We start from the raw sequence: 57,671 nt of genomic DNA, 5'->3' as shown, positions 1-57,671 counted from the left end.
AAACGAACGGATTCCACGCCGTGTTCGTCGATCAGCTCCGCGTAGCGTTCGGTGGCGGCAAAGGTCCGGTCCAACGCCTCCTGGGCCAGCCAACCGGTGGCATCCACCCCCTGCCCCAGGCGGACGATCGTGTTCAGCCGGACCACGTCGGTCACCGTGGGACCGTTGCCGCCCGGCCCACCGCCGTTGCCGAGGTCAGCGATGAGCAGTCGGATCGAGTTGGTTCCGCAGTCGATGGCGCCTACGCGCATTGAGGTCTCCTCCGGGAAAGGGTCGGGCCGGCAGTCGGTCAGGCGTCGCGCCAGGCGGGGTCGCAGCGGCAGGTCTGCGTGTCCCAGGTGGAGCTGATGCGTTCCAGGGTTTCGTCCCCGAGCAGGTTGACCCCCTGGCCGGCCGCGAGCGCGTGGCCGACCAGGACGTGAAGGCACTTGACCCGGGTCGGCATGCCCCCGGCGGAGATGCCTTCGATCTCTGGCACCTCACCCGTGCCCGAGGCAACGCGGATGCGTTCGCGCTCGGCCAGGAAGTCCTCGTGGGCGGCCCGGTAGGAGGCGGCCAGTTCCGGGTCCTCGGCAAGTCGCTCGGTCATGGCGTACATGGCACCCTCGGCCTCCAGCCGGGAGACCGCCGCCGTGATGACGGGGTGGGCAAGGTAGAACACGGTGGGAAACGGGGTGCCATTCGCCAGTCGCGGCGCGGTGGCAGCCACCAGCGGATTGCCGCACACACACCGGGCGGGAATCTCCACGACGTCGCGAACCGCCCGGCCCAGCTGCCGGGACAGCACCTTCAGGTCCGTCTCCGAGGGTTCCAGGGTCTGGTCGGTCGAGTTCAGCCCGCGGGGGGCGGTGGGGTGTTCCGTCACGTGGTTACCTCAGTTCGCATCGGGCTGGTCGGCGTTGCCGGTGTCGGTGGGGGTTGCGCTGCCGGTGGGCTTCCCCGCCGAGTCCTCGGGGGTGGCCTCTCCCTCGGCCAGCTGGGGGAAGTTCTCCGCCTGACTGGGCGCCGTCCGCTCCTCCGGCCATCCGGAGTCCAGCACCGATCCCCACAGGGCGTCGGCCCAGGCAGGCCGGTCGGCCTCCTCCTGGACCGCGGAGGACTTGGGCGCCTCAGTCCCCAAACCGTCCGCGCCGACCACCAGGTAGGAGCGTTGACCCGGCTCCACCATGAGCAGGCGCTCCCGTGCCTGCTGGCGGACGTAAGCCGGGTCCTCCCACAGCTTCACCTCGGTGCTGAGGTCGTCCCGGGCCGCCTGTTTCTCGGCGATGCTCTGTTCCAGGGCCCGGACCTCCGCCCGTTGGTCCAGGTAGATCTTGGTGGTCGGGGCGGCCAGGAAGACCACCAGGAGCACGGTCACGACGGCGAGCAACATGCGTCGTCGTGCGCTGAATCCACCTGCCAGACGAGCGGCGGACAAGGGTTCCGGGCTGCCGTCATCCGTGCGCGCGTCGAGGAAGTCGCGGGTGGGCACGGGAGTTCTCCTGGGGTCGAGGCCGGGGTTCGGGCGAAAGTCTAGTGGCCGGAACCGGGTGCGGGCGGCGAAAACACCGTGACCGCCCGGGGTTCCCGGGCGGTCACGGTGTCAGGTACCGCGGAGCGGCTCGGTGATCAGGCGGAGAAACGCGGGAAGGCGGATGCGCCGGCGTAGACGGCGGAATCGCCCAGAGCTTCCTCGATGCGCAGCAGCTGGTTGTACTTGGCCACGCGCTCCGAGCGTGCCGGGGCGCCGGTCTTGATCTGGCCGGCGTTGGTGGCCACGGCGATGTCGGAGATCGTGGTGTCCTCGGTCTCGCCCGAACGGTGGGAGACCATGCACCGGAAGGTGTTGGTCTGTGCCAGGGTGATGGCCTCCAGGGTCTCGGTCAGCGAACCGATCTGGTTGACCTTGACCAGCAGGGCGTTGGCCACGTGCTCCTTGATGCCGCGGGCCAGGAACTCGGGGTTGGTCACGAACAGGTCGTCACCGACCAGCTGGACCTTCTGACCGACGGAGGCCGTGAGCTTGGCCCAGCCCTCCCAGTCGTTCTCGTCCAGCGGGTCCTCGATGGAGACCAGCGGGTAGTCATTGACCAGCTGCTCGTAGTAGGCGGCCATTTCCTCGGCCGACTTCTGAGCGCCCTCGAAGGTGTAGGAGCCGTTCTCGAAGAACTCGGAGGAGGCCACGTCCAGGGCCAGGGCGATGTCCTTGCCCGGGGTGTAACCGGCCTTCTGGATGGCTTCCAGGATCAGGTCCAGGGCGGCACGGTTGGACTCGAGGTTCGGCGCGAAGCCACCCTCGTCACCCAGGCCGGTGTTCAGGCCACGGTCCTTGAGCACGGACTTGAGCGCGTGGTACACCTCGGCACCAGAACGCAGCGCCTCGGAGAAGGTGGCCGCACCGATCGGGGCGATCATGAACTCCTGGATGTCCACGTTGGAGTCGGCGTGGGAGCCACCGTTGAGGATGTTCATCATCGGGACGGGCAACACGTGGGCGTTGGGGCCACCCAGGTACTTGTAGAGGGGCAGCTCGGCCTCGTCGGCGGAGGCGCGGGCCACGGCCAGGGACACACCCAGGATGGCGTTGGCGCCCAGCTTGCCCTTGTTGGCGGTGCCGTCCAGTTCCAGCATGGTGGCGTCCACCAGGCGCTGGTCGGTGGACTCCAGGCCGATCACGGCCTCGGCGATCTCCTCGTTGACGGCTTCGACGGCGCCCAGCACGCCCTTGCCCAGGTACACGGACTTGTCGCCGTCACGACGCTCGACAGCCTCGTGCTCACCGGTCGATGCGCCCGAGGGAACCGCAGCGCGGCCGAAGGAACCGTCCTCCAGGCGCACCTCGCATTCGACGGTCGGGTTGCCGCGGGAATCCAGGATCTGGCGGGCGTGGACATCGATGATCATTGCCATGGGACGTGCTCCTCTGTTGGTACGTCGGCTCATTACTCTGCCCGGTGACGGCTGAGGCGCTGTGCGGGGCACGCGCGCCATCCCCCGACGGGCAGTCTGTGTCACAGCCTAGCCACCGCAGGACGGGCCTCCACCATTGTTGCCGGTCGTTCGCCGGTAGGTGAGCGATTCCACACCCCCGCGAATCCTTCCGGTCGCCCTGCGGGAGGGGCGTCAGAGGTCGGACCCGCCGCGCTGTGCGGCCCACCGGCGGGCAGTCCGGCGCAGGGCTCGTTCCGCGTCCATGCCCTGGGCCGAGGCGTGGCGAACCAGGTCGAAGAGCAGTTCTCCCAAGTCCTCCTCCGACGTGAACTCCGCTCGAGGGCTTCCGGCGGCGGAGGCCTCGGACGCCGTCGGAGTCTCCGGCTCCAGGCCGTGCCGACGGCCTTTCGCCAGGATCTTGTCCGCGTACTGCAGCGCGGGCAGGCCGGGCGGAACACCGTCGAAGGGTCCGCTGCGCTCGGGCTTCTCCTGCTTCTTGAGGTCTTCCCAGCGTGAGTGCAAGGCCGCGTTGCTGGCCTCCGTGCCCAGGGAGTCCTGATAGTCCTCGGCGAACACCTGTGGGTGCCGACGCACCAGCTTGTCCGTGATCGCCTCCAGCACGTCCAGGACCGTGAAACCGCCGTCGACGACGGAGCGTTCCTGCGCCACCCGTGCGTGGAAGACCACCTGGAGCAGGAGGTCCCCGAGTTCCTCCGTGAGTTCCTGGCGGTGAGCCTGCGGTCCACCCTCGGACTCGATGGCCTCGATGACTTCGTAGGACTCCTCGACCAGGTACTTGACCAGGGACTCGTGGGTCTGCCGGGCGTCCCACGCGCACCCGCCCGGGGACCGCAAACGATCCATGACGCGCACCAGTTCGGCGAACCGTTCCCCCGCGGCCTCCGGTGCCGGGGCTTGCTCCGTGCTCACAGCGCGCCTTCGTCCTGGGCTGCCAACAGGTCACCCAGGCCCAGTTGCGCGCCCGCGCTGCGGACGGCGTCGAACTCCTCCGTGATGCGCGCTTCGAGCATCACGCGGTGGTCCAGGGGCGCGAAGGCGGACTGGGCCCCGTTGCGCTGGAGGGTTTCGACGTCGTCCAGGCTGAAACCGTGCACGTTGATCAGACGACCGAGTTCCGTGCTGATGTCCGTACCGGACACCAACCGGTTGTCCGGGCCGAGGACGACGCGGAAGCCCGCGCGGAACAGGAAACCGACCGGGTGTTCGGCCGTGCCGGGGCCCAGCACGCGGACCAGGTTCTCGGGCGGGTTCCACGCGGGTGTGGCTCGGGTCTGCCGGTTGGACCGGGGGCAGATCTCCAGACCGATCCCGCGGTCGCGGGCCCAGGTGGCCACGGGGCCGAGGTCGATGGTCACGTCCCCGTCGGGGGCGTCGGTCAGCGTGATGTCCTCTGAGATGCGCACGCCGTGGCCCAGGCGCAGGGCGCGTCCGTCCACCAGGGCGCCACGGATGGAGTCCACGCCGTCAGCCTCTCCGGCGTGCAGCGTCACGGGGATCAGGTTCTCAGCCAGCAGGTCCAGGGCCGCCCGGTGCCGGGCGGGTTCGAATCCCGCTTCCGGTCCGGCCAGGTCGAAGCCCAGGACGCCACCCGGAGCCACGGGGTCATAGCGGTCGATGACCAGGCGGGCGATGTCCTCGGAACGATCGTTCTGGCGCATGGCGCACAGCAGCTGACCCACGGAGATCTCATAGCCCTCGGCTGCGGCCGCGGCAATGCCTTCGGTCAGGCCGGACTGGACGGCGTCGACCGCCTCTTCGAGGGTCATGCCGCCGGTCAGGTGCTGTTCCGGGGCCCACCGGACTTCGGCGTGGATGACGCCGTCGTCGACGTAGTCCTCGACCGCCTCCCGGGCCACGCGCCGGAGCGCCTCCGGGGTCTGCAGAACGGCCAGCGTGTGCACGAAGGTTTCCAGGTAGGACTCCAAGGAACCGGAGTCACCGGCCCGGACCATCCACTCGGCCAGTTCGGCCCCGGTCTCCACCGGGAGTTCGTGGCCGACCTGGTTTGCCAGCTCCACCACGGTGGCCGGTCGCAGGCTTCCGTCCAGGTGGTCGTGCAGGCTGATCTTGGGCAGGGCGCGCAAAACCCCGCCGGAGTCACCGGCGGGGTTGAGGCTCCCGGCCCCGTTGTCGTTGGGGTTCGGGAAATCGGTCATGGGTGTGGTTCCTCAGTAGTTCCAGTCCTGCAGAGCTTCATCCATGTGCTGCGGGATGTTCGCTCCGGTGCGGGGGTACATGCGCAGTTCCTCGACGTAGTTCTGGGAGGGCAGTCGCTCCGGGTAGCGCACGAAAGCCTCCTCGTCCGCGTAGTCGAAGGAGACCTCCGGGGGGATGCCGGGGCGGAAGCGGAACATGACGGCCAAGGGCGCGCCCTCGCCCTCCACGTAGGAGTCTTCCTTCAGCTCCTGGACCTTGAGTTCTTCCTCGGGCACCAGGTCGAAGGTGTTGCGCTGGTCCCAGAATCCACCCTGCCGCACGTGGGTCAGGGCGTCGTAGTAGGAGCCCAGGGTGCGGACACGGATCAGGACGGTGGAGACGTCGCGGGCGCTGCCTTCGGGGCCGAACAGCCGGCGCTGAGCACCCGAGAGGCGCTTGAGCACGTCCCCTTCGGTCAGGACCTTGTTGCCTTCGGCGAGCTTGTCCCGCGAGCCGGCTCCGGCAGCTTCACCCGCACGGTAGGACGGAGCCACGTCCGCGCCCTTGGCAAGGGTCGGGGCGTCCGAGTCGCCCGCGACGCCGCCACGGAGCCCCGCGCCGGCGGCCGCTCCTGCGGCAGCCGCGCCCGTGGCCTGCGCCCCGGTACGGCCCGCGTTGTCGTCGCGCCATTCGTCGTGGTCCACGTGCTGGGGCAGATCGTTGCCCCCGCGGGTGTCGGCCCCGGTCGAACGATCCGCGGCCGCCGGCTGGGCAGCTGCCGGTGCGGAGGTCGAGGTCGCCCCACCGGCGGGCTGTTCCGCGTCTGCGGACTCTCCGGCCTGCGAGCCCTCTGCCGGGGTCTGTGCGGAGGCATCGCCGTCGGCCTGGTCCCGGCGGCCCTGAGCTGCCGCTGCCGCCAGGGCACCCGCGCCGATTCCGGCGCCGGCACCGGCTGCGGCCGCACCCGTGCCCGCGGAGCGGTCATCGGCGCCACCATCCACGCCGCCACGGTCCACGGCATCGCGGTCGGTCGCGTCGGCGCCACGGCCGTCGGCGCCACGACCGTCCGAGTCACGGCCGTCGCCGCGGTTCCGGTCCTCCGCCGACGGCTCGGTGCCGTCCTGACTGCCGCCCGCCGCGGCACCCGCGGCGGTACCGGCTGCAGCGCCCTGGTCCAGCGAATAGCGCTCGGTCTTGTGCGGAGCCGAGGGGAAGTCGTAGTCGACCTGGACCTCGCGGGTTCCGTCGGTGTCCTTCCCCACGGCCACGACGGCGGTCTGCCAGGCACCGGTGTCCCGGGACATCGACTCGGTGTAGAGCGCGGCGACGTCCTCGAACAGCGGGTGGGACTGGTCCACGGTGCCGTTGTCCATCTCGGTCTGACCGGCCACGGAGCGCTCGGACTGCTGACTCATGGTGTTGCCGCGCTGGATGAGCGTGAGCTTGCCCGCTTCGGCGTTGTCCGCGAGCAGGCTGGTGACCAGGTTCCGCAAGGGGCCTTCGGCGGGCAGCGGCTCCGCCACCGCGGTGTTCTCCTCGCGGGGAGCCTCCGGCTGCTGCTGCTCGGGGTTCGACTTCCTACCAAAAAGTCCCACGGTCTTGGTCCTCCCGTGTTCGATGCGTACTGGGTCTGTCGGGGTCCACCCTACAAGTCCGCGGCGACAACGCGGCCCAGGATCAAGTCCCTGGCCACGGGGCGTTCCGGTTGCGTGTTCGTCAACGTGTAGGCCGTGTGGATTCGCTGCACCACCGACTCGACGCGGGAAGCCGTATCCGTGTGCACCGTGGCCAGCGGCTGCCCCTGCCGAACCGTGTCACCGGGCTTGGCGTGCAGCACCACGCCCGCTTCGGCCAGGACACGGTCCTCCTTGCGCGCCCGGCCCGCACCCAGGCCCCAGGCGGCCATCCCGATCTCCAGGGCGTCCACGCCGGTCACCACGCCGTCGCGGGGTGCCGTGACGGTCTCCGTGACGGCGGCCTGTGGCAGGTCGGCATGCGGATCTCCGCCCTGAGCGGCGATCATTGCCCGCCAGGTGTCCATGGCACGTCCGTCGCGCAACGCATCGGCGGGATCCTCGTCCACACCCGCGGCGGCCAGCATCTCCCGCGCGAGCGCCAAGGTGAGTTCGACGACGTCGGACGGGCCTCCCCCGGCCAGGACGTCCTGGGCCTCTGCCACCTCGCACGCGTTGCCGACGGCGAACCCGAGCGGCGTGGACATGTCGGTCAGCAGGGCCGTGGTGGCCACGCTGACGTCGGTGCCCAACGCGACCATGGTCTCGGCCAACTCCCTGGCCGCAGCCTGGTCCTTCATGAACGCCCCGCGGCCCACCTTGACGTCCAGGACCAGGGCGTCAGCGCCTTCGGCGATCTTCTTGGACATGATCGAGGAGGCGATCAGGGCAATCGACTCGACGGTTCCGGTGACGTTCCGCAGGGCGTAGAGCTTCTTGTCGGCGGGTGCCAGGTCGCCGCCGGCGGCACACACCACGGCCCCCACGGTTTCTAGCTGGCGGAGCAGCTGGTCGTGGTCCACGTCGGCCCGCCACCCGGGAATTGCCTCGAGCTTGTCCAGGGTGCCTCCGGTGTGGCCCAGGCCCCGCCCGGACAACTGGGGAACGGCCACCCCGTGCGCGGCCACCAGGGGCGCCAGCGGCAGCGTGATCTTGTCCCCCACGCCACCCGTCGAGTGCTTGTCCACTGTGGGCAGCCGCTGCCCGTTGCGCCGCAGCCCGGAGAAGTCCATCCGCTGACCGGAGTCGATCATCGCCGTCGTCCACCGGCTGATCTCCTGCCGATCCATCCCGTTGAGCAGGATGGCCATGGCCAGGGCGGCCATCTGTTCCTCGGCCACCCGCCCCTGCACGTACCCGTCGATCAACCAGTCGATCTGTTCGGGACCCAGGGCCCCGCCGTCACGCTTGGTGCGGATCAGGTCGACGGCGGTGAAGGAACCCGTGCTCTCGGTGCTCATGCCACCAAGGGTGTCACGTCCGCCGCGGCCGAGGGACGCCAGGCGATGCAGTCAGAGGTTCTGGGGACCGAAGGCGTCCGGCAGGACCTCGTCCATGCTCTTGATCCCGGAGACCGTCAGGAGGCGCATGCTCGGTGCCCGGTGTTCGTAGAGGAGCTGACGGCAACGTCCGCAGGGCATCAGGACCTCCCCCTGGCCGTCCACGCACACGAAATGGGTGAGGCGCCCGCCACCGGTGGCGTACAGCGAACTCACCAGACCGCACTCGGCGCACAGGGTCACCCCGTAGCTGGCGTTCTCCACGTTGCAGCCGGAGACCGTGCGCCCGTCCTCCACCAGGGCCGCTGCCCCCACGCTGTAGCCGGAGTACGGCGCGTAGGCACGGATCATGGCATTGCGGGCTTCCACCAACAACGCGTCCCACGGCTCGCCGAGGGAAACGTCCCCGGACGGGATGGGTGACCGGTCGTCATCGTTCGATCCGGTTGCTGCGGTCATGCTCACTCCTTGACGTACGGCTGTCCGGACGCGGCCGGTCCGCGAGTGGTTCCGACCAGGCCCGCGACCGCCAGGATGGTGATGATGTACGGCAGCATGGCCAGGAACTGGCTCGGCATGGGCGTCCCCAGGAAGGAAAGCACCGACTGCAGGTTGGAGGCAAAGCCGAACAGCAGCGCGGCCAGGAAGGCACCGACCGGGTTCCACCGCCCGAAGATCAGGGCCGCCAACGCGATGTAGCCCGCCCCGGAGGTCATGTCGCGGGTGAAGGAGGTCACGGAGACCAGCGTGTAGAACGAGCCGCCGATCCCGGCGATCAGCCCACCGAGCAGGACGTTGAGGAACCGCATCCGGTTGACGTTGATGCCCAGGGTATCGGCGGCCTTGGGGTGTTCGCCGATGGCGCGGGTACGCAGACCCCAGCGGGTCCGGTAGACCGCGAACCACACGATCGGGACGGCCAGCCACATGAAGTACCCCACGATCGATTGGTCGAACAGGATCCGCCCCACCAACGGGAGGTCGCTCAGGAACGGAATCGCATAGGAGGGCAGGCGAGGCGGTGAGTTGAACCGCCCGGAATCCGACTCCAACAGCGTGGCGAACAGGAAGCCCGTCAGGCCGGAGACCAGCACGTTGAGCACCACGCCAACGATGACCTGGTTGACGCGATAGGTGATGGAGAAGACGGCCAGGACCAGGGAGACCAGTGCCGCGCCGATCATGGCGGCCAGCAGACCCACCCAGGCACTTCCGGACAGGGACCCGGCCACCGCGGCGGCGAAGGCGCCGAAGAGCAGCTGCCCCTCGATCGCGATGTTCACCACGCCCGACCGCTCGCACATCAACCCGCCCAGGGACCCGAAGACCAGCGGGACGGACAGGGCGACGCCACCGGCCAGCAAGCCCGTGAGCGACACCGACGGCGTCTCCGCGGCGCCGACCACCCACACCAGGAATCCGGCCACGAACAACAGGCCGAAGACCAGAACGGCCCAGGAGGGGGTCAAGCGTCCCGTGCGCACGCGCAGGAAGGCATACACGGTCAGAACAACCAGCAGCGCCGTGATGAGCCACTCGGTGAGCAGCCCGGGGACGACGACGTCGGGGATCCGGAAGAGGTCGCCGTCGCCGCTGATGCGGAACGTCACGCTCCCGTCCGGTGCTCCGAGGGCGAAGACCACGAAGGAGACGAGCGCCAACACGGCGAACCCGAGGGGAGCCCTCCGCGCGGTGGAGGGAAGCGCTGCCGGGTCGACCCGGTCGGTGCCCTCACTCTGCGGGGTGGCGGGTTCGATGTCGTGAGTCTGGGTTGCGGTGCTCATGCCTGGGCCTCCTTGACTGCCCCGGCGGAGCGAGTGGTCTTGCTCTTGTCTCGGCGCGATCGTCGGCCTCGGGCTGCGGTGAACAGCGGCGGAAGGGCGATGAACAGCACGATCAGCGACTGCACCACCAGCACGATGTCCACGTTGGTGCCGGTCATGGTCTGCATGGTCACGGCACCGGCGCGGAACCCGCCGTAGAGCACACCGGCCAGGAACGTGCCCAGCGGCGTGGAACGGCCGAGCAACGCCACGGTGATGGCGTCGAACCCGAAGGAGGCTGCCACACCCGCGGACAGCGACCCCTCCGTTCCGGAGATCTGCGCGACACCCGCCAGCCCGGCCAGCGCCCCGGCCAGGATCATGACGATCACGAAGCCCTTGGTCACGTTGATGCCGGCGGTCTTCGCGGCACGCGGGTTGGATCCCACGGCGCGCAGTTCGAAGCCGGTGGTGGACCGGTTGAGCAGCCACCACACGAACACGGTGGCGGCCACGGCCAGCACGAATCCCCAGTGCAGCCGGAACGGTGCGCCGAGCAGCAGCGGGAACTGCGCGCTCTCGGCAACGGGCGGGCTGATGGGGTTCGTGGAGCCTTCCCGCAGGAAGCTCGGACGGGTCAGCAGGTAGGCCAGCAGGTTCACGGCGATGTAGTTGAGCATGATCGTCAGGATCACCTCGTGCGCACCCGTGCGCGCCTTGAGCAGTCCGACGACGCCGCCCCACACACCGCCCCCGATCGCACCGGCCAGCACGACCAGCAGCAGGTGCAGAGGCAGCGGCATGGACCAGGTGAAACCGACGTACGCCGCCAACGTGGCGCCCATGAGGATCTGGCCCTGGGCACCGATGTTGAACAGCCCCGCCCGGAACGCGACGGCCACACCGAGTCCCGCCAGGATCAGCGGGGTGGCCACCGTCAGGGTCTCGGTGAAGGGATAGATCTGGCGGGCGAAGGAATTGCCGTTGGGGTTGAACACGGCCCCGTAGAACATGGCCTGGTAGGCCGCGGAGGCCGCGGACCACCCGGCGGACAGGGTGTCCGACGGGCGGCTGAAGAAGTAACTGGCCGCCTTCATGACCCGCTCGTCCGTGGCCGCGATCAGCAGACCGCCCAGGACCAGGGCCGCCAGAATCGCCAGCACCGGCTGGAGTGCGGACCCGATCCACGCGGGGCCGTCGGTCTCGAGGTCCTCGGCCGCGTTGACGGTGGGGCTGTTGGTGGTAGGGGTGGTCATGCCTGCTCCTCCCACGGGAGGTTCGAGACGGCGTCGCCGTCGTGATCTGTGCTGTCTGTTCCGGAGTTCTCCGGGGGCTGCAGGCCGGGGTGCGCCAGGCCGCCCTGCGACCGGACTTCCTCTTCGGTGGCGCCGGCCATCATCTGACCCAGCGTCTCGCGCGGGGTTTCGGGACCGACGATCCCCATGAGGCGACCGTGGAAGAACACGGCGATCCGGTCGGCCAGTCCGTAGACCTCGTCGAGTTCGGTGGAGACGATGATCACCGGAACCCCGTTGTCCCGTTCGGCCACGATGCGGTCGTGGATGAACTCGATCGACCCGACGTCCACACCGCGCGTGATCTGGGAGGCCACGAAGAGCTTGAGCGGACGGGACAGTTCACGGGCGACCACGATCTTCTGCTGGTTGCCGCCCGAAAGCGTCGAGGCGTGTGCGGCCGCTGAGGCGGTCCGGATGTCGAACTCCTTGATCCGCTGCTCGGCGTTGGCCCTGATCTCCTTCTGCTTCAGCGACGGCCCGGAGTGGAACCGAGGATCCTTGTAGAGGTCCAGCACCAAGTTCTCGGCCACGGAGAAGGGGCCCACCAGGCCGTCGGTCGAACGGTCCTCCGGGACGAAGCCCACTCCCGCGTCTAGCACCTGCCGGACGGAGCGGCCAACGAGTTCCTGACTCTCGAGTCGGATCGACCCGGAGGCCTTGCGCAACCCAAGCAGGGCCTCCACGAATTCGACCTGCCCGTTGCCCTGCACGCCCGCGACGGCCAGGATCTCCCCCTGGGACACGGACAGGGACAGGTTGTCCAGCAGCGTCACGCCGTTGTCCCCCACCACGGTGAGGTCCTCGACCACCAGGGTCTGTTCCCCGACCTGCGCTGGCTGCTTGTCCACGGTCAGCGAGACCTCACGGCCGACCATCATGGCGGCCAGCTCGGAGGTGCTGGCTTCGGGTGACACGGAGCCCACGACCTCACCGCGACGGATCACCGTGATCACGTCGGAGACCTCGCGGACTTCACGCAGTTTGTGGGAGATGAACACGATCGAGGTGCCGTCGGCCTTGAGCTGACGCATGATCGCCAGCAGCTCGTCGGTCTCCTTGGGGGTCAGGACCGCGGTCGGTTCGTCCAGGATCAGCAGCTGGGCGTCGCGGACGAGGGCCTTGATGATCTCCACGCGCTGCTGCACGCCCACAGGCAGGTCCTCGACCACGGCGTCAGGATCCACGGCGAAACCGTACTGATCGGAGATCTCACGGATCCGGCGTCGAGTGGTCTCCAGGTCGAGGGTGACGCCCTTGCGGGTCTCGGACCCCAGCGCGACATTCTCCGCCACGGTGAACACCGGCACCAGCATGAAGTGCTGGTGGACCATGCCGATCCCCCGGTGCAGAGCGTCGGAGGGACCACTGAACTCGACGGGCTCGCCGTCGACCAGGATCTCGCCGGAAGTCGGTCGGTACAGCCCGTAGAGGACGTTCATCAGGGTGGACTTTCCGGCGCCGTTCTCCCCGAGGAGACAATGGATCTCCCCCGGTTCGACGGTCAACGAAACGTCCCGGTTGGCGGCGAAGGACCCGAATTTCTTCGTGATCTCCCGCAGTTCGAGCTTCATGGGTGCGTGTTCCTCTGGGGCTGCTCAGGATCGGGGGGTGGTCGTGGGGGGGGGGGGCCCCCGGGGGCCCCCCCCCCCCACGACGGGTCACTCGGGTGAGTTCTCGGATTCGACCTTGATCTCGCCGTCGATGATCTTCTGCTTGATGTCCTCGACCTCGCTCGCGACGTCCTTGCCGACGCGGTCCTCCTGGTCGTGGAACTCGGCGATGCCCACACCGCCGTTCTCGAGCGTGCCGACATACGGGGTGTTGTCGAACTCGCCCTCGGCCGCGGTGGTCACGACGTCCTCGACCGAGGTCGAGAGTCCCTTGAGCACGGAGGTCAGCTGGTATTTCTTCTGGTCCTCGGAGAGGGTGTCGTAGCCGTCGGCGTCGACCCACACGAACGTGACTTCGTCCTCGCGCCCGTCCGCGTTGGCATCGACGACGGCGTCCGCGGTGCCCGTGGCGGCCTGGCCGGCCACCGGCATGATCACATCGGCGCCTTCGTTGATGAAGTTCTGCGTTGTGGTCTTGGCGGCTGCGGTGTCGCTGAAGTTGCCCACGAACGTGCCGTCCTGAGCCTTCTTGTCCCACCCGAGCAGTTCGACGTCGTCGTCCTTCTGTTCGTTCCAGTAGTCCACGCCGTCGGAGAACCCGTCCATGAACACCGTGACGGTAGGGATGTCCAGACCGCCGTAGGTGGCGACCTTCCCGCTCTCGGAGGAACCGGCGGCGACGTAGCCCGCCAGGAACGCGGCCTCGGCCGTGTTGTAGGTGATGGGCTTGACGTTGTCCAACTGGATGGAGTTGTCGTCCACGGTCGCGAAGTGCATGTCCGGGTTCTCCTCCGCGGCGGTCTTGGTCGCGTCGGCCAGCATGAAGCCCACGGAGACCGTCAGGTCGCAACCGTTCTGCACCATGGAGTTGAGGTTCGGGGTGAAGTCCGTTTCGGCCTGGGACTCGGCCTGCTGGACGGTGATGCCCAGCTTCTCCTCTGCGGCCTTGAGCCCTTCGTAGGAGTTCTGGTTGAAGGAGCGGTCCTGGAAGCCGCCTTCGTCGGAGACGATGCAGCCCGTGAAGTCCGAGGCCTCAGCGTTGCCGCCGTCCTCTTCGGGAGCTTCACCGCAGGCCGCCAGGGCCAGTGCGGAAAGGCTGAGAACGGCCGATACCTTCATGGTGCGAGCGCGGAAGGTCATGTTTCCTCCGGTGGAGAGTGTCCCGGGCACAGAAGCACAGAAGGGTTCGGCCCACAGGGGCGGAAACTGGGCATGACCGGGGACAGGGTCTGACAAGTGACGGCGACAGTGTACTCGCGAGTAGCGCGTGGCTGTTACACAGCACACAGTCGACAGCCCTGACTTCCGACCGCCACTGATTCGAACGGGCCGTACGGCAGCTCGGGAGGCACACTCCGGGTCAGCGCGTGGCTTCCCGGGTGTGCAGCAGCACCGCGCGCAGAGCCGTGTTGGTCATGACCTGGATCCCGCAACCGATCGCTTCCTCGTCGGCGATGTAGTCGGCCTGGTGCAGGTCGTAGGTCCGCCCGCCGGGGGTTCGCGTGCCCAGTCGCATCATGGAACCGGGGACCTCCTGGAGGTACCAGGCGAAGTCCTCCCCGCCCATGGACTGCTCGACCAGCAGGACCGCGTCCTCCCCCAGCTCGTCGCGGGCGGCATTCTCCAGCAGGGTGGTCTCCTCCTCGCCGTTGACCACCGGTGGCACCCCGCGGATGTGTTCCACTTCGACGTCGACGCCGTACGGGGAGGCCACCTGGCCCACGACCTCGTCCAGCAGGGCACCGGCCCGTTGCCAGGCGTCCGCGTCCAGGCACCGCATGGTCCCCGCCAGGGTGCCGCGCGAGGGGATGGCGTTGGGCGCGATCCCGGCGTTGATCTCGCCCCAGACCACGGCCACCCCGGAGCGGACGTCGACGCGGCGGGACATGACGGCGGGAACGTTGACCGCGATCTGCGCCATCGCGAAGACCAGGTCCTGGGTCAGGTGCGGTCGGGAGGTGTGCCCACCCATGCCGGAGACGTGCACTCGTACGGTGTCGGAGGCGGAGGTGATGGCGCCGATCCGGGTCCCCACGTGGCCGACGTCGACCTTTGGCTCACAGTGCAGGGCGAACATCCGCGGCACTCCGTCGAGCACTCCCTGCTCGATCACCTTGAGCGCCCCACCGGGCAGCTTCTCCTCGGCAGGCTGGAAGAGCACCCGCACCCGACCGGCCAGCGACGAGGAGCGGTCCAGGTCGGCCAGGACCTTCGCCACCCCCACCATGACCGTGGTGTGCACGTCGTGCCCGCACGAGTGGGCGACGCCGTCGTTGACCGACGAGAACGCGAGCCCCGTGGCCTCTTGGATGGGCAGGGCGTCGATGTCGGCCCGCAGTCCGACGGCGATCGGCCCCCGACCGATGTCCACGTAGCACCCGGTGCCCTTGAGCCGTACCGGGGCGAGCCCCACGCTTTCCAGCTCCGCGACAATCCGATCGGTCGTGCGGAACTCCTGGTAGGACAGCTCCGGGTGCTGGTGGAGGTCGCGGCGGAAATCGATCAGACCGGGCAACCAACGGCCCAGGAACGGTCCGACGGACGGCAGCTGCCCCACCTCACCCGACCAGGCCGCCTGAGCTTGTCCCGCTGCCCCGTTCGGGGCCTCGGTTCCGCGCTGGTTGTGGGCCGTCAAGGCGTCGGTCTCCGTGTCCTGGTCGGTGATGTTGGGCATTTCCTCAGAATACGCCGCGGCCGGACAGGCCAACACGCAACGTCACAAGACGTCCGTGTCGCCCGCGGCCTTGAGAGAGTTGACCGTTTCCTTGACCCGCTGTGCGTGTTCACGGGTGGTCACCAACAACGCGTCAGGGGTGTCGACGACGACGATGTCCTCGACGCCGATCAACGCGACCACACGCCCGGTGTCGGAGACCACGATGCCCGAGGAGTTGTCCACCAGCACGCGGGTGTTCTCCCCCAGGACGGCGACGTCGTCGGACTCCCCGACGTGGTTGAGCCGGGACATCGCGGCGAAATCCCCCACGTCGTCCCAGGTGAAGCGACCCGGAACCACTGCGACATCACCGGCGGCGGCGGCCGGTTCGGCCACCGCGTAGTCGATCGCGGTCTTGGGCAGGGTCTCCCAGACGCGGGACATGACCTGGTCCTGCCGGACGGTGCCCCAGGCGTCGGCGATGGCCTGCAAACCGTCGTAGAGCTCGGGTTCGTTGACCTTGAGGTGTTCGAGCATGAGCGCTGCGGGGGCCACGAACATGCCCGCGTTCCACAGGTAGTCACCGCTGGCCACGTAGGCCCGCGCGGTGTCCTCGTTGGGCTTCTCCACGAACTGCTCGACCCCGCGCACGGAGGGTGCGCCTTCGATGCCCAGCTCGCCGTCGGCCTTGATGTAGCCGAAGCCCGTGGACGGAGTGGTCGGCTGGATGCCGATGGTCACGATCTTCCCGGTGCGGGCGGCGGTGACGGCCTCGACGACGACGTCCTGGAAGGCAGCAGCCGGTTCGATCACATGGTCCGCGGCGAAGGATCCGACAACGCACCCGGGGTCACGGCGCTCCAACAGCATGCAGGCCAGACCGATGGCCGCCGCCGAATCACGGGGCGAGGGTTCGAGCACCAGGTCTTTGGCGGACAGTTCGGGCAGCTGCTGGCTGACCGCACCGGCATGGCCACGGCCGGTGACCACCATGACCGGATCGTTCGTCAAGGGCGCCAGACGTTCGTACGTCGCGCGCAGCAGGGACGAACCGGAGCCGGTGAGATCCAGCAGGAACTTCGGTGCATCCGCCCTGGACAGCGGCCAGAGCCGGGAACCGACACCGCCGGCCGGAATGAAGGGGTAGAAGTGCTCAAGAGGTTGGGTCACGATCGCGATCCTAACCCGTCGTCTCCCCGGGCCCTGGGCGCAGGAGACGCGCGGCATGCAAGATCGGCCGAACGGTGGACAGAGCTACCGCGCTTGTCACATCCGGAATACGACTACCGGTGGCTGACACCTTGTCGCCAAGTGGCGCTTCCGCCCTCGCCAGGCTGATAAGGTGACCCCGAGTTCGCTGGAGAATCTTGAGGTGAGTCACAGACTCCCGCAAGGGTGCACAGCACGCAGATCAACACGCCGAGGCGAGCGAAGGCACCCGCAGGTGATACAGGGAGGTATCAATCGTGGCCGCGACAACCACGGAGACCCAGTCTGGGCCAAAATCCGGAACCCTTTACCGGGGCGAGTACGGAATGTGGTCCTGGGTCGCGCACCGCATCAGCGGTGTGGGCATTTTCTTTTTCCTTCTGGTCCACGTCCTGGACACCGCCATGGTGCGGGTGGACCCGGAGGCGTACAACGCCGTCATGGAGACGTACAAGAACCCCGTCATGGCGCTGGGTGAGGCCGGCCTGGTGGCGGGCATCGTCTACCACGCCTTCAACGGCATCCGAATCATCCTGATCGACTTCTGGTCCTCGGGAGCCAAGTACCAGAAGCAGATGTTCTGGGGTGTGATCGTGGCCTGGGTCGTGGTGATGGTGCCCTTCCTGGCCCGTCACCTGATGAACGCCTTCATGCACTGATCGCGAGGAATACCTAAGAATGAGCACTCCGCTGAAGCCTCAAATTGCCGTTCCTCGCAGCAATGACCGCGTGGTCAACGGCGTCAAGTACAACCGCTCCGGATCCGGGCGCAGCAAGTTCGAGATGCTGGCCTGGCTCTACATGCGTCTGTCCGGGATCCTGCTGCTGGTCCTGGTCTTCGGTCACCTGATCGCCAACCTGATCGTCCCCGAAGGCGGCGTGCACGCCATCGACTTCGGCTTCGTCGGTGGCAAGTGGGCCAACCCGTTCTGGCAGGTCTGGGATCTCGCCCTGCTGTGGCTGGCCATGCTGCACGGCGCGAACGGCATGCGCACCATCATTGACGACTACGCCGAGCGCGACGGTGCCCGCTTCTGGTTGAAGCTCGCGCTGTTCCTTGCCACCGCCTTCGTGATCCTGCTGGGCACGCTGGTCATCTTCACCTTCGAGCCCTGCCCGACCGGCGCCGACGCCGAACTGCTCGCGTCCTTCTGCCCGGCTCCCTGAGTCCGGCACCGGTCACTCCAGCATTGAACGGGCGCTGACCCGAGCCTCTCGGCCGGTGCTCGCCCACTGAATCTCGAGAAGAAAGAACATTTCAGAATGCAGGTTCACAAATACGATGTGGTCATCGTAGGAGCCGGTGGCGCCGGTATGCGTGCCGCCATCGAATCCGGTCAGCGCGCCCGCACCGCCGTGCTGACCAAGCTCTACCCCACCCGTTCCCACACGGGTGCCGCCCAGGGCGGCATGTGTGCAGCACTCGCCAATGTCGAGGAGGACAGCTGGGAGTGGCACACGTTCGACACCATCAAGGGTGGTGACTACCTGGTCGATCAGGACGCCGCCGAGGTCATGGCCAAGGAAGCCATCGAGGCCGTTCTCGACCTCGAGAAGATGGGCCTGCCGTTCAACCGCACGCCCGAAGGCAAGATCGACCAGCGTCGCTTCGGCGGTCACACCCGCGACCACGGCAAGTCGCCGGTCCGCCGCGCCTGCTACGCCGCGGACCGCACCGGCCACATGATTCTGCAGACCCTCTACCAGGCCTGCATCAAGCACAACGTCGAGTTCTACAACGAGTTCTACGTCTTCGACCTGGTGCTCGTGGACACCCCGGAGGGTCGCCGCCCGGCCGGCGTCGTCGCCTACGAACTGGCCACCGGCGAGCTGCACGTGTTCCAGGCCAAGTCGGTGGTCTTCGCCACCGGCGGCAACGGCAAGGTCTTCAAGACGACGTCGAACGCCCACACCCTGACCGGTGACGGCATGGCCATCGCTTTCCGCAACGGGCTGCCGCTCGAGGACATGGAGTTCGTCCAGTTCCACCCTACCGGGCTGGCCGGCCTGGGCATCCTGGTCTCGGAAGCCGCCCGTGGTGAGGGCGGAATCCTGCGCAACTCGGAGGGCGAGCGCTTCATGGAGCGCTACGCACCGACCATCAAGGACCTGGCCCCGCGTGACATCGTCGCGCGTTCCATGGCCAACGAGGTGCGCGAGGGACGCGGTTGCGGCCCCAACAAGGACTACGTGCTCCTGGACCTCACGCACCTGGAGCCCGCGCACATCGACGCCAAGCTCCCGGACATCACCGAGTTCGCGCGCACCTACCTGGGTGTGGAGCCCTACACCGAGCCCGTTCCGGTTTTCCCCACCGCGCACTACACGATGGGTGGCATCCCCACCGACATCAAGGGCGAGGTGTTCGAGAACTCCGAGAAGACCATCCCGGGCCTCTACGCCGCGGGTGAGGTCGCGTGCGTGTCCGTGCACGGCTCCAACCGCCTGGGCACCAACTCCCTGCTGGACATCAACGTGTTCGGCAAGCGCGCCGGTATCTACGCCGCCGAGTACGCCCATGGGGCGGAGTTCCTCCCGATTCCCGACGACGCCATGGAGGCCACGGAGGCGTTGCTGAACAACGCGCTCTCGGCCGAAGGCTCCGAGAAGGTGGGGGCGATCCGCAAGGACCTGCAGGACACCATGGATCTCAACATGCAGGTGTTCCGCACCGAGGAGTCGATCAACAAGGCGCTCTCCGACATCGCGGCGCTCGAGGAGCGCTACGCCAACATCGCGATCCAGGACCACGGCAAGCGCTACAACCTGGACCTGCTCGAGGCTGTTGAACTCGGCTTCCTCCTGCAGCTGGCCAAGGTCATGTCCGTTGCTGCGCTGCACCGGCAGGAGTCCCGTGGCGGTCACGCCCGCGAGGACTTCCCCAAGCGCGACGACGAGAACTTCATGGTGCACTCCATGGTGTACGACGATCCGTCGTCGGAGACCGCCGGAATCCGCCAGGAGACCAAGCCCGTCATCTTCACCCATTACGAGCCGATGGAGCGTAAGTACTGATGTCGACCGCTACCGCTGACAAGACCGAAGAGAACACCCAGGCCGGGGCCATCCCGTCGTTCGACGTCACCGTTCGGGTCCGCCGGTACAACCCCGAGGTCTCGGAAGAGGCCCGCTGGGACGAGTTCAAGCTGACCATGTACGGCACGGACCGCGTGCTCGACTGCCTGCACAAGATCAAGTGGGAACTGGACGGGTCGCTGTCCTTCCGTCGTTCGTGCGCCCACGGCGTCTGCGGCTCGGATGCCATGCGCATCAACGGCCGCAACCGCCTGGCCTGCAAGGTCCTGCTCAAGGACCTTGATCTGTCCAAGCCGCTGACGATCGAGCCGATCAAGGGCCTGCCCTGTGAGAAGGACCTGATCGTGGACATGGAGCCCTTCTTCCAGTCCTACCGCGAGATCATGCCGTTCCTGGTCAACGTGGACAACGAACCCGAGCGTGAGCGCTACCAGTCGCAGGAGGACCGCGCGCGGTTCGACGACACCACCAAGTGCATTCTGTGTGCTGCCTGCACCTCCTCCTGCCCGGTGTTCTGGACCGACGGCCAGTACTTCGGCCCGGCCGCGATCGTCAACGCCCACCGGTTCATCTTCGATTCGCGTGACCAGGCGGGTGACATGCGCCTGGAGATCCTCAACGACAAGGAGGGCGTGTGGCGCTGCCGCACGACCTTCAACTGCACGGAGGCCTGCCCGCGCGGCATCGAGATCACCAAGGCCATCGCCGAGGTCAAGAAGGCTGCCCTGACCCGCTCGATGTGATCCTTGCCCGTGCCGATCGTGGCCGATAGTGGCACGGGAGCTTTGAGGGGCCGGTGGGGTCCTGAACCAAGTGCTGGTTCAGGACCCCACCGGCCCCTTCGTCGTACACAGGACCGCCCACTCACCGCCCTGAACCCTGGATCGGCCTAGCCCCCGGTGCCCAAGCGCCTGGCGCGGTGTTGTCAAAGAGCGCGTTCCTGCGAGCGCACGTGGTCCAGGAGATCAGCGTGAATGGGCGTGACCGCCCGGTCCTCCCCCGTCGGCTGGGCGTGACCACCGTGGGTATCAGCCTGGACCAGGGCGCCGAAGGCGGCGGACAGCAAGACAATCTGACTGAAGAAGTAGAACCAGAACAGCACACCCACGATCAGGCCCACCGAGAACAGGTACGGGTTGGCCGCCATGGCCTGGATCAGGGTGCCGCCAAGTTCCCGCAAGGCGAGGTTGCCGGTGACGCCGAGGAACAGGATGCAGAACATCGCCCAGCGCCCGGGTCGCAGCTGAGCCACGACTCGGATCATCAGGTACAGCATGAGGGCATCGGCAAGTACTCCCACCAAGGTCGCCGCGCCGTAGGCGAAATCACCGCCCAGGAAGTCGATCAACGCGCTCAGCCACCCGATGTCCTCCGTGGCTCCTTCCAGCAGTCGCAGCGCACCGGCCGCCTCGGCATTCATGACCAGCGAGATGGCCAGCGTCAGAACCAGCAGCACCAGACCGAACACATCCCGCGGTATGGCTGCGATCGGAGCACCCCGGGTCGGTGGCACCTCGAACATGCGGCGGCAGGCCAAGCGGATTCCCGCCGCCCAACGCCACGCCGTGAAAGCCAGCACGGCCGAGGCGACGATGGTTGTCACGGTGAAGGGTTGCGGGTTGGCCAGGGCCGAAACGGGGATGATGCCGCCTCCCCCGGTGTTGATCAACCCGGGGACCGTTTCATGCACGGCTTCCACGACGAGCCGACGCAGTTCGGAGTCGTTGCCCAGTACGCTGCCGCCGATCGACGCACCGATCACCAGCATGGCGGTCGAGGCGAAAAGCATGTTGTAGGACAGACCGGCCGCCATGAGAGGCCCACCGTGGAAGAAGTAGTGCATCACCAGGCGACCCGGGAACAGCGTCCAGATCCAGGTCAGAGCCAGGTTCAGCGCTTGGAAAGTCACCTTGAGGAACCCGGCACCGCCTTTTCGCTGCGCCCTGATGATCGAGATCTGACGACGTAGTTCCCGCTGCAGCCCGGCCTTGTCCACTGCGGAGGGCATGACCTTGGGGGCTTCGAGGACCGGAGCCCTCTCGGCGTCGCTGGGCTGCCCCGAGGTCTCCGACCTTCCGGGGTGTGAAGAGGTTGCAGTCGAGGGCGCCACGGTGATCGGTACGGTCGGCGCTCAGGCCTGCGGCGGCAGGAAGCCGACCTTCTCGTGGACTTCGGCAAGGGTGGTAGCGGCGATCTCCCGGCCTTTCTCGGCCCCGCGGGCCAGGATCCGGTCCAGTTCCGCGGGGTCGTCCAGCAGCTCCTGGGCTCGCTTCTGGATGGGGTCCAGCGCCTCGTTGACCACCTCGGCCAAGCCGACCTTGAGGTGGCCGTACATCTTGCCTTCGTACTCGGCGACGATCTCGGCCACCGGCCGGTCCGTCATGGCGGAGTAGATCGTGAGCAGATTGGCGATCCCGGGCTTCTCGTCCCGGTCGAACCGGATCTCCGTGCCGTCGTCGGTCACGGCGGACTTGATCTTCTTGGCGTTCTTCTTGGCGGGGTCCAGCAACCGGATCAGACCATTGTCGGAATCCGCGGACTTGGACATCTTGGCGGTGGGCCGCTGCAGGTCATAGATCTTGGCCGTTTCCCGCATGATCTTGGGCTCGGGGACCGTGAAGGTTTCGCCGAAGCGCGTGTTGAACCGCTGCGCCAGGTTGCGCGTGAGTTCGAGGTGTTGCCGCTGGTCTTCCCCCACCGGTACCAAGTTGCTCTGATACACCAGGATGTCGGCGGCCATGAGCACGGGATAGGTGAACAGCCCGACCGTCGTGGCGTCGTTGCCCTGCTTGGCCGACTTGTCCTTGAACTGGGTCATGCGGGCGGCCTCCCCGTACCCGGTGATGCAGTTGAGCACCCAGGCCAGCTGCGCGTGTTCGGGGACGTGGGACTGCACCAGCATGGTGGAGCGTTCGGGGTCGATGCCCGCCGCAATGTACTGAGCTGCGGTCACCCGGGTCCGGTTCACCAGCTCCGCCGGGCCCTGGGGGACGGTGATCGAGTGCATGTCCGCAATGAAGAAGATGCAGTCGTTCTCGTCCTGCATCCGGACCCAGTTGCGCAGCGCCCCCACGTAGTTGCCCAGGTGGAGGGAGTCGGCCGAAGGCTGAACTCCCGACAGCACGCGAGGTCGCCCCGCGAGCGTGGCGGTCGTGCTGATCCGGGCGGGGTTGTCTGCCGCGTCCTGTGGGGTTCCGGTGGGACGTTCGGAGGGGACGGTCACGATGAGCTTCTTCTTCCTCGATCAATTACGGGCGGGGCACGCACCCCGGTTCACGGGTGGAGTCCCGCTACTACAGGCGATAGTCGACGACCAACGGGGCGTGGTCGGAGAATCGGGTGTCGTAGCTGGCCGCCCGGTCAACGACGGCGGTCGCGGCCTTGCCTGCCAGCGCGGGAGTGGCCATGTGGTAATCGATCCGCCACCCGGCGTCGTTGTCGAAGGCCTGACCGCGGTAGGACCACCAGGTGTAGGGCCCCGGTACCTCGCCGGCCAGGGAACGCGCGACGTCCACGAAGCCCAACTCACCGAAGTACCGGTCGAAGTAGGCCCGTTCCTCCGGCAGGAACCCCGCGTTCTTGACGTTGCCCTTCCAGTTCTTGATGTCCAGTTCGGTGTGGCCCACGTTGAGGTCTCCGACGATCAGCGCGTGGTCGGCATGCTCCACCAAGTCCGGCAGCCGCCGCGTCATGGCGTCCAGGAAGGCGTACTTGTCCACCTGGCGTGGGGTGTCGACCTCTCCCGAGTGCACGTAGGTCGACACGATCGTCAGCTTCGACCCGTCCGGCAGGGCGATGTCGTCCTCGATCCAGCGACCGGAGTCGTTGGTGCCCTCGGCCAGCCCGACCCGACGCTCGACGGGAAGCAACGTGCCACCGTGGGCGTCACGTCGCACGGCCGTGAGCACGCCAGCACGCCCCTTTGCCTCGGCCTCGTGGTGGTGGATCTCCCAACGGTCCTCACCCAGGAGGTCCTTGGCCACCTTGTCTGGCGCACGGACCTCCTGGAGGCATAGAACATCGATGTCACGCCCCTCCAGCCAGTCGGCCATCCCCCGTTTGTAGGCTGCCCGGATGCCGTTGACGTTCACGGTGGCGACGCGCAGTACGCCCTCACGGGGCGCGTCGGTGGACTGCTGGTTCATGGTCGGGGTTCCTCTCGGGTCCGGGTCAGGCGCGGTCGGTGTCGTCGTCGACGACTTCGCCGGTGAGGGGTTCACCGGCGTCCTTGACCATGCCCATTCCGTTCGATGCGGTCACGGCAATGGTGTCCAGTGCGCGGTCGACCTGTTCACGGTCACCGGCGGTGGATCCGTCCTGCGCAGGGAGGTTCGCGGCGATGACCCGCGCCTGAACCATGATGATTTGGAAGGAATGTTCGAGTTTCTGGTCCAGGATCGACCGGTCGGCGGCAGGGGCCGCCGTCGTCGCAGCCATGGGGGCGCGGCCGAACCTCCGGTCCGCCTCCTGCTGGGCGTGTTCGAACTGCCGTGCTCCGAACTTGGCCGCCTTGCGCACCATCCAGAGCACGAAACACGCGATGAGCAGCCACCCGAGGGCGATCGCCGCGAGGATCCAGCCCAGGACGGAGTTCTCGTTGGCGGCCTGCAGGAGTGCGACGACGAAGATCACCAGCAGCGCCGTCATGCCGATCAGCGTGATCCATAGGGATGCCTTGCTGGAGGCGGCGGGGTGCGCCCCGGTGGGGGCATTGCGAGTGGATCCGATCTGCTGCATGCGGCACATTCTCCCGTACGTCGTCTGAAGCGTGGAAATCGGCGGGCGTCGGATCGCCCTGGGCGCAACAGGCCCGGCGATCCGAGGCCCGAGCGCGGAAACACGAGGGGCAGGGACGCTGCCCTGCCCCTCGACGGTCTCTCGGCCCTCTTCCGGGCGATTCGCCCGGCCTAGTGCTGTCCCGAGGCCACGGCGCGCTCGGCGGCTTCGACCACGTTGACCAGCAGCATCGCGCGGGTCATCGGGCCCACCCCGCCGGGGTTGGGCGACATCCACGCCGCGCGTTCGGCCGCCTCGGGTGAGATGTCGCCCGTCAGCTTCTTCTTGCCGGTCTCCGGGTCCTCCACACGTGAAACTCCCACGTCCAGGAGGACGGCGCCGTCCTTGATCTGATCCGCGCTGATCATGTGCGGCTGTCCCGCTGCCGCCACCACGACGTCGGCCACGGCCAGCAACTCCGGCAAGTTCCGGGTTCCGGTGTGGGCCAGGGTCACGGTGGCGTTGATGGCCTTGCGGGTCAGCAGCAGGCCGATCGGTCGCCCGACCGTGACCCCGCGGCCGATCACCAGGACGTGCTTTCCCTTGAGGTCGACGTCGTGACGCAGCAGCAGCTCCACGATGCCGTGCGGGGTGCACGGCAGCGGCGAGTCCATGGGCTCGTTGACGTTGAGCACCAGCTTGCCCAGGTTGGTGGGGTGCAGCCCGTCCGCGTCCTTGTCCGGGTCGATGCGCTCGAGGATCCGGTTGGTGTCGATGTGATCCGGCAGTGGCAGTTGCACGATGTAGCCGGTGCAGGCCGGATCGGCGTTCAACGCGTCGATCTCCGCTTCCAGGTCCTCCTGGGAGATGTCTCCCGGAAGGTCGCGCCGGATGGAGTTGATGCCCACCTCGGCGCAGTCCTTGTGCTTGCCGCCCACGTAGGAATGGGAGGCGGGGTCGTCGCCGACCAGCACCGTCCCGAGACCCGGCACCTGCCCTTGCGTCGTGAGTGCGGCGACGCGTTCTTGGAGTTCGGACTTGATGGCGGCCGCCGTGGCCCGTCCGTCGAGAACAGCTGCCGTCATCACCACTCCTCGAGGCCGCTGTAGAGCGGGAAGTCCTGGGCGAGCTTGTCGACGCGGGCGCGCAGCGCTGCGACGTCGGGCTGGGGTTTGAGCGCGGTGGCGATGATGTCCGCGACCTCCTCGAATTCCTTGGCGCCGAATCCGCGGGTGGCCAGGGCGGGGGTGCCGATCCGCAGTCCGGAGGTCACCATCGGGGGCCGCGGGTCGAACGGGACGGCGTTGCGGTTGACGGTGATGCCGACCTCGTGGAGCAGGTCCTCCGCCTGCTTGCCGTCGAGTTCGGAGTTGCGCAGGTCGACCAGGACCAGGTGGACGTCGGTGCCGCCGGTGAGCACGGAGACGCCCGCCTCGGTGACGTCCGGGGAGGTCAGGCGGTCGGCGATGATCTTGGCGCCTTCGATCGTGCGTTCCTGGCGCTGCTTGAACTCCGGGCTGCCCGCGATCTTGAACGCCACTGCCTTGCCGGCGATCGCGTGCATGAGCGGGCCACCCTGGTGCCCCGGGAACACGTTGGAGTCGATCTTCTTCTTCCACTCCTCCGTGCACAGGATCACGCCCGAGCGAGGGCCCGCCAGGGTCTTGTGCACGGTCGAGGAGACGACGTCGGAGTGCGGCACGGGGTTCGGGTGCAGGCCCGCGGCCACCAGGCCCGCGAAGTGTGCCATGTCCACCCACAGCTTGGCGCCGACCTCGTCCGCGATCGAGCGGAAGGCCTCGAAGTCCAGCTGGCGGGAGTACGCGGACCAACCGGCCACGATCACCTTGGGCTGGTTCTCGAGGGCCACCTGGCGGACCTGATCCATGTTCAGTCGGTGAGTCTGGGGATCGACCTCGTACGCGGCGATGTTGTAGAGCTTGCCGGAGATGTTGAGCTTCATCCCGTGCGTCAGGTGCCCGCCGTGGGCCAGGGACAGGCCCATGAGGGTGTCACCGGGCTCCATCAGAGCAGTCATCACGGCGCTGTTTGCCTGGGCGCCGGAGTGCGGCTGGACGTTGGCGTGGAACGCACCGAAGAGCTCGGTCGCACGGTCCCGGGCCAGGTTCTCCACGACGTCGACGTGCTCACACCCGCCGTAGTACCGACGACCCGGGTAGCCCTCCGCGTACTTGTTGGTGAGCACCGATCCCTGGGCTTCGAGGACCGCGCGGGGCGCAAAGTTCTCGGAGGCGATCATTTCCAGGGTTCCGCGCTGACGGCCGACCTCCGCACCGATCGCCGCAGCGACCTCCGGATCGACTTCTGACAGCGGCAGGTTGGTGACATCGGCGGACGGCGTGGGGCTCATGCGATTCCTCCTGGGCTCCGATGCGACGTCGGAGATTCTCAGCCTTGGGGCAGCCACGGATCGTGCAACTGCCGATGGGTCGGTCAAGACGGCCTCGCCCATTGTAGGACGCCCCGTCAGGTCTCGATGCTCGCCAACACGTCGTCGACGCCGACCACCGCCCCGATGTCTGCACCGTGACGAAGTGTTCCGGAACGGTGGGCCAGAACTTGTGCCTCGGTCTTCATGGCGTCCAGGGCGGCGACGGGTTGCCCCTGCGTCACCTCGACGCCGTCGTCGACCAACCATCGGACCAGGGTCCCGGGCACCTGCGCCCGCAGGGCGGAGGGTTCCGGTTCCGGCTCCGCAGGTGCAACTCCAGCAGCACCGTTGAAGCCTGCGGTCAACTCCCCCGGGAGCCCCAGAACGACCCTCTTCCCGTCGATCTCCACCGGGACCCGGCGCAGGCCGGGGTTGACGACGGGATGCGGTCGCATCTGGGGCTGCACCCGCGACAGGTACGTCGTCTCGATCCACTGCGTGTGAACACTGAGATCGTCAGAACCGAACTCCGGAGCGTCCAGAACCGACCGTGCGAAGGGGACAACCGTGGCCGGCCCGTCGATCACGAGTTCCGCCAGCGCACGCCGCGCCCTGGCCAGTGCGGCGTCCCGTGACTCGTCGTGCACGATCAGCTTTGCCATGAGGGAGTCGAACGCCGGCTGGACGGTGTCCCCGGCCTCGACCCCGGAATCCCACCGCACGCCCGGTCCCCCGGGGACACGCAGGGCATCCACCCGGCCGGGGCTGGGCAGGAAGCCCCGCCCCGGGTCCTCCGCGTTGATGCGGAATTCGAACGCATGTCCCACGGGTTCCGGGGTGTCCGAGAAGGACGGCGCGTGACCTTCCGCGATGCGCAACTGCTCTCGGACCAGATCCGTACCCGTGACCGCCTCCGTGACGGGGTGCTCGACCTGCAACCGTGTATTGACTTCCAGGAAGGACAGCGTCCCGTCCTCGGCCAGCAGGTACTCCACGGTTCCCGCTCCTCGATACCGCACATGCTCACAGATGCGACGCGCGGACTCGTGTAGTTCACGTCGCTGAGCCCGGGTCAGCCCCGGGGCGGGGGCTTCTTCGATGAGCTTCTGATTGCGCCGCTGGACTGAGCAGTCCCTGTCCCCCACCACAACGACGCCGCCGTCCCCGTCACCGAGGATCTGGACCTCCACGTGGCGTGGCCTCTCGAGGAAACGCTCGACGAAACACTCCCCCCGTCCGAACGCGGCTGTGGCTTCCCTGGTCGCCGATTCGAAGGCGGCGGCCACTTCGTCCACCGAGCGGACGACCTTCAGTCCCCGTCCTCCGCCACCGTGGGAGGCCTTGATGACCACGGGAAGCCCGTGTTCTTCGACAAAGGCCATCGCCTGTTCAGCGTCTTCGATCGGGCGGTCGGTTCCCGGAGCCAATGGTGCACCCACGCTCCGCGCGATCCCGCGGGCCGTCATCTTGTCCCCTAGGGCCTCGATCGTTTCCGGGCCGGGACCGATCCATACCAGTCCGGCCTCTTCCACGGCCCGAGCGAACTCGGCGTCCTCGGACAGGAAACCGTAGCCGGGGTGAACCGAATCCGCGCCGCACCTGCGAGCGACGTCGAGCAGCGAGGGAACAGACAGGTAGGTCTCGGCCGCCGTGGTGCCACCCAGTCCGTAGGCCTCATCGGCCATCCGCACGTGCAGGGCGTCGACGTCCTGGTCGGCGTAGACGGCCACGGAGGTGTACCCCGCTTCCGTACAGGCCCGGATCACGCGAACCGCGATCTCGCCGCGATTGGCGATCAGGATCTTCTTCATGATCAGCCTCCAAAGTTTTCCTCCGGCCGGAGCCGGAACCGGATACGGGCCCCCGGTGGCAGCTGCCCCACCAGGTCAAGGTGTTCCGCGACCACCGCGCCGATGACCGGATAGCCGCCCGTCAAAGGGTGATCGGGAAGGAACAGCACGGGCTGCCCGTCCGGCGGCACCTGGATCGCCCCCGTGACCGTGCCTTCGCTCGGCAACTCGCCCTCGATCCGCCTGTCGAGCGGAACGGTTCCCTCCAGTCGCAGTCCCACCCGATCCGACCTGGTGCCGACCAGCCATTCCTGAGCCGTGAGGGCCGCCACGGCCTCGGGCGTGAACCAATCGTCACGCGGCCCCAGGGTGATCATCACGTCCACGGTCTCCCCTGAACGTGGCAGGTCTCGAGTGATGCCCAGCGGTTCGACGACGGCCGGGGCGTGCCGAGGATCCCCGACCACGACGCAGTCCCCTGCCTCGAGCGGCCCGGGCCCGAGCCCAGCCAGCGTGTCCGACGAGACACTGCCCAGAGCTGGACGCGCGAGCAGACCGCCCCTCACCGCGATGACATAGCGCAGTCCGTGCGTGGGGTGACTCAAGGACAGTTCGTCTCCGTCGTCGATCGCGAAGGGCACTCCTTGGAGGATCGGTCGGACCGTGCCATCGGATGAAACGAGTTCGCCGGTCCCCTGGGCGCCTGCCACGGCAGCCACGCCGGGAAGGCCGCGGTATTCCATGTGCACCGCCCCCGTGCATTCGAGGACCGCCGCGGTTGGGAGGTTGCCCACTGCCCTGTTGGCCTGGGACAGCGCGGTACGGTCGGCCGCACCGGCACCCGAGACCCCCATGGCAGCGTGACCGGGGCGTCCCCCGTCCTGGATCAGGGCCCGTATTCCGGGGTGGATGACGCGCAGTGACGCCAGGACGGGATCGGGCCGCCAGGTCTCCCGTACCGTCACCTCTGGACCGGACCCCGAGGCCGGGCCACCGACCTCGGAAGCAACCGGATCGTCCTCCAACCCGTCGAAGAGCTCACCCGTTCGTCCAGAGGTATTCGGTGTACTGGTCACGACGGCGACGGGGCGTTGCTGCTCGAACGTGATGACCGTGCCCGGTGCAACCAATGCCGGCGGGTCGCGGTCGATGTCCCACATCACGGCGTCGGTGTGACCGATCAACTGCCACCCACCGGGGCTGTCGCGCGGATAGACACTCGTGAAGGGCCCGGCCAGGCCGACCGCACCGGCGGGCACACGCGTTCTCGGTGAGGACCGGCGGGGAACGTCGAACAAAGGATCGGTGCAGGTCGCGTACCCGAACCCCGGAGCGAATCCGCAGAAGGCCACCCGCCACTGCGCGTTCAGATGACGCTCGATGAGGGTGTCCACGGAGACGGACAGCAGATCCGCAACCTCGTCGAGGTCTTCGCCGTCGTACCGCACGGGGATGCTGACCTCGGGACCGGCGACCGAGGAATGCGCTCCGGTTCGGGCGGTCGAGAGGGCGTCCACCAGCTGAGCGTCGCTGAACCGCGATGGGTCGAAGCGCACCAACACCGTCTGTGCTCCGGGGATCAGCTCCGTGACCCCGGGGACCTCGGACCAGGCGGCACCCAGACGCGTCACCTCCATCGGATCCTCGACCTCGACCAGCAGGGCCGTGTCCGAGGCCCGCAGGAAACGCATCAGATCCCCGCAAAAGGTGCGATGGTGACTCCGGCCGATTCCAGGACTCGCCGCGTCTCGGCAGCCATGGCCACAGACCCGGGGCTGTCGCCGTGCACACAGATGGACTGCGCCTCCACGCGGACGTCCCGACCGTCAATCGACCGGATCACGCCGTGCTCGACCAGGCGGAGCATCCTGGTGGCCACATCTTCCGGGTCGTTCAGAACCGCACCCGGCAGTGAACGGGAAACCAACTGCCCGTCGGACTGGTAGGCCCGATCCGCAAATGCCTCGGCCGCCACCTGCAGGCCGGCACGTTGGGCCACTCGCAACACGACGCCACCAGCCAGTCCCAGCAGGACCAGGCCCGGGTCGATCGACTTGATGGCCGCCACGACGGCCTTGGCCTGGCGCTCGTCGTGGGCAATGGCGTTGTACAGGGCACCGTGGGGCTTGACGTAAGTGACGCGGCTGCCCAGCGCAGAGGTGAGCCCGCTCAACGCACCCAGTTGGTACTCGACGTGCGCCTGCAACGTGGCGGAGTCGACGTCGACCGCGGTTCGCCCGAAGTTCTCGTAGTCCCAATAACTCGGGTGGGCCCCGATGCTCACACCGCGATCGATCGCGGCTGCGACCGTTCGCCGGATCCCTTCGGGGCTGCCGGCGTGGAAGCCACAGGACGTGTTCGCGCTCGTCACGATCGCGAGCATGGATTCGTCGTCGCTGACCACTCGGTCGTGCGTGTTCTCGCCCAGATCGGAGTTCAGATCAATGCTGGTCATGAGTTCCCCCAGGTCATCCGCTCGTGCTCAGGAAGTCGAAGATCGGTCCGACCGACACGCTACCCATGTACCAGGTGAGCGCCGTCACCAGTGTCCCGGGAATCAGCAGCCACCTCGGATAACGGTCCACCCCCAGCAGGTCGGGGCGGAACCACCCGATGTACATGAACACCGTGAGACCCACCGGGAGGATCAAACCGTTGAACCCTCCGACGAACACCAACAGCGCAGCCGGTGCCGTGCCGATGACCAGGTAGACCGCCAGGGAGACGGCGATGAATCCGACCGTGGCCAGTTGCAGGGCCCACCCCCCGGAGACCTTCCGGCTGAACGTCGACAGGAAGGTGGCCGAGGTGTAGGCGGCTCCGATCACGGAGCTCAGAGCGGCGGCCCAGAAGATTGCACCGAAGATCCGTATCCCGGCCTGGCCCAGGACGGCGCCGAAGGCCTGCCCGGCAGGGTTCGCCGCCTGACCCGAGACGTCCAGTGCGACCCCGGATGCGACAACCCCCAGGACCGCCAGGAAGAGCACGTACCGCATGATCGCAGTCACCACGATCCCGTTGGTGGCGGAGCGCATGACCGTGCGGGAATGTCTGGGGCCCACCAGACCCGAGTCGAGATACCTGTGGGCCCCGGCGTAGGTGATGTACCCGCCGACCGTGCCGCCCACGATGGTGGTGATCGTCGCGAAATTCAGCTGATCAGGAACGATCGTCTGCTTCAACGCTTCCCCCACGGGAGGTTGGGACACGACGGCGACGACCACCGTCATGACGATCATGCCGACGCCCAGAACCACCAACACCACGTCCATGACGCGGCCGGCCTTCTTGATCAGGAACAACACGATCGCCAACAGGCCCGTCAGCAGGCCACCGACCTTGGGGTCGATCCCGAGCAGCGCATTCAGTCCCAGACCGCCCCCGGCAATGTTGCCGATGTTGAACGCCAAGCCGCCCATCACCACCAGCACGGCGATGAAGTGCCCCGAGAACGGAATGGCGCGGTTGGCAAGGTCACCCGCACGGCGCCCCGAGGAGGTGATCATTCGCCAGACGTTCAACTGAACCGCGACGTCGATCAGCACCGAAGCGAGGATGGCGAAGGCGAACGCGGCCCCCATGCCGGCCGTGAAGGTTGCGGTCTGAGTGATGAATCCGGGGCCGATGGCCGACGTGGCCATCAAGAAGACGGCACCGATCACGGCTCCGCGTGAAACCCGTTTCCCGAGCTCCGACGAACGGCGTTCGTCCATACCGTCGGGGACCTCGGTTCTCGAACCAGCCATGTCGGACATCCTTCCGGGAACACCGCAAATGTGATCTACACCATAGAACAATCTGATCCGTATTGTTCAACAATCCAAAGTGATCGTCAAGGGTGCGCTTCACCCAACTGCCCCTCCTGCTCCGGGAGGCGACGTCAGGCCGCCACGACGCCCGGGCGGCTCGGTAGAGTCCGGAATGTGACACACAGCGACGCCCTGGCTGACCTCTTGCGCCAGCGGATCATCGACGGCGAGTTCATGCCCGGATCCCGCCTGTCGGAATCGGCCCTCTCCAACCAGTTCGAGGTCTCACGCAACACCCTCCGAGAGACGTACCGAGCCTTGGCCGAACAGGGCCTGCTGACCCACGTCCCACATCGCGGTGTGTCCGTGTCCGCGCCGTCGATGGCTGACGTCGTGGACATCTATCGGTGCCGACGCACGGTGGAATGCACCACAATGCGCGGATCGCGCCCGGAGCACCCCGCCGTGCAACGCATGGCGGACGCCCTCCACCTCGCAGAAACGCACTTGGCCGCTGAGGACTGGCTCGGCATCGGGAGTGCCAACATGGCCTTTCACGAAGGGATCGTCGCCCTGTCGGACAGTCCTCGCCTGATGCGCATGTTCCGCAATGTCGCCGCAGAATTACGCCTCGTGTTCCTCACGCTTGACGATCCACACGCCCTGCACGCCCCGTTCGTGGCCAGCAACCGCAGGGTGCTCACCGTATTCACCGCCGAAGGTCCGGAAGCGGGAGCACTCGAGTTGGAGCGCTATCTCCTGAACTCGGAACGCAGTGTCTTGGGCGCTTACACGAGAGCGAACAGGGCCTGACCACCTTGGTTGATCGCGAGCCGCCGAAACCCACCCGCGCGGTCACAAGAGCCGACGATTCCCGGCTACCTCAGCCCCCCGTGCGCGTGATGTAATCTGTGGCGACACCTGAACCGGGGAAAATATGCCCTCCGCATCGACCTTCCCCGACATTCCGACGCACAGCCGCGCCCGATCCAACAGGTGGTGGGTGGCTGCGTGCCGCGAAACACCGCATGGGTCCGGGGCTCGTAAGTATCAGGAGCACCTGTTGAACGCACTGCCCTCCGCGCCGTACACGGCTTCGATCCCGCAGATCCGCGCGGACGAACTCCCCGAGAAGCCCTCCGACGGACTTCGCACCAACTACGGGGCCGTCATCTTCGACATGGACGGCGTCATCACGGACACGGCCGCGGTTCACGCCTCCGCCTGGAAGTCCCTGTTCGACGCGGTGCTCCAGGACTCTCGCCTGGAGCAGCTGGACGACGACTCCCCCGTGAACCGGGCCGAGTTCGACGTCGCCACCGACTACCGGGACTTCGTCGACGGACGCCGTCGTGAAGACGGGATCCGCACGCTCCTGGCCTCACGCAACGCGGCCCTCCCTGAGGGCTCCGCGGAGGACGAACCGGGTGCCTGGACCGTCCAGGGACAGGCCGCCCTCAAGAACACCTACTTCAACGAGGCCTTGGAGGACCAGGGCGTTCGCGTGTTCGACGGAACGGTCCGGCTGATCGAACGCCTCCGTGAGGGCAATGTGCCCGTCGGGTTGGTCACGGCCTCCCGCAACTCGGCCACCGTGCTGGCGCGGGCCGAGCTCGGGGACCTGTTCGACCACATCGTCGACGGCGCCACCGCCGCTGAACTCGGCCTGCCGGGCAAGCCGGCTCCCGACACGTTCTTGCAGTGCGCCAAGGAACTCGGCGTGGACCCGGTCGAGGCCGTCGTCGTCGAGGACGCCGTGGCCGGTGTGGAAGCCGGTGTTGCCGGTGGATTCGGGCTGGTCGTGGGCATTGCGCGACATGGCGACCGCCAGGCGCTGTACAACGGCGGTGCCCACGTGGTGCTCAACGACGTCGGCGAACTGGACCTGGGGGCCCGGCGTGAGGACCCCTGGAAGCTGATCTTCCACGGATTCGATCCCTCCGTGCAGGCCCGGCGGGAGTCCCTGCTGACCCTGTCCAACGGGTACATGGGTGTGCGCGGCTCCCATTCCGAGCGGTCCTCCGACGGCATCCACTACCCCGGCAACTACCTGGCCGGCGTGTTCAACCGCGTGGTCAGCCACATCAACGGCCGCGACATCGAACACGAGTCCATGGTCAACGCCCCCAACTGGACGCACCTGGACCTGCGGGTCTCCGGCGGCACGTGGCTCTCCGAAGGCGGGCTGGAGTACTCCGACGAGCGGACCGAACTCGACCTGCGTACGGGTGTTCTGACCCGCAGTATGGTCCTGACCGACCTCACCGGTGACCCCACGGAACGCGGGGAACGCCCCCGCATCCAGGTGGTCCAGCGTCGCTTGGTCTCCCTGCGCCTGCGCCACATGGCCGCCCAGGAAACCACCATCACCGCGCTGAACTTCACCGGCCGCATCCACGTCCGCACCGGCATCGACCCGGCCGTGACCAATGACGGTGTGAAGGAGTACAAGGAACTCAACGCGCATCACCTGTCCACGGACGAATCCACCACGCTCCCGGACGAGGAAGAGACCCTGCTGAGCCTGGTGACCACCAACCAGTCCCAGATCCAGATCGCCACGGCCCAGCGCACCGAGGTGTACGGCGGTGCCGCGATCCGCGCCCGGCGCGAGATCCGCCCGGGCGGCACCGAGTTCCGCCGCCACCAGATCGGCGTGCACCAGGGCGAGCCGGTGGTCGTCGACACCACGACCGCCGTGGTCACCAGCCGCGACGCCGCGATCGGTTCCCCGCGCAACGGCGCCCTGTCCCAGCTGGACCGCAGCCCCAGAGGCTTCAAGGGCCTGCTGGAAGGCCACGAACTGGCCTGGAAGCGCCTGTGGGACCGCTACGACCTCGAGTTGCAGCCGGACGCGGCACCCGAAGAGCTGCTGACCCAGCTGGCCCTGCGGACCCACGCCTTCCACACGGCACAGACCCTGGCCCCGCACCTGTCCCTGCGCGACGCCGGCATCCCCGCACGCGGGTTGCACGGTGAGGGATACCGCGGCCACATCTTCTGGGACGACGTCTACATCCTCCCGCTGGTCTCACTGCACGAACCGCAGGTCAGCCGGTCGCTGCTCTCCTACCGGTGGCGCCGCCTCCCGATGGCCTACTACCGGGCTCAGGAATTCGGTCTGAACGGTGCTGCGTTCCCCTGGCAGTCCGGTTCCGACGGCCGCGAGGAGACCCCGCCCGAGCTGTTCAACCACCACTCGCAGCGCTGGCTCCCGGACAACTCCTGGCGGCAGTTCCACGTGGGTCTTGCCATCGCGTACAACGCCTGGCACTACTACGAGTCCACGGGTGACATCGACTGGCTCTCCGGCCAGGGTGCGGAACTGATCATCGGCATCACCCGACTGTTCGCCTCCCTGACGGAGTTCGACGAGGCGGACGGCCGGTACCACATCAGCGGCGTCATGGGGCCCGACGAGTACCACGACGGCCCCCGCGGCCAGCACGGTGGCGGGTTGAAGGACAACGCCTACACGAACGTCCTGGCGGCATGGTTGTTCCGCCACTCTGCCAACATCTTCAACGACATGGTCGACCACCAGCGTGAAGAACTGCAGGCCCGGTTCGGCATCGCCGACGACGAGCCCGCCCAGTGGTTGGAGATGTCCCAGAAGCTGTCCGTGGCCTTCAACTCGGACGGCACGATCTCCCAGTACGACGGGTACGACGACCTGGACGAACTGGACTGGGACTTCTACAAGAAGAAGTACCGCAACATCGGCCGCCTGGATCTCCTGCTGGAGAACGAGGGCGACATGACCAACAACTACAAGCTGTCCAAGCAGGCCGACACCATCATGTTGGTCTACCTCCTGGGTCCGGAGGGCCTGGTCGAGGAACTGGGTCGCATGGGCTACGAGATCGACCACGACGTCGTCCAGCGCACCGTGGACTTCTACATTGCGCGGTCCTCGCACGGGTCGTCCTTGTCCAAGGTGGTCAACGCGGCCGTCCTGGCGTGGTTGGCACCGGACCGTTCCTGGGCGTCCTTCCAGGACGCCCTGGTGGTGGACATGGACGACACCCAGGGCGGCACGACCGGCGAAGGCATTCACATGGGTGCAATGGCCGGATCCATCGACGTCGTGACCCGCGCCTACGCGGGGCTCCGTGTGCGCGGTGACTGGTTGGAGTTCGCTCCTCACCTGCCCCGCCAGCTGGAGTCCGTGAACTTCACCGTCCTGTACCGCGGACAGGTCATCCGCGTGTGCATGGACCACGACGTCCTGGAACTCGAAGGCAGTTCCCGCCAGGCGGCCCCCGTGACCGTTCACGTGAGCGGCGCGGAATACGTCCTCAAGGGCGGCCAGAAGATCGCCGTGTCCATCCGGCATCGCTGACGGTCCGGTCTCGCGACACCGATCGAACGGGTCCGCCCCGCTCCGCACACGCTGTGCCGAGCGGGGCGGACCCGTTTCGGTGTCACAGTCCGACGTCGGCTTCGACGGCACCTACGACGGCGGCCGTGACCCGAGTGGCGCTCAGGCGTTCAGTTCCCGGTGCCGCCGGCTCAAGTCCAGGTACGTGCTCGCGTTGAGCGTGACCTTTTCGCGTTCCGCCTCCGTCAGTTCCCGGCGGACCTTGGCCGGGACGCCGGCGACCAACGATCCGGGCGGAACCTCGGTGCCCTCCAACACCACCGCGCCCGCCGCGATCAGACTCCCGGAACCGATGACCGCTCCGTTGAGCACCGTGGCGGACATCCCGACCAGGACGTCGTCGTGAATCGTGCAACCGTGCAGGACGGCCGCGTGGCCGACCGAGACCCCGTTGCCGATCGTGCACGGGAACTCCGGGTCCGAGTGCACGGTGCAGTTGTCCTGGAGGTTGGAGCCCTCCCCGAGCGCAATGGGTGACCGATCGGCACGGATCACGGTGCCGTAGAAGACACCGCTCCCCGCCCCGATCCGGACGTCGCCGATCACCGTGGCGTTGGGTGCCACGAAGGCGTCTTCGGCGATCTCGGGTTCTCGGCCCTCCCAGGCCGCGATCACGGGTTCCATGCGTTCTCCTCCACGTCGTTGTGGTTCTTGTTTCCGTGTGCTGCGTGCGGTGGTTGCTCACCGTCAGTCTCCGACGGCTGCGATGGTGCGCGCGTAGTCCAGGTACGCCTCGTGTGCGAAACCGGGCATGAGCTGGGACTGGACCACCCAACCCTGGAGGACCGAGAGCACCGCCTGGGAGAACATGCCCACCCATTGCGTGGCGTCCTGTCGGCTGAGCCCCAGTTCCGTGACGGCCCACCCTGCGAACTGTTCGTCCACCAGGCTTCTCAGCGCCTCCAGGTGGGAGCCGAGTGCGGCGTTGACCCCCTCGTCGACCGCGGCCTCCCCCCACGTGATCAGCAGGAGTCTGGCCAATCGTGGTTGAGCGGCAAGTTCTTCGAGCACGCCGACCAGCCAGGATTCCGGGTCGAAGGGTTGGGCCACCCTACGCTGCGCCAGGTCGAAGACCTGGTCCAGTCCGGTCTGGGCGCACGCCGCCACCAACTCGGACTTGCCTCGCGGGAAGTGGTTGTAGATCGCCCCCGCGGAGAGCCCGGTGGCCGCGATGATCTCGTGCATCGAAGCACCGCGGTAGCCCTCCGCCAGGAAACAGTCCGTTGCGGCACCCACCACGGCACGGCGTCGGTTGTCGCGGTACTCCTGACTGACTTTGGGCATGCCCTGATCCTACGCAGTGGGCCCGGAGGGAGCTCAGATGCACCTATGAATGACGGCCGTCGCGCCGTCACGGGTGGGAGTCTGATTCCGGATCTGCCGCCCTGTGGCCATGGACTTCACTGACCAGCACGCAGCTGACTGCAGCCCGTCCCCCCACCGACATCCATCTTGCGCCATTCGCCCGGACGGGGTTGGACGCCCCGCACCTGGATTCCCCGCTGGACCCCACGCACGACGGGGCCGAGCCGCTTGGGTGGGGCGTGGTCGGTCCCGGCTCGATCGCCGAACGCGTGGTCCCGGACATCGCCCGATTGCCGGATGCCCGGCTGATCGCGGTGTCCTCCCGGAGTCCAGAACGAGCACGGGCCTTCGCCGATCGGCACGGCTTCCGCCACGCCCACGGTGACACGGCGGGACGCACCGGCCTCGAAGCCCTCGCAGCGGACCCGGAGGTCGACGTCGTCTACGTGGCCAGCCCCCACGGTTACCACCACACCCACGTGTCCACGTTGCTCAAGGCCGGTAAGCACGTGGTGTGCGAGAAGGCCCTGGCCATCACGGCCAGGGAGGTCGAGGACCTCATTCGCATCGCAGGTGCCCAGGGGGTGCTGCTCATGGAAGCGGTCTGGACGGCCATGACCCCGGGGTTCCGGCGCGCCATGCACCTGGTGGCCGACGGAGCCATCGGTACCGTGCACGGCGTCACAGGCTCGATCGGTTTCAACATCCCACCCGATCCCGGCCACCGGCTCTTCGCTCCCGAGGACGGTGGTGGAGTCACCCTGGACATGCTGGTCTACCCACTGCTGTGGTCGGACCCGGTACAGGGTGAGATCCTGTCCCGCAGCGTCCTGGGACATCTTGGTCCCACGGAGGTCGACGACGACCTGGCCGTCCAGCTGCGCCGCGAGCACGGATGGGCGCAGCTCTCGGCCACTCTGACCCGCGTGCCCACTACGGGAATTGCGCTCTCCGGCACCCACGGGTGGCTACGGGCGGACGGGCGGCTGCACAATCCGCCGAGGCTCGAAGTCATGACCACGGATCGGCTCCAGGCCGGCGGCGAACCGCTGGTCGAGGAGATCACCGTGATCGGTGCCGGTTACGTCCCGCAGTTCCGGGAGGCCACCCGCTGCATCCGACAGGGGCTCACGGAGTCACCGTTCGTCCCGTGGGAACTGTCCAGGGTCCGCGCGCGGCTGTTCGACGACATCCGGGCGGACATCGGCCTGCGGCTGCCGCACGACGAACAACAGGCCCGGTGAGGAAACCGCTCAGCCGACGGCGCTCGGAGCCCGGAACCGACCCTTGATGTCGCTGGACTGACGGACCACCAGCTTGGTCGGCAGGACCAGGGGGCGGTTCGAGGTCGGCAGGGCGCCCTTGATCATGGCCACCAGGTTCTTGGCCGCGGTGGAACCGACCGCGTGCATTGGCGCGGCAATGGTCGACATGCTGGGGCTCAGGAAGGACAACGACATGATGTTGTCGTAGCCGATCACGGCGACGTCGTCGGGAACCGAGAGGCCGAGTTCGTGGACGGTGCGGACGAATCCCATGGCCACCAGGTCGTTGTAGCAGATCACCGCGGGGGTGCGGTTCTCGGCCCAGGCCAAAGCTGCGGCACGTCCACCCGCGACCGTGGGCGAGGCCGGGCCGATGCGGTGGATCCGAAGGTGTTGCTCCACACCGGCTTCCCGAACGGCCCGCCAGCGCATGCCGTCCGCCCAGGAGGCCTCCGGCCCTGCCACGTAGGTGATGTCCTTGCAGCCCTGTGCGGCCAGGTGTTCCACCGCACGTCGGGTGCCCGTCGGGTTGTCGGTGACCACGGACACCACCCCGGACACCGCACGGTTCATGATGATCGTGGGTTTCTGCTTGGCCGTCATCCGCACCGCGGAGTCGGACATGCGCGAAGAGGTGAGCAGGACGCCGTCGACCAGTGGCAGGACACGCTCCAGGGCCTCCCGCTCACGGCGGTCGGACTCCTGTGAGTTGGCCAGCAACAGTGTGTATCCGGCTTCCGCAGCGGCCTCCTCGGCTCCGCGGATCAGGTCGAAGAAGGCGGGGTTGGAAATGTCGGTGACCACCAGAGCGATCATCTGGCTGCCCGTTCGGCCGTCCGCGTTGCGGGAGATCGTCCGTGCGCGGTACCCGAGTTCGTCCGCGGCCTCACGAATGCGCTCCGCGGTCTCGTAGGAGACCCGCCCCGGCCGGGCGAAGGCGCGTGAGACGGTGGACGGCGCAACCCCCGCGAGTTTTGCCACGTCGTAGATCGTGGGGGCCTTCCCGCGAGAACGACGACGCGGCTGCGCGGGCGCCGATTCTTGATCGGCGGGGGCTGCCTCATGCCTGCTGTGGTCCTGATTCACCCGTTCATTTTCGCGTAACGGGGCGACAAGTCCAAGCCAGGGCTCGGACGCAATTGGCTCGACACGCCGGTTGCCAAGGCGCTGAGACTCACCACCCTCACCACGTGGGTAGACGTCCGTGGTTTCCCTCCGGGCACCGCAACGTGTCGCGTCAATGAGACACCCACCCCGGCCCGGTGCCACACTGATCAAGTAGATGTACGTGCATGATTGATGGTGCCACTCCCCCGGTGGCCCGTCATGTGCCCCCGTTCCTCATCCCCCCGTGAAGGAAACCGACCCAGTGCCGTATTCGCAGACCCTCCGTGCCCGGCGTGAGGCGGAGAAGAGAAGGGCAGGGCTCCGTAGGGCAGCCCTGGGTGCCGGAGTCTTCGTGGTCGTGGGAGCGGGTGGGTTGCTGAGCGTCATCCAGAGTGACCGGGACCGTGGAGCAGTACCGGATTCCTGCAAGGAACTTCGGCCGGTGGTCGTGGTGACCGAACAACCCATGGCGGAGATCCTCAGAAACAAGCCCGTGGACGGGCAGAGCTGCATCCAGCTGGAGATCGTGGCCGAGTCCAGTTCCCAGACGGCAGCCCGCGCGGAGGCGGGTGAGCTGGGTGAACAGTTGTGGATCCCGGACTCCACTGCGCGGTTGTCGGAATCGTCCATCGGCTCCGAGGTCCTGATCCACACCCCGTCCCTGGCCAGTTCCCCAGCGGTGGTCGTGGGTAGGGACCAGGTCGAGGTCCCCGAAACCTGGAGCGAGGTGCTGGCGGACGAGTCACTGCTCATGAGTGACCCGGCGGTGGATGCGGGCGCCTTTGCCGCCCTCCAGGGGGTTGCCCACGACGTCGACACGGGAGCGGTCTCCGAAGAGAGCGCGGTGAGAGCCCTGACTCCTCGCGCCACCACGCAGGGGGTGGACAGCCCCGTTCTCCTGGCACCGGAACTGCTGGCTGACGTGCGCGACAACGGGACGCGCGCTGTGGTCTCAGAACGGGCCTTCCTCACCGGCCGAGCCAAGGCCGGGGGCGACCAGCTCACGGCCGTGACCCCGGCGTCGGGAACCGCTTTCCTGGATTTCCCCCTGGTGATTCCGTGGGAAAGCGGCGACTCGACAGCACTCCTGCCCGACGCTGCCGACGAGGTCCAAGGCTGGCTCCGTTCCGACGACGGACAACGGGTCTTGGCCGCGGCGCACTACCGGACGCCCCAGGGGGAGACCCCGGACCCGGACGCGGTGACGGTCCCGGCGCGGTTCCAGAAGCCTGCGACCGAGATCTGGGAGACCGTGGATGGCAAGACCCAACGAGCGACCCTCCGAGACAACTTGTCCACTCGCAGTCCCAGGTCCGGCGGCCACACCGAACTGCACCAGAGCACTTTGGCGGCCTTCCGGTACCAACAGGAGAACTTCAAGACCGGCCAGCTCAACGCGGTGGTCTTGATCTCCGACGGCGAGCGCGGGTCGTCGCCGAATGCGGCGGGCCCGCATGAGGACGACGTGGATGAGTCCGTTCCGCTCGACCGGTTGCTCAAGCACCTGGGCTCGGAACAAGACCCCGCCCGACCCGTCGTCATCATCACCGTGGAGACAAGCGGCGAGACGGGCGCCGGACCTGGGGACGACTCATTGTCCAGGATCTCCGAGGCGACGGGGGGAAGTCATCTCACGGACAGCAGCCCCGCCGACCTGCGCGCGGCGCTCAGGGACGCCGTGGTCGCGGAGGCCGACGTCGGCTGACGCCCAGCTGTCGGGACCCGTGCCCTAGGAACCTGAGCGCAGAGGCTTAAGCCCCACAGGCCTCAGTGGAAGAAGTGGCGGGCTCCCGTGAAGTACATGGTCACCCCGGCCTCCTGAGCGGCGGCCACCACCTCGTCGTCGCGAATCGAGCCGCCCGGCTGCACCACAGCCCTGATCCCTGCCTCCAGGAGCACCTGGAGGCCGTCGGCGAAGGGGAAGAATGCATCCGACGCGGCCACGGCACCCTGGGCGCGCGGCGTTCCGTCCTCCGCAAGGGTGTTGGCCCGCTCGATGGCCAGGCGGCAGGAGTCCACGCGGTTGACCTGGCCCATGCCGATGCCGACCGTGGCACCGTCCTGCGCCAGCAGGATCGCGTTCGACTTGACGGGGCGCAGTGCCGTCCAGGCGAAGGCCAGGTCGGCCAGTGTGGCCTCGTCCGCCGCCTCACCGGCCACCAGTTGCCAGTTGGCCGGGTCGTCGCCTTCGGCCTGGACGCGGTCGGTGATCTGCAGGAGAGCACCCCCGGAGATCTGTCGGTAGTCCAGCGGGTCCCGGTCGAAGCCCTCCGGAAGACGGAGGACTCGCAGGTTCTTCTTGCTGCTCAGGATCTCGAGCGCCTCGGGCTCGAAGTCCGGGGCGACGATGACCTCCGTGAAGATCGGCTTGACCCCCGCCGCCATCCCGGCGGTGACCGTGGCGTTGACCGCGATCACGCCGCCGTAGGCGGAGAGCGGGTCGCACGCGTGGGCCTTGAGGTGGGCATTCGCCACGGGATCCTCGGCATCGCGGTCGGCCACCGCCAGGCCACAGGGATTGTTGTGCTTGACCACGGCCACAGCGGGTTCGGTGAAGTCGTAGACCGCACGAAGCGCGGCATCCGCGTCCACGTAGTTGTTGTAGGACATGGCCTTGCCCTGCAGTTGCTCGGCCTGGGCGATGCCCGGGGACGCCGCGTGATCCACGTAGAGAGCGGCATCCTGATGCGGGTTCTCGCCGTAGCGCAGCGTCTCCGCGCGCTCGAAGGCCAGGCCCGCGTAGGGCGGGAAGGTCAGCGCCGCACCGTCTGCGTTCGCACCGGCGTCCTCCGGGAACTGTTCCTGGCACCAGGTGGCCACCGCGGTGTCGTAGGCGGCGGTGTGGGCGAAGGCCGCCGCCGCCAGGCGCCGTCGTGCGGCCAGGTCGAAGCCGCCGTCCTGGGTGGCCTGGAGGACGTCGTCGTAGCGCGTCGGGTCCACCACGACCGCGACCGACGGGTGGTTCTTGGCCGCCGCGCGAACCATGGAGGGGCCGCCGATGTCGATCTGTTCGATCACGGCGTCCTGGCCCGCACCGGACTTGACCGTGTCCACGAACGGGTAGAGGTTGACCACCACCAGGTCGAAGGGCTCGACCCCCAGGTCGGCCAGCTGCGTGACGTGGTCCTCCTTGCGCCGGTCCGCCAGGATCCCGGCGTGGACCCGCGGGTGGAGGGTCTTGACGCGGCCTTCGAGGCATTCGGGGAAGCCGGTCAGATCGGCGACCTCCGTGACGGGGACGCCCGAGTCCGCGATGCGCTTTGCCGTGGAGCCCGTGGACACGATGGAGACGCCCTCTCGGTGCAGTCCGGCTGCCAGTTCCTCCAATCCGGTCTTGTCGTAGACGGAGATCAAAGCTCGTTTGATCGGTGCTCGGACCTGGTCGTTCGTCACGTGATGCAGCTCCCGAGGTTGGCGTTCGGTGCGGATGTGAACCGTTGATGCACGGTCAACCCGAGCGCTCTAGCATCGGGCCGCTGTCAGTCTACGACGCACCCGGACCGAGTCATTGTGCGTCGGCGTCGGCGCACAATTCGGCGACGACGTCGACGAAGAGCTCGCGTTCGGCCATCTTGATGCGTTCGTGCAAGGTCGCCTCGTCGTCCTCGGGCAGGACGGGCACCGCGACCTGGCCCAGGATCTGCCCGGCGTCGACCTCGGGGACCACCCGGTGGACCGTGGCGCCGGTGATCTTCACCCCGTGTGCCAGGGCGTCCCGCACGCCGTGGGCCCCCGGGAAGGACGGCAGCAGCGCGGGGTGCGTGTTGATCAGTGCCGGTGCGAAAGCGGTCACGAATTCTTCGTCGAGGATCCTCATGAACCCGGCCAACAGAACCAGATCGGGTTGATGGCCCGCCACGATCTCCTGGAGGGCCCGGTTCCAGGTCGGCCGGTCAGGGTGCTCGGCCGGTTCCACGACGAACGTCGCGGCTCCGGCCGCCTGGGCACGTTCGAGCCCGTGGCAGTCCTTGTCCGCCCCGACGGCCACGACCGTCGCGTCGATGCGCCCCGCTGCCACGGCGTCCAGGAGTGCTTGCAAAGTGGTTCCGGACCCGGAGACGAGTGCAACGATACGCATGGGGCGATCCTAACCTCCGGCGCTGCGAGCGCCCCGGGCCATCTGAGACAACCGCCTACAGTGGACCCATGAGTTCCGCTCCCTCCAAACCCCCGCCCAGCCCTCCCCGTCGGCCGGAGACCTCCGGGTCGGATTCCGTGGACGGGCGGGATCAGGGTTCAGGACCCGAGGGACCGGTGGACGGTCCGTCTCGGCGACCGCTCAACACGGCGCTGTTGGCCCTGTTCGCGGCCGGAGCGTCGATGTTCATGACCAGCGGCCCGTTGTGGATGACCGTGGCGGGCATGGTCGCGGGAGTCGCAGGGATCTTCTTCGCCGTCGTCGCCCTGGTGCGCCTGCGGCTGGCCGAACGACGCGCGGTGATCGTGTTCTCGGCGTTGGTCGCCATGGCGGTGGCCGGCTTCGGCCTGGTGACCGGCGGCGTGCGGCTCGCGTTCTGGGACACCGTCTCCACCTACGAACGGTGCATGACGGACTCGGTCACCATCTCCGGGCAGGCCGGGTGCCAGCAGGACATGGAGAACAACCTCGAGGGGATCCTGCTTCCGGGGCTCGAATGACCGCGTGCTGACCCGCCGGTCTCAGCGGTCGCGTGCCGCCTTGCGCCGGGCCCTGCGCTTCTCCGCCGCGGCGTAGCGCTTCTGGGCCTTGCGGTCGGCCTGGAGGCTTCGCTCCTGCTGCTTCCGGGCGATGTCCTCGCGGCGCTTGGCTTCCCGGTCACGTTCCCGGGCTCCACGCGAGACCTTTGACTTGCCCTTGGCGGTCGCCGTCGAACCGCCGCGGCTCTCCTCCGGGCCGCCGTCCGCCGTCGTCGGGTCGGGCCGGCCCTCCTCCCCCGTGGTCGGGCCCATCTCGAGGAGTGCAGGGGTCTCGATCGTCGACGCGGCGGGTTCGTGCGGAGCCTCAGTTACACGGGGGGAAACATCGGCGGGCGGCGCCGAGTTCACCCCAGTGGCCGCCAGAGTCCGCCCCTGCTCGACCCAGGGAGCCACCGCAACTCCGACGGCGGCACCGACGGCGACCTCGATCCCCACGGCCAATGCCATCTCCCAGGTCTGCGGTCCCACCAGGCTCAAGCGCCCCAACCCGAGTGAACCGGACGCCAGTCCGGCCAATGCGGCCGCCAAGACGGCCGTCGCGGCACCGATGACCAGACCGGAGACCACCACGACCACGGGAGCGGAGACCACCCGCCACGGGATACGGATGGCGATCCACTCACCCAGGTGGTTCTCCCCCTCGCGGACGAACCACCACCCGGCGAGCAACCCGCAGAGCACCACCAGGACGGGCGCTGCGGCCAGCACCGTGGGAGCGTCCTGCGGCGGGAGGGCTCCGAGGATCGGCAGGAGAGGGATGGTCTCGGCATTGGTCCCGGCAGGAGAGACCAGCGACCCCTCACCCAGGTAGAACCCCGCACCTGATGCCCAGGACAGGGCCCAGACCAGGAAGTTCGGCAGCAGGGCCACGTGCAGCACCGCGAACACGGTGTCACCGGCGGCGTCCGAACCGAGCTGCTGCTGGATCGCGATCACCTGCTGCCACCCGAGGGTGAGCGCGAACGCCAGGACCAGTGCGCCGACGGCCACGGCGGCCACCATCGCAACCCACGCCGCACGCAGCACTGCCCACAGGTAGGAACCCGCCCACCGCATGTCCTGACCGGCTTGACGTGCCGTCTCCACGGCACGTGCTCCGACCAGTGCCGCGGGCGTGCCTCCAGCGACCAGGGCACCTGCAGCGGTGAAGGCAAGGACGATCAGCCCCCCGAAGGCCACTGCGCTCCACGGCGACGCAGCCGCGGCCCGTGAGGCGGTCACTGCCGCCACCAGGGCCGCCACCGCCGCGTGCACCACGGCCGTCGTGAGGACGACCCCCGCCAGCCCGGCGCCCGACGGAGCCCGGCGCGCCATGCGGGCCCCGGCCAGGAAGGCCATGGACGCGGTCAGGAGGCTGAGCCCGAGGGGTGCCAACGTCACGGTCTGAGCCACCGGTCCGGCGCCCTCCAACGGTGCGACGGAGACATCCAGCGGTACCCCGAGCGACAGCAACCACAGTTGACCGCCCAGCCCCAGGCCCGGGACCCAGCCCAGGTCCGCAAATCCTCCGGCGATCACGGACAGCAGGACCACGAGTTCCACGACGGCCAAGGACCCGAGCGCGATCAACACACCGGGAACCACACCCTTGCCCCACGCGACGTGGGGTTTCCGGTCCGCCCCTCCACGGTCGCGTGGGCTGCGGGGAAGAGTCTGAGAGGAAGTGGGCGCGGCGTTCGACATCGCCTCTATGGTCGCACGGTTGACCGGCAACCCCCGGTCGCCCGGGGGCCAGGCGACGTGTACTTGTTCACGGTTCTTTCACCCCGATGCCACGCGCGGGTCGGTACGGCGAGATGTGGGCGACCGACCATCGCAAGTGTGAGAGTTGCCGTGATCGCCGAACAGTTCCTCCCCCACATGAACGGCGTGACCCATTCGGTCATCCGGGTTCTGGAGCATCTCCGAAACCGAGGTCATGAGGTCATGGTGGTGGCCCCGGCCGCAGACCCCCTTCAGCTCGTCCCCACCGTCGAAGCCCTGGACGGACCTGCGGCCGGCGCTCCGAGCCTCACCGGAGTCCCCGTGCATCGCCTGCCGGCCTTCCCACTGGCCGGGTACCCGGAGGTTCGGGTGGCGGGCGGCAGCGTGCAACGTCTCCGCAAGATCCTCACCCGCTTCGGTCCCGACGTCGTCCACGTCGCCTCACCGTTCGTGCTCGGGTGGCGGGCGATCCAGGCCGCCCATCAGATGTCGCTGCCCACCGTGGCCGTCTATCAGACGGAGGTGCCGGGTTACGCCACTCGGTACGGGGCCCCGTTCCTGGAGGAGGTCCTGTGGCAGCACGTGAGCACCATGCACAATCTGGCCACCCTCACTCTTGCTCCCTCCACCGTGGCCATCGACCAGCTGAGCCGCCACGGCGTCGAGCGCACCCACATGTGGCGCCGCGGCGTCGATGCCGGGCGTTTCGATCCCGCCAAGCGTGACGAGCAGTGGCGACGACGCGCGGCGGGTGACGACCTGCTGATCGGTTACGTGGGTCGGTTGGCTCCCGAGAAGCAGGTCGAGGACCTGCGAGTCCTCGACTCCATTCCCGGGGCACGTGTGGTGGTGGTGGGTTCCGGCCCGGACCGTGAAGCACTCGAGAAACAGCTGCCTAACGCGTACTTTGCGGGTTTCCAAACGGGCGAGGAACTGGCCAGGTCCATGGCCTCTTTCGACGTTTTCGTACACCCCGGAGAATTCGAGACATTCGGTCAAACAATCCAGGAGGCCATGGCCTCGGGTGTGCCCGTGGTTGCCACGGGGCGGGGTGGCCCCATCGACCTGGTCGATCAATCCCGTAACGGCTGGTTGTACGAGCCGGGCAATCTCGGGCAGTTGCGGGCAAGCGTCGAGGACCTGTTGGGCGACACCACCAAACGAACGGCATTCTCCCGCGCCGCCCGCGCCACGGTGGAGAATCGCACCTGGTCAGCCATCGGGGACCAGCTCATCACCCATTACGAGAAGGCGTGGATCCTCACCGGTCGGGGCGCCAGAATGCGGTCCAGAACGGCATTCTGAACTCGCGGGTCACGGACCCCGATATCCTCACAAGGATATCGAACGGTTGGAGGCGCACCGGTATCGCCCGTCGTGGAGAACATGGTTAGGTGCAGATTCCGGCTCTGGGAATGCATCGAACCATGTTCCGGACGATTAGGTGCACGCGAAACGGGATTGGCCACTTCCGAGGGGCTGGCGCTTGGGCCCATCCTGCGTAGAATGCGGGGCACTCCTACTATTTTCCTGAGGAGGCCTGACGAACGTGCTGACACCCGATGTGATTGAAAGCGTCATCCTCATCCTCGTCCTGGGCTGCTTTATAGTGGTGGTTCTGGCTTCCGTCATGACGTTGATCTACCTCCCCAAGATTTCCCGCCGGTTGAATCGTCTGGAAAATCAGGGGCCTCCTGACCGCTGACTACACCTCGCCACGCCCGTCACCCCATCAACTTGGCCACCAGGACGCGGGCGAAGTCTTCCGAGACGTCCCCGTAGTTCAGGGAGAAGTCCTCGTCCACGCGCGTCGGCAGGACACCCGAGCAGAGCACCGTCGCGCGGGCGTACAGACCGGGCAGTTCTGCCCCGATCGGCACCGAGAGCAACTGCAGGTCCTCGTCCCAGGAGACCAGCGGGTTGCCCGCCTGCCGGGCCGCCAGATGCTTGCCCAGACCGGAGCTCACGCGCCTGCCGTGACCGGAAGCGACGTCGTCGACGGTTCGGAACACGTACCGGGTCCGGTGATGGTGGTTGATCCGGTACAGGCCAGGCTGCTCACGGTCGGTCGTGGCCTGCCAAGTGGCATCGGCCGGCTCGAACAGCTCCGCGACCCCGTTGTACTGCATCTCCGTGCGAGCCAGCCCCGCTTCCACGGAGGACAGCGGCGCCAGCGTGTCCAGCATGACCGGGCCCGCCTCGTACACCACGTCGCACAGCCCCTCGGGCAGCGCCTCCTGGAGCTGTTCCAGGTCCACGTCCTGGACCAACGACGACGCATGGTCCTCGGGTGAGAGCGTCACCAACGCGCCACCCTGGGATTCGGCGGCCTGGGCAACCAGTTCTTCCTTGTCCGGCGTCCATCCTCCGCTCAGCAGGATCGACCCGTCCACGAGCCGGGTGAGCGCGGGCGAGCACACCTGCCAGCGACGCACCACCCAGTTCTCGTCCCGGATGACCTCGAGGAATCCGAGGGCTTGGAGGTGCCCCACGAACCATTCCTCGAACCGTTCCGTGTCCACCAGTTGACGGGCCACGATCGACAGGGTCGACCGCTTGCCACCACCCAGGAACGTCAGGGCGTCCTTGAACGGACCCCAGGACGTGGGGTGATCCCCCTCGTCCGGGCCGATGAACTGCAGCGATTCCACGGACCCGACCTCGGAGACCGCAGAGAGCTTGGTCAGCCGGCCCGGGTAGCGCTTCTCCAACCCGCAGTCCCGGCACCGGCCGAAGACCCACGGCGCCTTGGCCTTGGGGTCCATGGGGGGAAGGATGATGCGGTGCTTGCCCGAGGCCAGGCAGGATGCGCCCTCGTGGGCGGGCAGGACGTTCTCCCGGGCCACCAGCAACTGCCCCTCGGCCGAATGCCATCCCGGGACCGTGGGCAGCTCCACCGCGGCCACGTTCGCCTCGGGCATCTGGACAGGATCCAGATTGTTGAAGGCGCCCTGGACGTACTCGTCGGGCAGTTCGGCGACGGTGGACGCGGTCACGGGCCACAGTGCGTCGTCGTCCGTGTGGACCATCTCGCCCTCGTAGCCCAGGGAACGCTGGGTCATGTAGAACGACGTGTCACGCACGGAGTAGGGCATACGTTGTTTGACCGTGCGTCCGGCCTTGAGCACCAGCACGTAGTCGTTGGGCTTCAACCCGCCGGAGGCGCTGGCCATGGGGGTCCCGTCCGTCGAGATCTGGAACGGCGGGACCAGACCCTCGGCGAGCTTGTGGCGCTGGAGGCGGAAGGTTTCCGGGTGACGCCACTCCACGTCCAGCGTCAGGGGCTCGTCCGTGTCGGACACCACGGTGATCTGCGGCGGGCGCTGGGCCGACCACCGGACCACGTCGCCGGGAATGCGCAGACCACCTGACAGACGGACCGTGGGCACCAACCGCGGGACCAGCCCGGAGAAGTTGTCGTTGACGGTCAGTTCGGGGTTACCGGCTCGCAGCACCTGGACGTCGTCGAACATCGCCCAGCCCTCCGGCAGCCCGCCGGTTCCTGCGGGCACGAAGGTGTAGTCCGGGGAGGCCGAGTCGTCCAGGATCGAACGCATCTGGCTCAACATGGCCTCGTCTTCGCGCACCAGGACCCGGCAGGGCCAGGCCGCGGGGATGTGGTCCACGGAGATGAAGGTGTCCGAGAACGCGTCCTTGGCGAAGACGACGACGGGCCGCGCCGTCCGGTCGAACCGGTGTGCCCCGGCGGAGAGCCGCAGCTCACCCTCCAGGAGGGATGCCGGTTCGATGCGCGCGGTCAGGGCCGAGATCCCCAGGTAGGCGTCGCCGATGTAGGACAGGAACAGCGTGCGGGGCCCGGCCGTGGTCTCCAGTTCGACCTCGCGCTCGGTCATGAATCGCTTGGGCACCACGAACCCGAACTCGAAGACCTTGTTTCCGATGTAGTCCATCGAATCCACCAGGGCCAAGGAGGCCGAGTGCTGCCCGGGCTTGCTCGAGACGGAGCGGGTGACGGGCGTGGGCCCGCCGGCCTCGGCACGCGACTTCTCCCAGCGGGCCAGCTCGGCGCGGGCAACCTCAAGGCCCGGGTAGCGGGTGACGGACGTGGACCAGATCTGACGCATCGACTTGGACACGTCCGTGTCCGCCACGTCCAACCAGAAATCCACGTACACACCCAGTTCCTCGGGCGAGAGCCCTTGAGCCGTGGTGAGCTGCATGTCGGCGAACATCTGGTGCAGCTGGCGGCGCTCGGAGTCCCCCAGCAAGGTCTGGGACAGGGCCAGACCCACGGGGCGCTGGTTGAGTGCGTCGCCGACGGGCAGCCCGACTTCGCCGTCGCGCAGTTCCAGCCAGTACCGCAGCGCGTCCCAATAGGCCTCCGTGTCCTTCTTGAAGGAGGCCTCCAGGGCCTTGGTGTCCTGGCCAGCCTGCAGCAGCACGGCCAACGGCAGGTAGAAGGCGGAGGCCGACTTGTTACCGGTCTGCGACGCCAGGCGGGAGGTGTGCCGCCCGGCGAGCGCGAACAGCGCCAACAGCGCGACGACGGGCGGCGGGGCCAGTTCGGACAGGGTGTCCAGCTGTCGTCGGGAGTCGCGGTACCAAAGGGTGGTCAGGCGCGTGAAGGCCTCGAAAACGGGAGTACGGGAGCCGTCCAGGACCAGCAACGGCGTGACGGAGTCTGCGATGGCGCGCAGGGTGGCCGGGCCGTCCAGCCCGTGGTCCTGGCCGATCTGCGCCAGGGCCTTCTCGTCCAGATCCAGGAAGACCAGTTCCCCCGCCTTGTGCTCTCCGAAGAATGCCGCACAGACGGCGTCATTCCACTTGAGGTACCCAGCCTCGGCATCGTTGCGCGCGATGCGGTGTTGGCCGAGAGCAAGCGAATTGGTCTCTGTCACTGCGCCCTCCGTCTGCGGCGATCGCGCCGCTGTGATGCTCTTTGCGTCGTCGTCCCGCGCGCACGGCGACCGCGGGGCCGCGGGCGCTGAGATCGGTGGGGACGGGTCATGAGTATATGTGCGAGAGGCGGGGCCCGCGCCGGTGTTCGCCGTGGATTGCCGAGTCCTAGAATGACCAGAATGACCACTTCTGCCGCCGAACCCCCCGAGGGGCGCCGCACGTCGTCATGGCAACGCGCCCTGGCCTCCGTGTTCGACGACGACGCCCTGGCCCAGGAGGTCGAGGACCTCGAGTACGAAGGGCCTGCGATCGGCCTCGAGTTCGATCTGCAACTGCCGACCCTGCGCCGCGTACGCCGTGAAACCGCCGGCGCCCCGTTCTCGTTGGGGATGCGCCCGGTCCGGCGGGGACGCCGTGGCACCTGGATACGGAGCGGCCTGGACTGGGACAAGGTGGTCGAAGCCGGCGTCTCGGGCTTGCTGACCGCCGAACAGGCGGACTGGTTCGACGAGGTCCGGGCGTTGGCGACCGTTCGTTCCCGCCACGTGGTCCACGACCGGCACTGGATCTACCTGGAGCACTACGAATCCCCCGTGCTGTGGTCGCTGCTCGCGCGAGCCCCGGAACTGGAGATCGAATTCGTCACCAAGGGCCACGCGCGTCCCGTGACCGTGATGGGTCCGGGTCGGTTCCAGATCGACCTCGTCCACGACGACCAGGAGAACCTGGTGCTGCGCCCGGAGGTCGTGATGGGTGAGGCCGAGGACCGCCGGCACCTCCCCCTGGACGCGGCCGGAATCGTCGGGGCACCGGGTCACGGGCTGTTCTTCCCGGACACCGATCAGGAATCCGTGAGCAGGACAGAGGACCTCAACACCTTCGCGCTGGCCCTGGTACCGCTGGGCACACGACTGACCCGCGAGCAGCGCCAGTTCCTGGAATCGGCCCGGGAGGTCACCGTCCCGCGCGAGGAGATCCAGGAATTCCTGGACCGCTGGTTCCCCCGCCTGCACCAGCGGATCGGCCTGACCAACGACGACGGGTCCATTGAGCTCCCGGAAGTCGCCTCCCCGGAAATGGTCCTGACCGTGACCCACGACGACCTCACGGTGCGGTTGGAGTGGGAATGGGAGTACAGCCAGGCGGGACAGCGCATTCGCCTCCCCTTCCGTCCCGCGGATCCGCTGGGCACGGAACCCGTCAAACGCGAATCCACGTGGGAGACGGCCATGACCAAGGCCGTCACTCGCCGGATCCCGGACCTGGAGTTCCGTCGCTCGGCCTACGTGGGGTACGACGCCGTGGTCCTCCTCCGGGACTGGCTCCCGGACCTGGAAAAGGTCCACGACCTGCGCATTGAGACCCGGGGCACCGCCCCGGCGTACAAGCCCTCCGAGGAACCACCGGAAATCACGGTCTCCACGCTGCCAAGTGACCACCGTGACTGGTTCGACCTCGGGGTCACCGTGCGCGTGGGTCAGTTCTACGTGCCCTTCGCCGATGTCTTCAGGGCCCTGGCTCAGGGCCAGGACGTCATGATGCTGCCCGACGGCACCTGGTTCGCCCTGGATGCACCACGCTTCGAACACCTCCGCGAGCTCCTGCGTGAAGCCCGCTCCCTGCAGGACGCCCCGAATGACCAGCTACGCATCTCCAAGCACCAGCTCGGACTGTGGCAGGACCTCGAGGAACTCTCCGACCGCAGCGAGGCCGTGAGCTCCTGGACGGAGGCCGTGACCCGGCTGGCCACGCGAGAACCCGTCGATCCCGTTCCACTGCCCGCCGGTCTGAACGCCCGGATGCGCCCGTACCAGGTGGACGGTTACCGCTGGCTGTGCGCGCTTCACGACCTCGGCCTGGGCGGCATCCTGGCCGACGACATGGGCCTGGGCAAGACCCTTCAGGTCATCGCCATGTTCCTCCGGGCCCTGGAGAACCGCACCGGCGCCCCCAAGCCGTTCCTGGTGATCGCCCCCACCTCCGTGGTTCCCAACTGGGTCACCGAGATCCAGAAGTTCGCCCCGGGCCTGCGGGTTGCGGCAGCCACGGGCACCGCGAACGGTTCGGGTGAGCAGCCCCGCGCTCTGGGCGCGGAGAACGACGTCGTCGTGACCTCCTACGCCCTGCTGCGGCTGGACGAGGCGCTGTGGCGCGAACTCGAATGGGAAGCCGTGGTCCTGGACGAGGCCCAGTTCCTGAAGAACCCGCGCACCCAGGCCCACCGCGTGGCGCGGGAACTCCGGGCGGGCAGCACGATCGCAGTGACCGGAACGCCGTTGGAGAACGGGTTGACTGACCTGTGGGCGCTGCTGGGCCTCAGCGCACCGGGACTCTTCCCGTCCCGCAGGAAGTTCGTGGAGGACTACCAACGTCCGATCGAGGTCTCCGGTGACCGCAACGCCCTGGCCCGATTGCGTCGTCGGGTCGCACCCTTCATGTTGCGCCGCACCAAGGACGCCGTGGATCTCCAGCTGCCCCCCAAGCTGGAACAGACCCTGCGCGTCCAGCTCACGGAGGAGCACCGCAAGTTGTACGACCTCCACCTGCAGCGCGAACGCTCCAAGGTCCTCAAACTGTTGCCCGAACTCAACCGCAACCGGTTCACCGTCTTCAGCTCCCTGACCAAACTGCGGCTCATGGCCCTGGACCCGTCCCTGGTCGACCCGGAGCTCGAGACCAATTCCTCCAAGTTGGAGGCCTTGTTCGAGCACCTCCCGGAGATCGTCGCGGAGGGCCACCGCCCGTTGGTGTTCTCCCAGTTCACGGGCTTTCTGAAACTGGCTGCGGCGCGACTGGACCGGCTGGGCATCCCCTATTCGTATCTGGACGGGGCCACCCGGGACCGCACCGGCGCCATCCAACGGTTCCGGGACGGGCACACCAAGATCTTCCTGATCTCCCTCAAGGCCGGTGGAACCGGTCTGAACCTCACGGAAGCGGACTACTGCTTCCTCCTGGACCCGTGGTGGAACCCCATGGCAGAGAACCAGGCCGTGGACCGCGCACACCGCATCGGTCAGGACCGGAAGGTGATGGTCTACCGCATGGTGGCCGCCGGGACCATCGAGGAGAAGGTCATGGAACTCAAGGAACGGAAGGCCCAACTGTTCGACCAGGTCATGGACGACGACGGCACGTTCTCCTCGGCCCTCACGGAGCAGGACGTACTGGCCCTTTTCGAGCGCTGAAACATCTTGACGAACCGGTAACTTCGGGCGCATGATGACACGTCAACTTTTTGGCGTCGTCACATTGGCGCCGTTTCCCCACGGTTTCAGCCGCTGTTGCTCTGGCACGTGAATTCCGCCCCGCGGTGCAATAGCGTGAAGTCTCGATCCCCCAGGAGGTGTCCCGGACGTGTACACGGTACCCACCGGCCTCCCGCGCTTCGAAGATCGGCACGGCGCACTGGTTGCCGACATGCTCGATCGCGGGCTGCGGCCCGATCAGATTCGACGCCGCTTCCTGTTGCTGCACCCCCACGAGTCCTCGGCACTGCTCGATCAGCTCCTGGTGCAGCTCTCCCCCAAGTACACGGCGGACGAGGCCGCGGCCATGACCGCGTTCTACACCGAGACGCAGATCCGGGTGGGCGTGGAACTGACGGTGGCGCGCATCGCGGGTTTGGAACCGGATGCCGAAGCGGCCTGCACCCTGGACGAAACCACGTTCGCTGCCGTCGAGCAGTTGTTCTCGGCTTTCGACCCCTCCGGGGACACCACCCGCCGCATCCTCGGTCGTGTGGCGGCTCTGCGCCGCTCGCAGGCCGACGGGTGCAAGTACGCCCTGGCCCCGAACGACTACGAGCGCATGCGCACCGAACTCGGCCGACAGGTAGGGCTGGAAGAGGCCCCCGCCTGGCCCGCGCCCTGGCCGGAAGTCGCCTACCGCCTGGGGAACGGCCTGTGGAACAGCGCTCTCACCTCCCTGGGATTGGAAGTGCCCTCGCGCCACGGAACGGAGGTGGACGCGACCGGACGCAACGCGGCACCGGATGCGGCTCAGGAGATCCAGCGGCTGGATGACCCCGGCATCGGACTGATCACCCCGTACGTACCCACCGAGCAGATCCCGGAGTCCGTCTGGGACGAACTGCGCGACCTGATCGCCCAGGACCTCGCGGAACTGCCGTGGAAGAGCCAACTCGTGCTCAAGTACGACCGACCCGTGCGCGGCAATTCACCTTCGGCCTGGGCCGGCAGCGGCCCTGAGGGCCTGACCTGTGCGCTGTCGACCACTGTCAGCGTCCCGGCCACGTCCTGGCCCCTTGACGAGGCCTATTTCGACGAAGGCGACTGGGAGGAACCCGCGAGCTGGGACCGCCCCTGGACCGCCGGCCCGTTGGACGCCGTGACCGCCGCCGAGCGCATGATCGACGGTCTGCGATTCGGCCGACTGTGCGAGGACCCCTACCGGTTCCGGTGGGGTACGTCGCCGGACGGACTGGGCGGCTTCGACCCGGTGTCTGCCACGAACGTCGGTCGGGAATCGTTGAGCGTTACAGATCGCCCCGCGCGCGGCGAGGTCATTCCTCTGCACGGGCGGTGAACCCGGCGGCATCCCACTGCGGATGCGGCACGTAACCAAGGCCACGATGCGTGTGGTGGGCACTTGCCGTAAACTTTCGGGCTCGAAGGGGAGTAGTTCCACGCACCCGCCGGGCAACCGGTGTGGCGCAGCGGCCAGTCGACACACCGGATCTCTTGGAGGAGTCCCGGCTGGTCACCCGGAGACGGGCGAGCGAGACCTTCGAATCGGCACCGCGTGCCGCATCCCATCGATGATCACGGGACCTGAACTCCCGCGAAGACAAGGACTCCTCCATGGCTGAACAACCCATCGCGCCCGCCCACGGCTCCGTCGGGCCCACTCCCGCCCAGATCCGCCGGTGGCGCAAGTACCTCGCCGACGAACGCGCCGAGGCCGAGATCTACCGCCGCCTGGGTGAATCCAGCACCGGTCGGCAGCAGGAGATCCTCCTCCAGGTCGCTGCCGCCGAAGGGCGCCATTCCCAGCACTGGGAGACCAAACTCGGCCCGCACGCCGAGCGCACCGTCGGCCCGTCGCTCAGTTCGCGGGTCCTCATGTTCCTCGCCGAGCACTTCGGGTCCGTCTTCGTCCTGGCGTTGCTGCAGCGCGCCGAATCCCGCTCCCCCTACGACGGCGACGCCGACGCACCTCCCGCCATGGCCGCGGACGAGGCCGTTCACGAAGAGATCGTTCGCGCCCTGGCCAACGACGGCCGGCAGCGGCTCTCGGGTAACTTCCGAGCCGCCGTCTTCGGCGCCAACGACGGCCTGGTCTCCAACCTCGCTCTGGTCATGGGCGCGGGGGCCACGGGGATGGCCCCGACCATGGTCTTGTTCACGGGCATTGCCGGTCTCCTGGCCGGTGCGCTGTCCATGGGTGCCGGCGAGTTCGTCTCGGTGCGCTCCCAGCGTGAACTGCTCGAGGCCTCCTCGCCCACGCAGGTGACCCTGGCCGTCGCGCCGGATCTCGATCTGGATGCCAATGAGCTCGAGTTGATCTACAAGGCCCGCGGGATGTCGCCGGAGGCCGCCGCCCACCGGGCGCAGGAACGGCTGGGCCACCTGGACTGTGACTGCGACCCGTCATTGTCCTTCAAGGATCCGGCACCCGAGGACGAAGAAGGCCCGGGCGAGCACGTGGCCCTGGGTACCGACCTGGGAGCCGCGGCTTCGAGCTTCTGCTTCTTCGCCTCGGGCGCCGTCATCCCGATCCTTCCGTACCTCATCGGCATGAGCGGTATCTGGGCCATGGTCGTGGCCATGGCACTGGTCGGGGTTGCCCTGCTGATCACTGGCGGGCTGGTCGGGCTGCTCTCCGGGGCCTCTCCGCTGGCTCGCGGCCTCCGCCAGCTGGCCATCGGCTACGGCGCGGCGATCGCGACGTACGGATTGGGCCTGATCTTCAACACCTCGGTGGCCTAGATGTACTCGGCCACGACGTTGGTTACAGGCGGCTGGTCGGAGGTAGTCCGTCGAGTGCGCTGTGGCGGCGTTGAGTGTTGTAGATGTTCAGCCAGGGGTCAAGCGCCTCTTTACGCGCCTGG

The 57,671-nt window shown here is 67.7% G+C and carries 47 protein-coding genes (1 of these 47 running past the window's edge); 14 read left to right on the top strand and 33 right to left on the bottom strand.

Annotated features, from left to right (window positions below; translation table 11 throughout):
• The 15 genes from EDL96_RS11745 to EDL96_RS11675 all read right to left on the bottom strand — a co-directional run.
• A protein-coding gene (locus EDL96_RS11745) for a Ppx/GppA phosphatase family protein (protein ID WP_123826368.1) crosses the window boundary here: on the bottom strand, positions 1-251 show its start. Its footprint begins 715 nt before the window's first position; 251 of the gene's 966 nt are visible here — the first part of the coding sequence; the start codon lies at positions 249-251; its stop codon lies off the left edge, out of view.
• Between the two features lie 38 nt (positions 252-289).
• A complete protein-coding gene (locus EDL96_RS11740; RefSeq protein WP_167739354.1) occupies positions 290-835 on the bottom strand; it encodes a DUF501 domain-containing protein in 546 nt (181 codons plus the stop codon).
• A 39-nt stretch (positions 836-874) separates the two neighbouring features.
• Positions 875-1,471 carry an FtsB family cell division protein gene (locus EDL96_RS11735; protein ID WP_123826364.1) on the bottom strand — a complete coding sequence of 199 codons (597 nt, stop codon included), beginning with the start codon at positions 1,469-1,471 and terminating at the stop codon, positions 875-877.
• A gap of 137 nt (positions 1,472-1,608) precedes the next feature.
• Positions 1,609-2,889, bottom strand: a complete 1,281-nt coding sequence (eno, locus tag EDL96_RS11730; protein ID WP_123826362.1) for a phosphopyruvate hydratase — start codon at positions 2,887-2,889, stop codon at positions 1,609-1,611.
• A gap of 213 nt (positions 2,890-3,102) precedes the next feature.
• The gene (locus tag EDL96_RS11725; RefSeq protein WP_233568865.1) at positions 3,103-3,840 is read right to left on the bottom strand and encodes a MazG family protein; all 738 of its coding nucleotides are present in this window, start codon (positions 3,838-3,840) and stop codon (positions 3,103-3,105) included.
• The gene (locus tag EDL96_RS11720; protein WP_123826360.1) at positions 3,837-5,087 is read right to left on the bottom strand and encodes an adenosine deaminase; all 1,251 of its coding nucleotides are present in this window, start codon (positions 5,085-5,087) and stop codon (positions 3,837-3,839) included. Before EDL96_RS11720 ends, EDL96_RS11725 begins: the two co-directional genes overlap by 4 nt.
• 12 nt (positions 5,088-5,099) lie before the next feature.
• Entirely contained in the window at positions 5,100-6,662 is a 1,563-nt protein-coding gene (locus EDL96_RS11715) for a hypothetical protein (protein WP_123826358.1), read from the bottom strand.
• Positions 6,663-6,712: 50 nt separating this feature from the next.
• On the bottom strand, positions 6,713-8,041 hold the full coding sequence (locus tag EDL96_RS11710; protein WP_123826356.1) for a thymidine phosphorylase: 1,329 nt from the start codon (positions 8,039-8,041) through the stop codon (positions 6,713-6,715).
• Positions 8,042-8,092: 51 nt separating this feature from the next.
• The gene (locus EDL96_RS11705; protein ID WP_123826354.1) at positions 8,093-8,539 is read right to left on the bottom strand and encodes a cytidine deaminase; all 447 of its coding nucleotides are present in this window, start codon (positions 8,537-8,539) and stop codon (positions 8,093-8,095) included.
• Positions 8,540-8,541: 2 nt separating this feature from the next.
• A complete protein-coding gene (locus EDL96_RS11700; protein ID WP_123826352.1) occupies positions 8,542-9,864 on the bottom strand; it encodes an ABC transporter permease in 1,323 nt (440 codons plus the stop codon).
• Positions 9,861-11,099: an ABC transporter permease gene (locus EDL96_RS11695; RefSeq protein WP_123826350.1), complete on the bottom strand. Its 1,239-nt coding sequence runs from the start codon at positions 11,097-11,099 to the stop codon at positions 9,861-9,863. The genes EDL96_RS11700 and EDL96_RS11695 overlap by 4 nt, the downstream gene beginning before the upstream one ends.
• Positions 11,096-12,712, bottom strand: coding sequence for an ABC transporter ATP-binding protein (locus EDL96_RS11690; RefSeq protein WP_123826348.1), 1,617 nt, complete (start codon positions 12,710-12,712; stop codon positions 11,096-11,098). Before EDL96_RS11690 ends, EDL96_RS11695 begins: the two co-directional genes overlap by 4 nt.
• An 87-nt stretch (positions 12,713-12,799) precedes the next feature.
• Positions 12,800-13,891, bottom strand: coding sequence for a BMP family lipoprotein (locus EDL96_RS11685; RefSeq protein ID WP_123826346.1), 1,092 nt, complete (start codon positions 13,889-13,891; stop codon positions 12,800-12,802).
• A gap of 220 nt (positions 13,892-14,111) precedes the next feature.
• The gene (locus EDL96_RS11680; protein ID WP_123826344.1) at positions 14,112-15,425 is read right to left on the bottom strand and encodes an amidohydrolase; all 1,314 of its coding nucleotides are present in this window, start codon (positions 15,423-15,425) and stop codon (positions 14,112-14,114) included.
• A gap of 42 nt (positions 15,426-15,467) precedes the next feature.
• Positions 15,468-16,634 carry a mannose-1-phosphate guanylyltransferase gene (locus tag EDL96_RS11675; RefSeq protein WP_123826342.1) on the bottom strand — a complete coding sequence of 389 codons (1,167 nt, stop codon included), beginning with the start codon at positions 16,632-16,634 and terminating at the stop codon, positions 15,468-15,470.
• A 239-nt stretch (positions 16,635-16,873) separates the two neighbouring features.
• Here EDL96_RS11675 and sdhC point away from each other — a divergent pair, with 239 nt between their 5' ends.
• The 4 genes from sdhC (at position 16,874) to EDL96_RS11655 (ending at position 20,395) form a co-directional block, all read left to right on the top strand.
• A complete protein-coding gene (gene sdhC / locus EDL96_RS11670) occupies positions 16,874-17,275 on the top strand; it encodes a succinate dehydrogenase, cytochrome b556 subunit (protein ID WP_267900156.1) in 402 nt (133 codons plus the stop codon).
• A 19-nt stretch (positions 17,276-17,294) separates the two neighbouring features.
• Positions 17,295-17,783 (top strand): succinate dehydrogenase hydrophobic membrane anchor subunit, encoded by a 489-nt coding sequence (locus EDL96_RS11665; protein ID WP_123826340.1) that lies wholly within the window; start codon positions 17,295-17,297, stop codon positions 17,781-17,783.
• 96 nt (positions 17,784-17,879) lie between these two features.
• Positions 17,880-19,631 (top strand): succinate dehydrogenase flavoprotein subunit, encoded by a 1,752-nt coding sequence (sdhA, locus tag EDL96_RS11660; protein WP_123826338.1) that lies wholly within the window; start codon positions 17,880-17,882, stop codon positions 19,629-19,631.
• Positions 19,631-20,395, top strand: coding sequence for a succinate dehydrogenase iron-sulfur subunit (locus tag EDL96_RS11655; protein ID WP_123826336.1), 765 nt, complete (start codon positions 19,631-19,633; stop codon positions 20,393-20,395). Before sdhA ends, EDL96_RS11655 begins: the two co-directional genes overlap by 1 nt.
• A 182-nt stretch (positions 20,396-20,577) precedes the next feature.
• Here the strand turns inward: EDL96_RS11655 and EDL96_RS11650 are convergent, their stop codons facing one another.
• From EDL96_RS11650 to EDL96_RS11605, 10 genes are all read right to left on the bottom strand, one after another.
• Positions 20,578-21,660: a YihY/virulence factor BrkB family protein gene (locus EDL96_RS11650; RefSeq protein ID WP_123826334.1), complete on the bottom strand. Its 1,083-nt coding sequence runs from the start codon at positions 21,658-21,660 to the stop codon at positions 20,578-20,580.
• 123 nt (positions 21,661-21,783) lie between these two features.
• Positions 21,784-22,812: a tryptophan--tRNA ligase gene (gene trpS, locus EDL96_RS11645; RefSeq protein WP_199732606.1), complete on the bottom strand. Its 1,029-nt coding sequence runs from the start codon at positions 22,810-22,812 to the stop codon at positions 21,784-21,786.
• 133 nt (positions 22,813-22,945) lie between these two features.
• Positions 22,946-23,797, bottom strand: coding sequence for an exodeoxyribonuclease III (locus EDL96_RS11640; protein WP_123826330.1), 852 nt, complete (start codon positions 23,795-23,797; stop codon positions 22,946-22,948).
• A 25-nt stretch (positions 23,798-23,822) separates the two neighbouring features.
• Positions 23,823-24,389, bottom strand: coding sequence for a hypothetical protein (locus tag EDL96_RS11635; protein WP_233568864.1), 567 nt, complete (start codon positions 24,387-24,389; stop codon positions 23,823-23,825).
• Between the two features lie 170 nt (positions 24,390-24,559).
• Positions 24,560-25,453 carry a bifunctional methylenetetrahydrofolate dehydrogenase/methenyltetrahydrofolate cyclohydrolase gene (locus tag EDL96_RS11630; RefSeq protein ID WP_123826326.1) on the bottom strand — a complete coding sequence of 298 codons (894 nt, stop codon included), beginning with the start codon at positions 25,451-25,453 and terminating at the stop codon, positions 24,560-24,562.
• Positions 25,453-26,739 carry a serine hydroxymethyltransferase gene (glyA, locus tag EDL96_RS11625; protein WP_123826324.1) on the bottom strand — a complete coding sequence of 429 codons (1,287 nt, stop codon included), beginning with the start codon at positions 26,737-26,739 and terminating at the stop codon, positions 25,453-25,455. The genes EDL96_RS11630 and glyA overlap by 1 nt, the downstream gene beginning before the upstream one ends.
• 116 nt (positions 26,740-26,855) lie before the next feature.
• Complete coding sequence (locus EDL96_RS11620; RefSeq protein WP_123826322.1) at positions 26,856-28,571, bottom strand: acetyl/propionyl/methylcrotonyl-CoA carboxylase subunit alpha; 1,716 nt, start codon at positions 28,569-28,571, stop codon at positions 26,856-26,858.
• A 2-nt stretch (positions 28,572-28,573) separates the two neighbouring features.
• Complete coding sequence (locus EDL96_RS11615; protein WP_123826320.1) at positions 28,574-30,241, bottom strand: 5-oxoprolinase subunit B/C family protein; 1,668 nt, start codon at positions 30,239-30,241, stop codon at positions 28,574-28,576.
• A complete protein-coding gene (locus tag EDL96_RS11610; RefSeq protein ID WP_123826318.1) occupies positions 30,241-31,005 on the bottom strand; it encodes a LamB/YcsF family protein in 765 nt (254 codons plus the stop codon). Before EDL96_RS11610 ends, EDL96_RS11615 begins: the two co-directional genes overlap by 1 nt.
• A gap of 13 nt (positions 31,006-31,018) precedes the next feature.
• The gene (locus EDL96_RS11605) at positions 31,019-32,296 is read right to left on the bottom strand and encodes an NRAMP family divalent metal transporter (RefSeq protein WP_123826316.1); all 1,278 of its coding nucleotides are present in this window, start codon (positions 32,294-32,296) and stop codon (positions 31,019-31,021) included.
• Positions 32,297-32,473: 177 nt separating this feature from the next.
• Between EDL96_RS11605 and EDL96_RS11600 the strand changes: the two genes are divergently transcribed.
• Together EDL96_RS11600 and EDL96_RS11595 are read left to right on the top strand one after the other, a co-directional pair.
• Complete coding sequence (locus EDL96_RS11600) at positions 32,474-33,112, top strand: GntR family transcriptional regulator (RefSeq protein WP_123826314.1); 639 nt, start codon at positions 32,474-32,476, stop codon at positions 33,110-33,112.
• Positions 33,113-33,362: 250 nt separating this feature from the next.
• Positions 33,363-36,641, top strand: a complete 3,279-nt coding sequence (locus EDL96_RS11595) for a beta-phosphoglucomutase family hydrolase (protein ID WP_123826312.1) — start codon at positions 33,363-33,365, stop codon at positions 36,639-36,641.
• Positions 36,642-36,782: 141 nt separating this feature from the next.
• Here EDL96_RS11595 and EDL96_RS11590 read toward each other — a convergent pair whose 3' ends face one another.
• Positions 36,783-37,304 carry a gamma carbonic anhydrase family protein gene (locus EDL96_RS11590; protein WP_123826310.1) on the bottom strand — a complete coding sequence of 174 codons (522 nt, stop codon included), beginning with the start codon at positions 37,302-37,304 and terminating at the stop codon, positions 36,783-36,785.
• A 63-nt stretch (positions 37,305-37,367) separates the two neighbouring features.
• Positions 37,368-37,964, bottom strand: a complete 597-nt coding sequence (locus tag EDL96_RS11585) for a TetR/AcrR family transcriptional regulator (RefSeq protein WP_123826308.1) — start codon at positions 37,962-37,964, stop codon at positions 37,368-37,370.
• A 191-nt stretch (positions 37,965-38,155) separates the two neighbouring features.
• Between EDL96_RS11585 and EDL96_RS11580 the strand changes: the two genes are divergently transcribed.
• Positions 38,156-39,229 (top strand): Gfo/Idh/MocA family protein, encoded by a 1,074-nt coding sequence (locus EDL96_RS11580; RefSeq protein ID WP_158609607.1) that lies wholly within the window; start codon positions 38,156-38,158, stop codon positions 39,227-39,229.
• A gap of 9 nt (positions 39,230-39,238) precedes the next feature.
• Here EDL96_RS11580 and EDL96_RS11575 read toward each other — a convergent pair whose 3' ends face one another.
• The gene (locus EDL96_RS11575) at positions 39,239-40,336 is read right to left on the bottom strand and encodes a LacI family DNA-binding transcriptional regulator (protein ID WP_123826304.1); all 1,098 of its coding nucleotides are present in this window, start codon (positions 40,334-40,336) and stop codon (positions 39,239-39,241) included.
• 283 nt (positions 40,337-40,619) lie between these two features.
• Between EDL96_RS11575 and EDL96_RS11570 the strand changes: the two genes are divergently transcribed.
• Positions 40,620-42,062 carry a substrate-binding domain-containing protein gene (locus EDL96_RS11570; RefSeq protein WP_123826302.1) on the top strand — a complete coding sequence of 481 codons (1,443 nt, stop codon included), beginning with the start codon at positions 40,620-40,622 and terminating at the stop codon, positions 42,060-42,062.
• Between the two features lie 62 nt (positions 42,063-42,124).
• Here EDL96_RS11570 and purH read toward each other — a convergent pair whose 3' ends face one another.
• Positions 42,125-43,750, bottom strand: a complete 1,626-nt coding sequence (gene purH, locus EDL96_RS11565) for a bifunctional phosphoribosylaminoimidazolecarboxamide formyltransferase/IMP cyclohydrolase (RefSeq protein WP_123826300.1) — start codon at positions 43,748-43,750, stop codon at positions 42,125-42,127.
• A 112-nt stretch (positions 43,751-43,862) separates the two neighbouring features.
• Positions 43,863-44,435, bottom strand: a complete 573-nt coding sequence (purN, locus tag EDL96_RS11560) for a phosphoribosylglycinamide formyltransferase (RefSeq protein WP_123826298.1) — start codon at positions 44,433-44,435, stop codon at positions 43,863-43,865.
• Positions 44,436-44,503: 68 nt separating this feature from the next.
• Here purN and EDL96_RS11555 point away from each other — a divergent pair, with 68 nt between their 5' ends.
• Positions 44,504-44,995, top strand: a complete 492-nt coding sequence (locus EDL96_RS11555) for a hypothetical protein (RefSeq protein WP_123826296.1) — start codon at positions 44,504-44,506, stop codon at positions 44,993-44,995.
• Positions 44,996-45,016: 21 nt separating this feature from the next.
• Here EDL96_RS11555 and EDL96_RS11550 read toward each other — a convergent pair whose 3' ends face one another.
• Positions 45,017-46,717: a cell division protein PerM gene (locus tag EDL96_RS11550; RefSeq protein ID WP_123826294.1), complete on the bottom strand. Its 1,701-nt coding sequence runs from the start codon at positions 46,715-46,717 to the stop codon at positions 45,017-45,019.
• 138 nt (positions 46,718-46,855) lie between these two features.
• On the opposite strand from EDL96_RS11550, the gene EDL96_RS11545 reads away from it, so the two are divergent.
• Entirely contained in the window at positions 46,856-48,043 is a 1,188-nt protein-coding gene (locus tag EDL96_RS11545) for a glycosyltransferase family 4 protein (RefSeq protein WP_123826292.1), read from the top strand.
• A 244-nt stretch (positions 48,044-48,287) separates the two neighbouring features.
• The gene (locus EDL96_RS13385) at positions 48,288-48,443 is read left to right on the top strand and encodes a hypothetical protein (protein ID WP_158609605.1); all 156 of its coding nucleotides are present in this window, start codon (positions 48,288-48,290) and stop codon (positions 48,441-48,443) included.
• A gap of 19 nt (positions 48,444-48,462) precedes the next feature.
• Here EDL96_RS13385 and EDL96_RS11540 read toward each other — a convergent pair whose 3' ends face one another.
• Positions 48,463-51,597, bottom strand: a complete 3,135-nt coding sequence (locus EDL96_RS11540; protein WP_123826290.1) for a hypothetical protein — start codon at positions 51,595-51,597, stop codon at positions 48,463-48,465.
• Between the two features lie 180 nt (positions 51,598-51,777).
• On the opposite strand from EDL96_RS11540, the gene EDL96_RS11535 reads away from it, so the two are divergent.
• The 3 genes from EDL96_RS11535 to EDL96_RS11525 all read left to right on the top strand — a co-directional run bounded on the left by EDL96_RS11535 (position 51,778) and on the right by EDL96_RS11525 (position 57,549).
• Positions 51,778-54,786: a DEAD/DEAH box helicase gene (locus EDL96_RS11535; RefSeq protein WP_123826288.1), complete on the top strand. Its 3,009-nt coding sequence runs from the start codon at positions 51,778-51,780 to the stop codon at positions 54,784-54,786.
• A 169-nt stretch (positions 54,787-54,955) separates the two neighbouring features.
• A complete protein-coding gene (locus EDL96_RS11530; RefSeq protein WP_123826286.1) occupies positions 54,956-56,146 on the top strand; it encodes a hypothetical protein in 1,191 nt (396 codons plus the stop codon).
• A 275-nt stretch (positions 56,147-56,421) separates the two neighbouring features.
• The gene (locus tag EDL96_RS11525) at positions 56,422-57,549 is read left to right on the top strand and encodes a VIT1/CCC1 transporter family protein (RefSeq protein WP_123826284.1); all 1,128 of its coding nucleotides are present in this window, start codon (positions 56,422-56,424) and stop codon (positions 57,547-57,549) included.
• Between the two features lie 22 nt (positions 57,550-57,571).
• On the opposite strand, the gene EDL96_RS11520 is transcribed toward EDL96_RS11525, so the two are convergent.
• Positions 57,572-57,671, bottom strand: a 100-nt coding sequence (locus tag EDL96_RS11520) for an integrase core domain-containing protein (protein WP_148079895.1), incomplete at its 5' end; no start/stop codon positions are given.

The sequence above is a fragment of the Kocuria soli genome, assembly GCF_003797835.1.
Taxonomy (GTDB): Bacteria; Actinomycetota; Actinomycetes; order Actinomycetales; family Micrococcaceae; genus Kocuria; species Kocuria soli.
Note: the sequence above shows the minus strand (reverse complement) of the source record. Positions and strands in the feature narration are given on the sequence as shown.

What these genes read in the sequence shown, in the direction of transcription:
- eno (WP_123826362.1), bottom strand. Translation starts at nt 2,889, where the DNA reads ATGGCAATGATCATCGATGTCCACGCCCGCCAGATCCTGGATTCCCGC.
- EDL96_RS11720 (WP_123826360.1), bottom strand. Translation starts at nt 5,087, where the DNA reads ATGACCGATTTCCCGAACCCCAACGACAACGGGGCCGGGAGCCTCAAC.
- EDL96_RS11710 (WP_123826356.1), bottom strand. Translation starts at nt 8,041, where the DNA reads ATGAGCACCGAGAGCACGGGTTCCTTCACCGCCGTCGACCTGATCCGC.
- EDL96_RS11705 (WP_123826354.1), bottom strand. Translation starts at nt 8,539, where the DNA reads ATGACCGCAGCAACCGGATCGAACGATGACGACCGGTCACCCATCCCG.
- EDL96_RS11700 (WP_123826352.1), bottom strand. Translation starts at nt 9,864, where the DNA reads ATGAGCACCGCAACCCAGACTCACGACATCGAACCCGCCACCCCGCAG.
- EDL96_RS11695 (WP_123826350.1), bottom strand. Translation starts at nt 11,099, where the DNA reads ATGACCACCCCTACCACCAACAGCCCCACCGTCAACGCGGCCGAGGAC.
- EDL96_RS11690 (WP_123826348.1), bottom strand. Translation starts at nt 12,712, where the DNA reads ATGAAGCTCGAACTGCGGGAGATCACGAAGAAATTCGGGTCCTTCGCC.
- EDL96_RS11685 (WP_123826346.1), bottom strand. Translation starts at nt 13,891, where the DNA reads ATGACCTTCCGCGCTCGCACCATGAAGGTATCGGCCGTTCTCAGCCTT.
- EDL96_RS11680 (WP_123826344.1), bottom strand. Translation starts at nt 15,425, where the DNA reads ATGCCCAACATCACCGACCAGGACACGGAGACCGACGCCTTGACGGCC.
- EDL96_RS11675 (WP_123826342.1), bottom strand. Translation starts at nt 16,634, where the DNA reads ATGCCGCGCGTCTCCTGCGCCCAGGGCCCGGGGAGACGACGGGTTAGG.
- EDL96_RS11665 (WP_123826340.1), top strand. Translation starts at nt 17,295, where the DNA reads ATGAGCACTCCGCTGAAGCCTCAAATTGCCGTTCCTCGCAGCAATGAC.
- sdhA (WP_123826338.1), top strand. Translation starts at nt 17,880, where the DNA reads ATGCAGGTTCACAAATACGATGTGGTCATCGTAGGAGCCGGTGGCGCC.
- EDL96_RS11655 (WP_123826336.1), top strand. Translation starts at nt 19,631, where the DNA reads ATGTCGACCGCTACCGCTGACAAGACCGAAGAGAACACCCAGGCCGGG.
- EDL96_RS11650 (WP_123826334.1), bottom strand. Translation starts at nt 21,660, where the DNA reads ATGCCCTCCGCAGTGGACAAGGCCGGGCTGCAGCGGGAACTACGTCGT.
- EDL96_RS11640 (WP_123826330.1), bottom strand. Translation starts at nt 23,797, where the DNA reads ATGAACCAGCAGTCCACCGACGCGCCCCGTGAGGGCGTACTGCGCGTC.
- EDL96_RS11635 (WP_233568864.1), bottom strand. Translation starts at nt 24,389, where the DNA reads ATGCAGCAGATCGGATCCACTCGCAATGCCCCCACCGGGGCGCACCCC.
- EDL96_RS11630 (WP_123826326.1), bottom strand. Translation starts at nt 25,453, where the DNA reads ATGACGGCAGCTGTTCTCGACGGACGGGCCACGGCGGCCGCCATCAAG.
- glyA (WP_123826324.1), bottom strand. Translation starts at nt 26,739, where the DNA reads ATGAGCCCCACGCCGTCCGCCGATGTCACCAACCTGCCGCTGTCAGAA.
- EDL96_RS11620 (WP_123826322.1), bottom strand. Translation starts at nt 28,571, where the DNA reads ATGAAGAAGATCCTGATCGCCAATCGCGGCGAGATCGCGGTTCGCGTG.
- EDL96_RS11615 (WP_123826320.1), bottom strand. Translation starts at nt 30,241, where the DNA reads ATGCGTTTCCTGCGGGCCTCGGACACGGCCCTGCTGGTCGAGGTCGAG.
- EDL96_RS11610 (WP_123826318.1), bottom strand. Translation starts at nt 31,005, where the DNA reads ATGACCAGCATTGATCTGAACTCCGATCTGGGCGAGAACACGCACGAC.
- EDL96_RS11605 (WP_123826316.1), bottom strand. Translation starts at nt 32,296, where the DNA reads ATGGCTGGTTCGAGAACCGAGGTCCCCGACGGTATGGACGAACGCCGT.
- EDL96_RS11590 (WP_123826310.1), bottom strand. Translation starts at nt 37,304, where the DNA reads ATGGAACCCGTGATCGCGGCCTGGGAGGGCCGAGAACCCGAGATCGCC.
- EDL96_RS11585 (WP_123826308.1), bottom strand. Translation starts at nt 37,964, where the DNA reads ATGCCCAAAGTCAGTCAGGAGTACCGCGACAACCGACGCCGTGCCGTG.
- purN (WP_123826298.1), bottom strand. Translation starts at nt 44,435, where the DNA reads ATGCGTATCGTTGCACTCGTCTCCGGGTCCGGAACCACTTTGCAAGCA.
- EDL96_RS11555 (WP_123826296.1), top strand. Translation starts at nt 44,504, where the DNA reads ATGAGTTCCGCTCCCTCCAAACCCCCGCCCAGCCCTCCCCGTCGGCCG.
- EDL96_RS11550 (WP_123826294.1), bottom strand. Translation starts at nt 46,717, where the DNA reads ATGTCGAACGCCGCGCCCACTTCCTCTCAGACTCTTCCCCGCAGCCCA.
- EDL96_RS11535 (WP_123826288.1), top strand. Translation starts at nt 51,778, where the DNA reads ATGACCACTTCTGCCGCCGAACCCCCCGAGGGGCGCCGCACGTCGTCA.
- EDL96_RS11525 (WP_123826284.1), top strand. Translation starts at nt 56,422, where the DNA reads ATGGCTGAACAACCCATCGCGCCCGCCCACGGCTCCGTCGGGCCCACT.